The organism is Corallococcus exiguus (genome assembly GCF_009909105.1).
Lineage (GTDB): Bacteria > Myxococcota > Myxococcia > Myxococcales > Myxococcaceae > Corallococcus > Corallococcus exiguus.
Window position 1 is genome coordinate 453,942 of the sequence record NZ_JAAAPK010000009.1, and the last position, 40,945, is coordinate 494,886.

Sequence of the window (40,945 nt, forward strand, 5' to 3'; positions counted from 1 at the left end):
GCCAGGACGTCGTCTACTTCTGCGCGGATGACACCCACGGCACGCCCATTGAAATCAACGCCGCGAAGCAGGGCATCCCGCCGGAGCAGTTCGTCGCGCGCTTCCACGACGAGCACCAGCGCGACTTCCGCGACTTCGACATCCGCTTCGACTACTTCCACTCCACCAACTCGCCGGAGAACCGCCACTACGCGGAGCTCATCTACGGGCGCTTGAAGGACGCGGGCGACATCGACCGCCGCGACATCGAGCAGACCTATTGCGAGAAGGACAAGCGCTTCCTTCCGGACCGCTTCATCCGGGGCACCTGTCCCAACTGCAAGGCCACGGAGCAGTACGGCGACGCCTGCGAGAAGTGCGGCAAGACGTACAACCCCACGGACCTCATCGACCCGAAGTGCGCGCTGTGTGGCACGCCGCCGGTTCGCCGCAACTCCGTGCACCTGTTCTTCAAGCTGTCGCGGCACGCGGACTTCCTCCAGGAAGTGCTCAAGCGCCCCGGCTTCATCCACCCGGGCCTGGCCGCCCAGCTCCAGGGCTTCTTCGAGAAGGGCCTGGCGGACTGGGACATCAGCCGCGACGGGCCGTACTTCGGCTTCGCGATTCCCGGTGAGACGGACAAGTTCTTCTACGTCTGGCTGGATGCGCCCATCGGGTACATCGCCACGACGGAGAAGTGGGCCAAGGAGTCGGGCCGCGTCGCGGACGCGCTCGCGTACTGGGGCAAGGACGCGCCCACGCGCATCGTCCACTTCATCGGCAAGGACATCGTCTACTTCCACGCGCTGTTCTGGCCCGCGGTGCTGAACGTCGCGGGGTTCCACATCCCCAACGAGATCAAGGTGCACGGGCACCTGACCGTGAACGGGGAGAAGATGAGCAAGAGCCGCGGCACCATGGTGGCCGCGCGTGACTACCTGGAGCTCCTGGACCCCAGCTACCTGCGCTACTTCTACGCGGCCAACCTGGGCGCGGGCGTGGAGGACCTGGACCTCAACCTGAAGGACTTCCGCCTCCGGGTGAACGGCGAGCTCGTCAACAACGTGGGCAACCTGGCCAACCGCGCGCTGTCGCTGCTGGCCGGGCCGCTGGAGAAGAAGCTCGCGCCGGGCCGCGCGGAAGGACCGGGCCGCAAGCTGGTGGAGGACGCGCTGGCGCGTGTGCCGGAGGTGCGCGAGGCGTTCGAGAAGCTGGAGTACCGCAACGCCATCCGGATCATCACGGAGATTGCCTCCACCGCGAACGCGTTCCTGCAGACGTCGGCGCCGTGGGCGCTGGTGAAGAAGGACGCGGAGGCCGCGCGGGCGGACCTGTCGGACGCGGCGGACGTGGCGTACCTGCTGGGCGCGCTGCTGGCGCCGGTGACGCCGCGCGTGTCGGAGAAGCTGTTCGCGCAGCTGGGGGCGGAGCCGCTGACGTTCCAGGCGCTCGCCACCGCGAAGTACCCGCTGTTGGACCGCACCCGCCCGCTGGGCACGCCGGAGCCGCTGCTGCCCCGGCTGGAGGAGGAGCGCGTCAACGCCATCATCAAGGTCCCCGCGGGGACGCCGGCCGCCGAGCCCGCGAAGGCAGGCGGCAAGGACAAGAAGACGGAGAAGAAGCCCGTGGAAGCGAAGAGTCCGGAAGCGGTGCCCACCACGCAGGCGTCCCCTGGAGCGGGGGCGGCGGAAGGCGCGCCCGCGGCCGACATCGAGTACGCGGACTTCGCCAAGGTGGTGCTGAAGGCGGGGCGCATCGTGGCCGCGGAGAAGGTGAAGGGCGCGGACAAGCTGCTCAAGCTGGACGTGGACCTGGGCGAGGGCACGCCGCGCACCATCGTGTCCGGCATCGCGGAGGCGTACGCGCCCGAGGCTCTGGCGGGCCGGCGCGTGGTCGTGGTCGCGAACCTGAAGCCGCGCAAGCTCAAGGGCATCGAGTCGCGCGGCATGCTGTTGACGGCGGGCTCGGGCGGCAAGGACCTGTCCCTGCTGGAGCCGGGCGACGTGCCGCCCGGCGCCGACGTGAAGTAGCGCGAGCGGTGGCATCCCGGGCGGCGGCGTTGCCTACCGGGATGTGTGCCGTGCGGTAGGCCCGGGCATCCACCGGGACGCGGGCAGGCCAGGACGTGGAGCGGTAGGCCCCTGACGTCGGACGGCGACAGGGACTCCAAGGACGCGCTGGGTGTGGGAAAGCCTGGGCGCCAGAGAGGTGACGAGACGTGGCGGACTGGCGTGCCGAGCGGGACCGCGCTCTGTTGACCCTGGAGCGTGAGAAGCGGCCGGCGAGCCGGGCCGAGGCGGCGGACCTGTTGTTCCAGATTGCGTCGGAGGAGCCCGCGCACGCGGCGGAGTTCACGGACGTGCTCGTGCGCCTGCTAGCGGATGCGCAGCCGGAGGTGCGCCGCTCGGGCGTGAGCCTGGCGTCCGTCATCCTGCCGCCTGAGCAGCTCCCGGACATGCTCCTGCCAAGGCTGCGCGATGAGGACACCCGCGTGCGGCTGGAGGCCACCGGACGGCTCGCGGATCTCGCGCTGCCGCACGCGCGCGGAGCCCTGGCTGGAATGCTGGAGGACCCCACGCCGGAGGTCCGCTTCGAGGCCGCGCGAGGCATCGCCGCCCTCAAGCACCCCGCCGGCCTGGACGTGCTCGTGGCCGCGCTGGACGTGGACACGCTGCGCTTCCGGGCGCTGGGCGCGCTGGCGGAGCTGGAGGACACGCGGGCGCTGCCGGCGGTGAAGCGCCTCTTCGGCAAGTGGCTGCTGCCCGCGTTCGACAAGACGCAGGCCGCGGGCGTGCTGCTGAAGCTGGGCGACCCGGAGGGCGCGGACTGGCTGATGCAGCGCACGCGCAAGAAGTGGAGCGCGGACCGGGCGCTCGCGGTGGAGCTGTGCGGTGAATTGAAGGTCCCGGGCGCGCTGGAGCGGCTGAAGGACATCCTCGCGGACGCGAAGGACCCGTGCCGGGGCGCCGCCGCGCGCGGGTTGGGCCGGTTGGGAGATGCGCAGGCGCTGCCCTGGCTGCTCGCCGTGTTGGAAGACCGGAGCGCGCCGGAGGACGACCGACTGGACGCGGCGGACGGCGTGTGGCGGTTGGCCGTGGCGGAGGGCATGGAGCGCCTGCGCGCCGCCGTGCCCACCTTCGCCTCGGAAGAGGCACGGACTGAGTTGGAAGAGCTGTTTCAGGAGAAGCCATGAAGCTGGTTGATGCGCACTGCCACCTGGAGCCGAAGGACTACGCGGACGTGGCTCCGGTGCTGGAGCGCGCTCGCGCCGCGGGGCTGGTGCACGCGGTGCTGGTAGGGCAGTTCCATGGCCCTGGTGACTGGGGCCATGCGCTGGAGGTCGCCGCCCGGCACCCGGACTTCCTGTCGCCCACGCTGGGCATCCACCCGCACGAGGCCGCCCGCGCCACGGAAGCGGACTTCGAGATGCTGGAGCGCACCTGCGCCCGCCCGGAGCTGCGCGCCGTGGGCGAGGCCGGGCTGGACTACTACTACGACCACTCGCCGCGCGAGATTCAGGCCACCGTCTTCCGGCGGCAGTGCGCGCTCGCGAAGCGCCTGTCCAAGCCGCTGGTGGTGCACGTGCGCGACGCGCATGACGACTGCGAAGCGGCCCTTGCTGCCGAGGACGTCACGAGCGGCGTCATCCACTGCTTCACCGGCGACACGGCCGCGGCCCGCAAGTACCTGGACCGGGGCTTCTTCCTGTCGCTGTCCGGCGTCGTCACCTACAAGAAGACGGAGGCCCTCCAGGACGCGGTGCGCTTCGCGCCGCTGGAGCGCCTGATGGTGGAGACGGACAGTCCCTACCTCGCGCCGGTGCCCCACCGCGGCCGCAAGAACGAGCCCGCGCACGTGCTGGAGACGGCGAAGAAGGTGGCGGAGCTGAAGGGCGTGTCGCTGGAAGAGGTGGCCCGCGTCACCACGGCGAACGCGGCCCGCCTCTTCAACCTCACGCTGGCGTGAGCGCGTTGGCCAGGGCCTCCAGGTCCTGGTCCAATTGCGGCATGTCCAGCAGCAGCGCGTCCGGGTCGTAGACGAAGTCCGCCTGCTTCAGCTTCAGCAGGGCCTGCAGCGCGGGTTCGCCCGCGTGGCCGCCGAACGCCGCATGCACCACGCGGCCGCGCTCCAGGTGCAGCGAGCCCTCCAGCGTGTGGCTCCGCAGCTGGAGCTTCCCGCTCTTCTTGCCGCCGCCCAGCGTGCGCAACAGCTCCTTGGGGGGCAGCTCGTCGAAGCTGCCGCGCACCACCCGGCCCGGGCCGTTGTGCTGCACGCGGTCCTGGAAGAGGGACAGCACCGTGCGGGCGACCTCCGCCTTGTCGCTCGGGGAGAGCACCGCCGTCGCGCCCGCCATCAGCAGCCGCTCGCGAGCCTGGGCATCCGGTTCGCCCACCACGGCGATGGGAAGGCCCGCGCTCTCCGGCATGGAGCGCACGGCCTCCAGCAGGTCCATCACCTCCTGCTGGCCCAGCCGCAAGCTCACCACCAGCACGTCGCAGTCCAGCCGAGACAGGCCGTCCAGCGCGCCGTCCAGCGTGGACAGCGCGTGCGCCACCAGCTCCTGCTTGAGCACCGCCTCCAACAGCTCGCCGCGCGTGGCCTCGTCCGGCTCCGCGATGAGCACCTGGCGGCCTTCGCTGGCCAGCCGGTGCACCAGCAGCGCGCCGCTCTGCAGCTGCCCGACGATGTCCGCCACCACCGGGTCGTAGAGCACGCCCGCGTTCTTCTTCAGGTGCTCCAGCGCCTGCTGCTTGTTGAAGACGCGGCCGTGCGCGTTGCCCGGGTTCTTGGTCAGCTCCAGGAAGCTGTCCACCGCCGCCAGGATGCGCGCGCCCAGGGTGATGTCCTCGCCCTTGGCGCCCTGGGGCGTGCCGGAGCCGTCCCAGGCTTCGTACAGCTGCGCGAGGATGGTGTTCACCTGCGCGGGCAGGTGCACCGTCTCGAAGAGCTTCGTGGGCGCGCGGCAGCACGCCTTGGCCTGGGCCTTCCACTCCGGATTGGCCGCGTTGCTCGCCAGCGAGAAGTGCCGCTCCGGGGGCTTGCCCAGGTCGTGCAGGTACGCCGCGATGGACAGCGCCGCCAGCTCCTTGTGGGGCATGCCCATGCGCTGGCCGACGATGCCCGCCTGCCGCGCCAGCTGCGCGGAGTGTCCCCGGTGCCGGGGCCGGTCCTGCTCCAGCAGGCCCACCATCAAGCTCAGCGTCTCCACGTAGTCCGTGTCGCTGATGAGCCCGCGCGGGCCGCCCGGCTCGCGCCGCTGCGTGGAGACGCGCGCCACGTTGGTGCCGCTGCCGCCGCGCTGCAGCCGCATCCGCGCGTCCGTCTCCAGCCGCATGCTCAGGCTGGTGGCGTTGCTGCGTCCGGCGGAGCTCCCGCTGCGCCCGGGCTCCGCGCCCACGTGCGTGTTCGACGGGGTGTCCGGACGGCGCGGACCATTGTTCGCGGAGGGGCCCTCCAGCAGCGTGCTGAACGCCGTGGGGTCGCCGTAGTAGTGCTTGCGGATGGCCGCGGAGATGGCGCTGCGCAGGCCGATGTACGCGTAGACCTCGGACATGCCGGTGACGAGGGCAATCTCGTCGAGCAGCGACTTGTTCTGCGGCTCGGCGGCCACCACCGAGAGCAGCTTGCGCTCCGGATCCACGGCCAGCGGGAGCACGTTCTGCGCTTCCGCCAGCCGCACCGGCAGCTTGTCCAACACCTTCGTGTCGATGCGGGCCTTGGCCAGCTTGTCCGCGGTGACGAAGCGGGTCTGGAACTCATTGGCCAGGAGCCGCAGCAGCGCGGCCTCCTGGAGCAGGCCCAGCTCCACCAGACAGTCCCCCAGCTTGTGGCCGGTGATCTTCTGGTGCTCCAGACCCTGCTCCACGGCCCCCGGTGTCACGAGGCCGGCCTCAATCAACCGCTCTCCCAGCCGCTTCGCCATGGACTTCAGCCCTCCGAGGAGCCACCACCCTCACCACCGGACTTCGGGGGCGGCGCCAGCGCGCTGAACGGCTTGAAGGTCAGCTCGCCGGGCAGGCTCTTGGGGTCGCGGGGAGGACGGTCCTCGCGCGGCGGACGCTCGGCGCGGGGCTCGCGGGGAGGACGGTCCTCGCGCGGAGGACGGTCCTCACGCGGCGGACGCTCGGCGCGGGGCTCGCGCGGAGGCCGCGGCGGACGCTCCAGACGGGCCTCCTGGGATGCGGGGGCGGCAGTGCCCTCGCCAGCCTGGGACGGCGGGCCCTTGTCGGCGCGCGCCTTGCGCTTCTCCTCGCGGTGCTTGCGGCGGCCGCCCTCCACCGGAGCCCGGCCGCGGCCGGTGGGCACGAAGCCCTTCCAGAGGGAGCGGTCGTACGCGCGCAGGTGGTCCGTCCAGCGCTCGTTCGGGTCGCGCTGCATGGCCTCCACCCACGAGGAGATGCGCGCGTCGAGCGAGCTGAGCGTGTCGACGATCTGCGCCTCCAGCGTCACCGGCACCTTCGCGCCGGACGTCCCCTGGGAGATCGCCAGGTGCGTCAGGTGCTGCTCCAGGAGCGGCGGGAAGCCCGGGATGCCCAGGGTCTTCTCGCGGATCTTCTGCGCGGCCAGCACCGCGTGGCCCACCAGCCGGCCCTCGTCGGAGGTGTCGAAGCCCTTGTCGGACGCCCCGTCGCCGCCCTTCATCACGTCGTGCAGGAACGCGCCGGCCAGGAGCAGGTCGCGGTCCGCCATGGGGTAGTGGTCCGACACGCGCAGCGTCAGGCGCATCACCGACAGGACGTGCTCGGCCAGCCCGCCGCGCCACGCGTGGTGCACGCCCTTGGCCGCGGAGGCCACCGGCAGCGCCGCGGACACCTGCGCGTCGTCCAGGAACGCCAGCAGCAGCTGCTTCACGAACGGGTCGTTGACGCGCTCGGTGATGAGCTCACGGATCTGCCCCACCGCGCGCGGGCCACCGCCGCCACCCTCGTGGCGCTCGGCCTTGCCTTCAGCCTGCTTCGCGTCGCCGGACTTGGACTCGGACTTCGCGTCGCCAGTCTTGGACTCGGACTTCGCGTCGCCAGACTTCGCGTCGCCGGACTTGGACTCGGCCTTCGCCTCGGCGGGCGGGGCGGGGGGCGGCTCGAACTCCTTGGGGTCGAGCGGCTCCGGATCCAGGCGCTCCACGGCCTCCACGACGACCTGGGTGCGGCCGTGGAAGACGATGACGCTGCCCTGCACGAGGACGAAGTCACCGCTCTGGAAGGCGGGCTCGAGCGCGTCCACCTTGTCGAACACGCGCGCGTCCACCGTGCCGCTCTTGTCGGCCAGGGACAGCGACAGGAACACCTTGCCGCTGCGCGCGTTCACCTTCTCCTTCTTGGTGACGCGGAAGACGGTGTTGACCCGGTCCTTCTCGCGCAGGTCCGCCGCGTACACCTTGCGGACGGTCTCGACGGAAGCCTCCGGGGTGGAAGAGGTCGCGGCCTGGGATTCGTTTTCGGTTGTCATCGCGGCGCGGACACTAACACCGAGGAGGGCCCGTCGAGGGCGAAACAGCACCGGCTTCAGCTCACCTCGAGCGCCACCGCCTCCAGGTACTCGGCCCCTGGGGAGCCGACCGGCGCCGGGTGGTCCGGCGGCAATCCCATCCGTACCAGCCGGAATGCGATGCGCGCCTCCTGCTCGCAGGCCGTGGCCACGCACTCCGTGAATGAGCCCAGCGCCAGCGGTGGGTGATAACCGACCACGAGCAACCGTCCCCCATGGCGGGTGCGCCGCAGGGCCAGCCGCACCTGTTCGATGAAGTCCTCCTCGGACGCCACCCCCAGCGTGTCGAGCAGCACCAGGTCGAAGGTGTCCTTGAGGGCCCGGAGCACGGCCAGCGGCTCGCCCTGTTCCACCGTCACCCGGCCGAGCAGCCCGTTGGCCTCCGCGTTCTCCCGCGCCAGGTCCGCCGCGTCCGCGTTGCCGTCGAAGGCCAGAATCTGCTTCGCCCCATGTCGCCCCGCGTGGACGAAGAGGCCGCCCACGTTGCACGCCACGTCCAGCACCCGGTCCCCGTTGCCGGTGCGGCTCAGGAAGCGGCGCAGCTCGCGGTGGTCGTACCCGTAGCCCGTGCCCCGGCCGTAGGTGAGGTCCACGGTGAAGCGCGCGCCCATCTCCAGCAGGCGGCACCAGCGCGGCGGCGTGCCGTACATCACGTGCGGGCGCTGCGCTGGCAGACCCAGCGCCTTTCGCCGGAGCGTGTCGTTGCGCAGCAGCACGGAGGCCGCCCCCGTCACCTCTCCCAGCGTGCGGGTGATTTCCTCCTGCCGCGCGTCCATGGAGCGGGTGAGTGTCTGGACGACGAAGTGCTGATCATACCGGTCCACGATGAGGCCCGGCAGGCCGTCCCCGTCGTCGTTGACGATGCGGCAGAAGCGCGGATCATCCACCAGCCGGCCGCGCCGCTCGAAGGCGTGGCGCACGTGGCGGGGGATGAGGCCCTCCACGGACTCGTCCGGCAGGCCCAGGCGGCGCACGGCGTACGAGGCCTGGAGGTCCACGTCTCCCAGCCCCAGGACATGCCCGTCCTCGTCCTTCAGCTGCATGGGCGTGCCGGGCTGCGGCTCGCCCTCCATGGAGACGATGTCCTCGCGGCGCAGCCAGGGGGCGCCATGGCGCAGCTTGCGGGCGGCTTCTCGGGACAGGTAGGTGCTGAGCAAGGTGCGGTCCTCCTCCAGCGCGATGGAAGGCGCCCCGCGGGGTGCCTTCCATCAAACATGGGCCGTGTGGGGCCTGCTGGCGGCGAGGGCCGTGCCGCTGCCCCGGAGGGCAGGGGAGTAAGCTTCGCTAGAGGACGGGCGGAGGCCGCTTGTATGCCTTGAAGGACACCCGGGTGAGCATTCCGCTGACCACCAGGGCCAGGGCAATGCCCATCATCCGGACATTCCAGTTCGTGCCGGTGAAGAGCAGCACGAGCGCGAGCACCCCCGCCGCCACCGCGCCCACCACCGTGAGCGTCTGGGCGCGCTTGGACATGTCCTGGCCATGGGGCTTCTTCGCCCGGGCCAGGACGGGCAGCGAGGACGCCTTGCGCCACTTCTCCGCGCCGTCCTCGCGCACCTCGTCGTCCGGGTCCACCAGGCCCTGCACATAGGCGCGCTCGATGTCGCCCAGCGAAGGGAACATCAGCTCACCATCCGGAGTGCGCACGCGGTACGCCATGGGTCTTCCTCCCTCCCGGCCTACCCTGCCCGGAAGGGGGCGGGAACCTCAAGCCAGCTCGGTGGCAATCTGCTCAGCGGCGCGCAGTCCATCAATGGCGGAGGACACGATACCGCCCGCGTAGCCGCAGCCTTCACCGACGGGGTACAGGCCGCGCATGGACACCGACTGCAGGTCGTCCCCCCGGGTGATGCGCACGGGGGAGGACGTCCGGCTCTCGATGCCGATGAGCTTCCCCTCGTCGCTGATGAAGCCCTTCATCTTCCGGTCGAACGTGCGCAGCGCCGCCTTGAGCGACTGCGTCAGCCGCTCCGGGAAGAGCTTGTTCAGGTCCGTGTGCGCCAGGCCCGGGCGGTAGCTGGTGTCGCCCGGGTCCTTCTTCACGCGGCCGGCCAGGTAGTCGGGAATCGTCTGCGCGGGCGCGAAGAAGCGGCCTCCGCCCAGCTTGTAGGCTTCGCTCTCCCAGTGCCGCTGGAACTCCAGGCCCGCGAGCGGCCCGTGGAAGCCCTCGCGCGCGAAGTCCGCGACGGACACGGACACGACAATGCCCGCGTTGGCGAACTTCGCGTTGCGCCGCGAGTTGCTCATGCCGTTGGTGCACTGCAGCCCTTCTTCCGTGGGCGTGGGCACGACAATGCCGCCGGGGCACATGCAGAACGAGTAGACGCCGCGCACCTCGCCGTCCACGTCCAGGTTCTCCGCCAGCTTGTAGTCCGCGGGCGGCAGCTTGGAGTGCTTCGCGGCGGAGCCGTACTGGATGCCGTTGATCAACAACTGCGGGTGCTCCGCTCGGAAGCCCAGCGCGAAGGGCTTGGCCTCCACGCTCACGCGGCCGTCGGCGGCGAAGCGCTCGTACAGTTCGCGCGCGGAGTTGCCCGGCGCCAGGATGACGCGGTCGCTCTCCAGCGTGCGCCCGTCCGCCATCTTCACGCCCGCGATGCGGCCGTCGCGGTAGAGCAGGTCATCCACGCGCTGCTCGAAGTGCACCTGGCAGCCGCCCGCGATGAGCTCGTCGCGCAGCTTCGCCACCGCGCCGGGCAGCAGGTCGGAGCCGATGTGCGGCTTGCCCTCGATGAGGATTTGATCCGGCGCGCCGTACTTCGCGAAGGCTTCAATGACCTTGCGCACCATGGGGTGGTTGATGCGCGTGGACAGCTTGCCGTCCGTGTACGCGCCCGCGCCGCCCTCGCCGAAGTTCATGTTGCTCTCGCGGTCGAGCGACCCGTCGCGCATGAGCTTCGCCACGTCCTTGCGGCGCGTCACCACTTCCTTGCCGCGCTCCAGCAGGATGCTGCGCACGCCGCGCTCCAAGAGGCCCAGCGCGCAGAACAACCCCGCGGGTCCGGTGCCGATGATGAGCGGCAGCTTCTCCGGCTCCTTCACGCGCGCTGGCGTTTCCGGCGGGGGCGGGGCCTCGCTCACGTCCGGGGGCAACCGCGGCGCCTTGCCGCCCGGGGCCAGCTCCACCTCCAGTGTGTAGATGTAACGCGGGCTGCCCTTCTTGCGCGCATCCAGCACCGAGCGCACCACCCGCACGGAGGCGAGGTCGCTCCGGGTGACCCCCAGCTTCTCGGCGGCGCGCTGGCCGAGCAGCTCCTCCGGCTCGTCCAGCCACAGCCCGATGTTGTTCACCCGGTACGCCATTGTGTTCTGACTCCTCGGTGGTGGGCGCGTATGTGCTCCACCCCCCGGAGGGAATGCAAGCACTTGAAAAGACAAGATGGCCCGTGGGGTGGGTGCGTACCCGCTGATGCACCCGGCAACGCCGTTCCAGGCAGAGCGGACGTCCGGGTGCGTAACCCCCTTCGCACCTTCCACGTTCCGTGCCGTCCACTTCCGGGCTTCAACCCCCGAGGACTGCTGGAGAATCCGTTTGGAAGAGAACGGCTGGCACGGAGGTTGAAGACCGGACTCCCACGCAGTTGCGGCGCCGGACATGTGGCGCCGATTCCGGAGGCAATTCCCGTGAGCACCGACCAGAAGGGCACCCGCATCCTCGCGCGCACGTTCTTCAACCAACTGCGCGCAAGCGGTTACACGCCGCACCAGGTCATCGGCATCGCGACGGAACTCCTGGAGCTCGTGACGACCGACCTGAAGGAAGGCGACAAGGCGGTCGCCGCCGCCCAGTCGACGCCAGCCCCCGACTCCGGGGCAGGCTTTCAGCAGCGCGTGTAGCCCGTTAGAATCCAGCGCATCAACCCTCCGCGGGTGAGCGGGCTCCGGACTGGTTCCGGGCGCCCCACCCGCGAGGTGACGGGGGGCTCCACAAAGATTCGCAAGAACGCTGTCGATCTCCGACACGCCTGTTCGTCGCCGTGGTGAGACGCCATTCAGGGCCGGCTCAAACCAGGGGACAGACGATGCGGGTGATGGTGTTCATGATCGCCAATGAGGACAGCGAAAACGCCGTGCCCCCCACGCCCGAGGCATTCGAGGCGATGGAGCGGTACACCGAGGAGCTGGTCAAGGCCGGCATCCTGGTGGCTGGCGCCGGCCTCAAGCCCTCCTCCGAAGCCAAGCGCATCGCCTGCGAGGGTCCCGGCCGCACGGTCATGGACGGGCCGTTCACCGAGACGCGCGAGCTGATCGCCGGCTTCTCCATCTGGAAGGTCAAGGACATGGACGAGGCCGTGGCCTGGGCGAAGCGCTGCCCCAACCCCATGTCGGGTCGGAACGTGATCGAAATCCGGCCGTTCTTCGAGGCAGAGGACATGGCCGAGGCCCTGTCGACCGATGCCCAGACGCGCGAGAAGCTCGGCGTCGCCTGAGACCGGCGGCCGCCGTTTTTTCGTGGCCGAGCGACGCGCCGTGTAGTCCTCGGGCCTTCAATGCTGGGGGTGGCGACGGCGCTCGCGGGCGGCGGCGGCGGCGATGACCAGCAGCGCGGCGGTGAGCGCGGTGAAGACGAGGCTCGCGGACGTGGGCGCCGTCAGCGCGAGCAGCCCCAGGGACAGCAGGAACGCGAGCGCGTCCACGGCGGCGGGCCTCGGCTGAGGCAGCACGAGCACCGTGGCGCACGCGGCCAGCGGCACGCCCAGCGCGACCTGCCGGAAGATGGCGTCGGTGTTGGTGCGCACGGTCTCCCAGTAGTTGATCAGGATGGCGGCGAAGATGACCACCGTGCCGCCCGCGAGCACGAGCACGCCCGCGGCCGCCGCGTCCTTGGTGAGCCGGGCCTTCTCGTCGAACTGCTGCACGGCCAGGTCCACCAGCTGCTCCAGCGCGCTGTTGAGGATCTCCGCGAAGAAGATGAGCAGCACGCAGAAGATGAGCGTGACCTTCTCCGCGAGTCCCAGCGGGATGCCGCTGCCCACCAGCCCCACCAGCACGCCGGAGATGAGGTGGATGCGCATGTTTCGCTGCCAGGCCACGGTGTGGATGAGCCCTGCCCACGCATGTCCGAACGAGGCGAACAGGCCGTTGCTGCGGCGGGAGGGAAACTGGGGACGGGGGGTTACAGGAACGGTCATCGGAAGGTGAAGGGGTGGGCAGGCTAGCACCCACGGGTCCGATTGAAGCGGGGGAGTGAAGGGGTAAGGTCGGTCGCGTGATGCGAACGTTCCTTCCGTCCTGGTCGCGCTCGCTGGCGCTGACCCTGCTGTGCACCTCCGTCCTCGCTCATGCGCAGGGCACTCCTGAAGCTTTTGAAGGCGACGACCTGGGGTTGGAGCCGCCGGGTGTTCAATACCTGCCAGCTCCGGCGCCCCGGGCGCACGAGCAGCGCCGCCTGTCGCCGGACGCGCCCGCCGTGGTGCGCCGTGAGACGCGAGCCGCGAAGTCCAACGTGAAGACCGCGGGCGTACCGCAGACGCGGCGAGGCGAGGGCGCGCTGTCCGGCAAGGTCATCTACCTGAGCCCGGGCCACGGCTTCTATCGCGACAACGGGTTGAAGCGCTGGGCGACGCAGCGGCCCAACACCTGGGGCGTGGTGGAGGACTTCATCTCCGTGGAGGTGGTGTCGCAGGAGCTGCAGCCCATGCTGATGGCGGCGGGCGCCACGGTGGTGTCCGTGCGTGAGACGGACCTGAACCCGCTCATCGCCACCGTGGACAACGGCGGCACGGGCTACGTGGAGGACGGAGACGCCGCGCGCTTCCACGCCTCCACGCAGAAGGGCTGGGCGCCTCCGCCCGTGCCCATGGGCAATGGGGTGGAGCCCTTCACGCTGGGCACCACGCGCACGCTGGACACGGCGGCCACCTCCACCGCGAAGGCGACGTGGACGCCGGACGTGCAGGCGGACGCGTCCTACAACGTCTACGTCTCCTACGGCTCCGACCCCACGCGCGCGACGGACGCGCACTACGTGGTGAAGCACGCGGGAGGGGAGAGTCACTTCCGCGTGAACCAGCAGCGCCACGGCGGAACGTGGGTGCTGCTGGGGCGCTTCTACTTCAATGCGGGCTCGCATCCGGAGTCCGGCGCGGTGGTGCTGGAGAACGACTCGGCGCAGGGGGCGGGCGCGACGCTGTCCGTGGACGCGGTGCGGCTGGGCGGTGGACGCGGCCTGATGGGCGACGCGGCGCAGGGGCCGCTCTTGCGTCCGCGCTTCGAGGAGAGCGGGCGCTACCACGTGCAGTACAGCGGAGCACCGTTCAGCGTGTACGCGCCGTCGGGGGCCAACGCGCTGTCCAACGAGCGCAACGCGGACGTGACGTCCCGGCCGCGCTTCGCAGCGTGGCTGCATGAGGAGGGCGAGGACGCCGTCTACGTCGCGTGGCACACCAACGCGGGTACGTCCGGCACGATTCGGGGGACGGAGGCCTACGTCTACGGACCGAACCCGGTGGACGGCACGCTCAACTTCACCGGCGTGAAGGGCGGCGACGTGCTGGGGCGCGCACTCTTGTCCCAGATTGAAACGGACCTCAAGCGCGAGGTGGATCCGAACTGGCGGGTGCGCAGCCTGCGCTCGGCGAACCTGGGCGAGGTGAACCCCTCGCACAACCCGGAGATGCCCAGCGTGCTCCTGGAGATGGCGTACCACGACAACACGACGGACGCGGCGAACCTCAAGGAGGCGCGCGTCCGCCACGTGGCCGCGCGCGCCATCACCCAGGGACTCATCAAGTACTTCGCGACCCGCGACGGTGCGGCGGTGCACCTGCCGCCGGAGACGCCGGGAGCGGTGGTGGCGCGCAACGCGACGCCCGGCGCGGTGGAGGTGAAATGGACCGCGCCTCCGCAGGTCGCGTCGGAAGAAGGACGCGACGCCCCCACGGGCTACCGGCTCTATCAGAGCGCGGACGGCTTCGGCTGGGACGAGGGCACGGAGATCCAGAACACGTCGGCCACCGTCACGCTGTCGCCCGGCACGCTGCGCTACTTCCGCGTGGCGGCGGTGAACGCGGGCGGCGAGTCCTTCCCGTCCGCCACGGTGGGCGTGCGGGTGGGGGACACGGCACCGGTGCTGATGGTCAACGCGTACGAGCGCCTGGACCGGACGGTGGCGTGCGGCGAGGAGCTGGAGACGCCGTACGACCTGGAGGCCCCGCTGCGCGTCTTCCTGGAGGCGATGAACGACGGCAGCTACCTGCGCCAGCACGGCGCGGCGTTCGCGCAGTCGGCGGTGGCGTTCGACAGCGCGACGGGCAACGCGGTGGCGGCGGGGCTGGTGTCGCCCACGGGCTACCGGCTGGTGGACTGGTCCACCGGGCGCGGAGGTGTGGGGGGCGCGGGCCTGACGCGGACGGAGCAGGACGCCCTGCGCGCGTTCGTCACCGGCGGCGGCCACCTGATGCTGTCGGGCGGACGCACGGTGTCCACGCTCGCGGCCGGTAGCGCGGACGACAAGCTGTTCCTCACGGACATCCTCCGGGCGTCCATCGCGGCGGGGGCGCCGGTGGCCCGGGTGCAGGGCTCGGCGGGCGGGCTCCTCGCGGACCTGGCGGCCACGCCGCTGGCGGATGGGACGCTCGGCGCCTATCCGGTGGGGGCGACGGACGTGCTGGCCCCGACGGGCGGCGGCGCGGACGTGCTTCGCTACACCGGCACGTCGCTGGGCGCGGGCGTGCTCTCCGCGGGCACGGCGCCCGCGGGCCAGGTGCTGGTGCTGGGCTTCCCGTTCGAGGGCCTTGCGTCCAATCGTGAGCGGTCGCGGCTGGTGGGCGCGTTCCTGGTACGTTCAGGACTCGTCACCCAGGCGCCGGCCCTGCCCGACGCGGACGTGACGCCCGCGGTCAGCCCCCGGCCGCTGTCGTCCTGCGTGGCGGTGCGGGAGGTGGATCCGCATCCGCCGGTGGACCCGGGCCCGGTGGACCCGGAGCCGCAACCCACGGTCATTCCGGCGCTCCCCAATGACTATTCCCCCAAGGGGGACAGCGGCTGCGGATGCGGGGCCGGAGCGGGAACGGCCTCCGGGCTCTGGCTGTTGGTCGGGGTGATTGTTCAGCTCCGGCGTGCACGCGCGAAAGCGGCCCACGCGAAGCGTTGACTCGGCGGGGGCGCCTGCCTACGGTCGCCCGCCTTCTTTACGAGATTCATGACGGTGGGCCGCGAAGGCCCACTCCTGCAAGGAGACGGAAAACACCATGGCCATCAAGCTCGCCATCAACGGCTTCGGTCGTATCGGTCGCTGCATCCTGCGCGCCGCGCTCAGCCGCAAGGAAGACCTCGAGATCGTCGCCATCAACGACCTCGACAAGCCGTCGGCGCTGGCCCACCTGTTCAAGTACGACTCCGTGCACCGCACGTGGCCGGGCGAGGTGTCCCACACCGACAAGGGCATCGTGGTGAACGGCAAGGAGATCGCCGTCACCGCGGAGAAGGACCCCTCCGCGCTGCCCTGGAAGAACATGAACGTGGACGTGGTGATGGAGTGCACCGGCCGCTTCACGGCCCGTGACGCCGCCGCCAAGCACCTGGCCGCGGGCGCCAAGAAGGTCATCATCTCCGCGCCGGCCAAGGGCCCGGACCTGACCATCGCGTACGGCATCAACCAGAACGAGTACGACCCGGCGAAGCACCACATCGTGTCCAACGCCTCGTGCACCACCAACTGCCTGGCGCCCATCGCCAAGGTGCTGGTGGACAACTTCGGCATCGAGAAGGGCCTGATGACGACGGTGCACAGCTACACCAACGACCAGCGCATCCTGGACCTCACCCACGAGGACATGCGCCGCGCCCGCGCCGCCGCGCTCTCCATGATCCCCACCAGCACCGGCGCCGCGAAGGCCATCGGTGAGGTCATCCCGTCGCTCAAGGGCAAGATGCACGGCATCTCCGTCCGCGTCCCCACCCCGAACGTGTCCCTGGTGGACCTGACGGTGAACACCACCAAGAAGGTCACGGCCGAAGAGGTCATCGCCGCGATGAAGGCCGCCGCCAACGGCGCGCTCAAGGGCGTGCTGGAGTTCAGCGACGCGCAGACGGTGTCGGTGGACTACAACGGCAACCCGCACTCGGCCATCTTCGACGCGACCAACTGCTTCGTGATGGGCGACAACATGGTCAAGGTCATGGCCTGGTACGACAACGAGTGGGGCTTCTCCAACCGCATGGTCGACACGGCGAAGTTCCTCGTGTCCAAGGGCGTGGCGTAAGTCGCGCCGCACCGGCACCCCAGGCTGACCGAGACAGGCACAAGGGACACCCAAGATGATCCGCTACATCGATGACCTGCAGTTGACCGGCAAGCGCGTCTTCATCCGCGTGGACTTCAACGTCCCGCTGGAGGGGCGCCGCATCACCGACGACACCCGCATCCGTGAAGCGCTCCCCACCATCCGGCGCGCGCTGGAGATGGGCGGCAAGGTCATCCTGGCGTCCCACCTCGGTCGGCCCAAGGGGGCGGACCCCAAGCTGTCCACCGTGCTCGTCGCGGAGAAGCTGGCGGAGCTACTGGGCGGCAAGCACGAGGTCATCCACGCGGACGACTGCGTGGGTGACAACGTGAAGAAGCAGGTGAATGACCTGAAGGCGGGGCAGGTGCTCCTCTTGGAGAACCTGCGCTTCCACAAGGAGGAGGAGGCGAACGACGAGGCCTTCTCGCGCGAACTGGCGGCGCTGGCGGACGTCTACGTCAACGACGCGTTCGGCACGGCGCACCGCGCGCACGCGTCCACGGCCGGCATGGTGCCCTTCGTGAAGGAGAAGGCCGCCGGCCTCCTGATGCGCAAGGAGATCGAGTACCTGGGCGACAAGGTGCTGCGCAATCCGCAGAAGCCCTTCGTGGCCATCCTGGGCGGCTCCAAGGTGAGCGACAAGATCAAGGTCATCGAGAGCCTGCTGCCCAAGGTGGACGCGCTGCTCGTGGGTGGCGCCATGGCGTACACCTTCCTGAAGGCGCAGGGCATCGAAGTGGGCAAGAGCCGGGTGGAGGAGGGCGACAAGCTGGCGCTGGCGGCGAAGCTGCTGGACACGGCCAAGCGCCTGAAGACGCCGCTGGTGCTGCCCATCGACCACATCGTCTGCGCGGACATCGACGGCAAGGGCCCGGTGAAGGAGACGCCGGATCAGGTGGTGCCGGCGGACATGATGGGCCTGGACATCGGTCCCAAGACGCGCGCGATGTACACGCAGCGCATCCGCGACGCGAAGACGGTGATCTGGAACGGGCCCATGGGCCGCTTCGAGGTCGACAAGTTCGCGGAAGGCACGCGCTCGGTGGCGGCGGCGATGTCCATCAACAAGGACGCCGTCACGGTGATTGGCGGCGGCGACAGCGCGGCGGCGGTGGAGCAGATGGGCTACGCGGACAAGATGAGCCACGTGTCCACGGGTGGTGGCGCGTCGCTGGAGTTCCTGGAGGGCCAGCCGCTGCCTGGCATCAAGGCGCTGGAGACGAAGTAGGGCACCCACGCGGTACGCACCGGGGGAGACACCTCGATGGCTCGTCGGAAGATCGTCGCTGGCAACTGGAAGATGAACAAGACGGTGCCGGAAGCGCTCGCGCTGGTGCGGGAGCTTCGCGGCGCGGTGGCGGCAATGGGCGACAAGGTGGAGGTGGCCATCGCGCCCCCGTTCGTCGCGTTGCAGCCCCTGCACGTCGCGCTGGAGGGGGCCCCCCTGCAGCTGGCGGCGCAGAACTGTCACTGGGAGTCCTCGGGCGCCTTCACGGGTGAAATCAGCGCGCCGATGCTGGCGGAGCTGGGGTGTGCCTACGTCATCGTGGGGCACTCGGAGCGCCGGCAGTTCTTCGGTGAGACGGACGCCACGGTGAACAAACGGGCGAAGGCGGTGAAGGCCGCCGGGATGACGCCCATCGTCTGCGTGGGCGAGACGCTGGCCGAGCGCGAGTCGAACCAGACGCTCACGGTGGTGGAGCGCCAGGTGCGGGGCGCGCTGGAGGGCTTCTCCGGGGCGGACGTGGCGACGTTCGTGATGGCGTACGAGCCGGTGTGGGCGATTGGGACGGGCCGGACGGCGACGACGGCGCAGGCGCAGGAGGTCCACGCGGCCATCCGGGGCCTGCTGACCCGGATGTACGACGAGGGGACGGCCGAGCGGGTCCGCATCCAGTACGGCGGCAGCGTGAAGCCGGACAACGCGGCGGAATTGCTGGGGCAGCCGGACGTGGACGGGGCGCTCGTGGGGGGAGCGAGCCTCAAGGCGGCGGACTTCGTGGCCATCGTGAAGGCGGCTGGCTGAAGCCGGTATCCCCGTTAGAAGTTGTCACCCGTTGACCACTTTGTGTAGGTTGCGCCCTCTTTTCACGGAGCGTTTGGACCACCCATGCTGACCTTCTTCACGATCGTGCACGTCCTGCTCTGCGTGTTCATGATCTTCGTCATCTTGTTGCAGCCGGGGAAGGACGCCGGCATGGGTTCCGCCCTCGGTGGCGGCGCCGCGACGAGCGCCTTCGGTGGGCGCGGCGCGGTGACCTTCTTGAGCAAGCTGACGGGCGTCTGCGCCGGCTTGTTCTTCCTGACCTCGCTGGGCCTGTCGTTCGTGGGCCTGCGCGGTTCGGTGGCCGCGGGTTCGGTGGCGACGCCGCCGGCGAAGACGGCCCCGGCGACCCCGGGAGCCACGACGCCGGCTCCTGCTGCTCCGGGAGCGGTGGAGCAGGAGCGTTCCGCGACGCCGCCGGCGGAGGGCCAGCAGGCTCCCGCGCCGACGACGCCCGCGCCGTAGTCGTCAGGAAGCATCGGATTCACGCGACCGTTGAATTGGTTGTTGCGTGAATCCACGGGGTCCGGTAGATGGACCCCGCCGAAACGCCCAGGTGGTGGAACTGGTAGACACACCATCTTGAGGGGGTGGCGCCGAAAGGTGTGCGGGTTCGAATCCCGCCCTGGGCACTCCGAACAAGAGCCTCCGAGTCGAAAGACTCGGGGGCTTTTGTCGTTTCTGGGCTCAGCGCTCGACGTCAGGCGTGCTGATTGGCCGGCGCTGGTGCTGTTCCTGGTGCCCCGGGAACATGGAGACGAAGAACTCCGACCAGCCGCCCATGCGCACCCGGAGCACGTCGTACTTCTCCGGGTCCTTCGACGCGTGCGCGAAGGTCTCAGGGTTGGCGCAGGTGATGGTCAGGATGTTCGAGCCCTGGCCCTGGGCGAACGCGTGCAGCACGCGCTCCAGCGAGCCCACGGGGAAGTCCTCGCGGATGTTGAAGTCCGTGGGCGCTCCGCTCGTGAAGCCCTCGGCTCCCGCGCCGGTGTAGCCAGACAGCGCTCGCACGAAGCCTTCCTCCTGATGATCTACCGGCTGATCCGCGATGCTCGGCGACGGGCTCAGGTCCGAGGCCAGCGTCTCCCCGAGCCGCCGTCCATCCGCGGAGGCGCCGCAGGTCGCGCCGAACTCCAAGTAGTTCTCGAAGGTGCCCGCGCCCGGTTGGATCTGGAACCCGCCGAACGGCTTCTCCGGCGTCCCGAACTTCTTCGCCAGGTCCACCATCTTCTGGGCGGTGGGCTCGGCGGGCTCCGTGAAGACGCGCACCACCGTCTCCGCCACGCGCTGGATGAAGGCGTTGGCGAAGCGATCCACCTCTTCGTCTCCGCGGCCGTAGCGGGGCTGGGCGAGCGCCACCTGGCGCAGGTCCCGGAAGCGCTGCGCCTTCGCCTCGATGCGCGCGGGGCCCGCGAAGGTGCTGATGAAGGGCTCGTCCATCTTGTGGCCCCAGTCGCACAGCAGCGCCTCCACGAGTTCCGGCAGGGACGTCACCGCCGTGTCCTGCTCGAACACCATCTTCCGGATGGCGTACAGCGAGTTGATGACCGTGGAGAGGGCCGTGATGCACGGGGCCACCATGTTGTAGCGGGCACCCCCCCCGTAGAGGTCCAGCCCCTTGTCGATGCAGTCGTCCACGAACACCGACAGCAACGGCGACGGGCACACGGCGCTCATGGAGCCGAAGACGCCCACCAGTCCGTCCGCCTGCTTCGCGTACATCCAGCTCAGGTGCTGGAAGAACAGGTCCTGGAGCTGCTCGAACGACTGGATGGCCGAGGGCGGAGGCGACGTGAAGGACACACGCTGGCCCCGGAAGTACATGGGGCCAGCCGTGCTCCAGCTCTTGCCCTGGTTGAGCGCGGCCTCCAGCGGCGACAGGGCCGTCATGCCTCCCAGCGTGAACCAGTTCTGGCCCACGATCTGCGGCTCGTAGCAGCCGTCACAGGCGTAGTCGCGCGCCGCCTGGAGCACCACCTCGCTGCTCCACGCGCTGCCGGCCTTCTGGGCCACCGGTGTGGCCGCGGTGGGCTGCGTGCCCTGGCCCACGCCGTCACCGCTGTGCAGCATCCCGGGGATGATCTTCTCGTCGCTGAGAAGAATCGGGTGCGCTCCGCCGCTGAGGATCGCCAGCGCTGCCTCGTGCAGGTATTCGGGCGGGATGTCCTTGCGCACGCGCAATGACAGGCACGGCGCGTTGAGCGGCAGCCGCCGGGCCGCGCGCAGGCAGAGCAGGGTGACGCGGTTGTACGCGGGCCGACCCTCTCCGGGCGTCTCGTCCGCGACCGTCCCGCCCACCGTCACCTGCTGGATCCACTGGTTGTTCGCGGCGCCCTGCGGATAGTTGCCGCTCATCCCGCCCATGGCGAGGTTGCCGAAGGGCTGGTGGTCCTCCACGAACTGGCGGTTGAGCAGGACCTTCTCACCCAGCTTCACCCAGAAGCAGTCGATGATCTCCTGCGCCTGTGAGTCGTCCAGCACGCCCGCCGCCACGTCTCGCTCGTAGAAGGGGAAGAGCATCTGATCCAACCGGCCCACCGCCGTGGGCTCGCCAATCAGGTGCAGGCCCGCGTGCAGCGTGAAGAGCAGCTGGGTGGCCTCAAGCATCGTCTGGGGCCGCTCCGTGGCCAGCCGCTGCATCCGCTCCTGGATCTTCAGCAGGTTGTCGCGCTCGGCGTGCTGCCCCAGGGGCAGCTCCGAGGCCATCTTTCCCGCGAGCGCCGCGTAGGCCAGGCAGCTGTCGCGCACGCCCTCCAGGGACAGCACGACGCCCCGGTAGAACTGGCGCTTGCCTTCATCCTGGGTCGCGTCGTGCCGGGCCTGGACGTCCGCCATCAACCCGCCCAGGCCCCGGTCCAGGGCGCGCTGGAAGCCGGGCACCAGGTGGCCCACGCCCGACGCGGAGCTCAGCCCCGCGAAGAAGTTGCCCAGCTCCTCGTCCTTGCGCGCGTAATCAATGACATACCGCCCCTGGCCGAGCCCCAGATTGGGCAGGGCCCCGACGATGAGCTCCACCGGGTGGATGCGGTAGGTGTCCGCGCCGTTGTACCAGTTGCCCTGCGCGTCCTGACGGCGGCCCCGGAAGCCATAGGCGTCGCTGGCGAAGACCTGGCCCAGGCTGACCTTGATGGCCCACCCCATGCGTTCCACCACGGAGAGCCCCATCACCTCCCGGGCCTTCGCGGGGCCGTACTGGCGCGCCACGTAGGCGCACAGGTGCTCCAGTTCCTGCTGCGACCGGTTGACGTACCAGTTGTCCTGCCAACGGGAGAAGGCGTCTGACAGCAATTGCAGCACCCGGTTGGACGGGGGTTGGTGCGTCCGGCGCTTGTCCCCGGACATCGTCGCCATCTGGAACAGGTAGTTCTTGTGGTTGTAATGCATGTACCCGTTCGACGAGGACACGTCGAAGTGCCGATCCAACCGGCTCCAGTCCACGCCGGGGAAGCGCTTCCAGTCCTGCTGCTCCGCGCTCTGGAGCTTCACCGGCTCCAGCCCCAGGTCCGCCTGGCTGGGGATGTAATAGAAGCCACCCAGGTTGGAGCGGACCTCGGAGAGCAGCCGGTCACGCATGAAGCCGCGCTGGTCGCCAATCTGCTGGTTCATGACGGTTTCGAGCGCACGTACGCTCCGGGCATAGCCCGCGAAGTAGATGCCCGCCTCGTCCCGGAGGCTGGCCCCCTTGGCGCGCAGCTCCGTGTTGTGCACCGTGTTCGCCTGCCCGAAGGGCAATCCCAGCCGGAGCACCTGCAGCGTGTTGCCCTGGGCGTCCTGCACGCGGGCGCTCTTGATGTGGCTGCGCTGGTCCTGGCTGGGGATGAGGATGTCCTCGGTGGTGCGCCCCACCAGGTCCTCTACCTGCTGGGGGCTCATGTCCAGCAGGTGCTCCCAGTTGATCTCGAAGCGCTGCGCGACCACGAACGAGGCGCCCAGGTGCGCGGGGTCCTCGAACCCGACCAGGGTCTGCTCCTGGATGGAGACCGGATCGGAAGGGTTGTTGAGGTTCTCCGCGAAGCGGCAGCCCAGCACCTTGCCGCCGCGCTTGTCGGGGCGCGTGGACTTGGTGGCCGCCTTCTGGTGGTCATGGGGTGCGGAGCGCACGCAGCGCGCTTGGTCCTGCAGCCGAGCGCGGATGAACTCGAAGACCGCGTCGCAGTGGGACTCCTCGTCGGACTTGATGTGGAACCACAGGTCACCTTGCGAGTCGACGAACGTCCCGTTCGAGCGGGAGAACACGTTGGAGCGCCAGTCCGGCGAGGACTCCTCCGGGAAGGCCAGCTTCATGCCTTCAGGAAGGTCGGTCCCGTCCTCGGAGCACCACTCCTGCCAGAGCCGGAAGCCCACGCCGACAATGGCCGTGGTGTTGGCGCTCCCGTAGTGGGTGTGGATCTCCTCGCGCACGTCCCGCATCAGCTTCTGGAGGAGCGCCCGGGTCAGCGGCTCGCCGGTCCCGTCCGGCGTGCGCCAGAACGTCGCGAACACGGCGTAGGGAGAAGGGTAGACCAGGCCTCGCTGGACCAGCGACCAGAGTTCATGGCTGAGCTGGTTTCCCTGCTGCGTGGACAACGACTTCGCGGAATGGTGCTCGGATGCAAGGGCTGACGGCGTACGCATTCGACGTCTCCATGGTCGGGCGAAGGAAGGACTGTCTGTCCATGCCCCCGGGCGGGAGGGTCTATCAAATGTCGTCAATTCCTGTCATGCCACGGCGGGTCGAAGGTCGATGTCAGGGAAACCCGCTAGTCCATTCAGACCAATGCGGTTCCCATTGACCCTGGGAGTGTCCACGAACACCAGGGGCGCTGTAGTCAGGCACTTCCACGGTGAACCGTCGGCGGTGGCGCCGGTCCATGGCCGTCCGTGCGCCAGGAGGCGGCAATGGGTGGCTCGGATCTGGCCACCATGGCGCCCTCGGTGAAATGCAGACATCTGGGGCTGCATGTCACTGTTGCCAGGTATGTTTGTCTGGTGAATGTGTTTTATTGGCGTGCGGTATCCTGGCTTGCCGGGCGCCCCGGAGGGTCGAGGTCGTTCCTGGTAGTTATTGTCTTGCATGACTGACCCTCCGGGTTGATCGCGGACGAGGACGCGTTCGCCCACCAGTGGCGCAGCGTAAGCCACGACACGGTGGGGAACGACTGTGCCCACACTCTCGTGGAGTCTTGCGGCCCCGTTGCCTCGTCAGTGTCTCCGCGGCGGGGAGCGCCGAGGTCGATTGGACCCGGCCGAGTCATATAAATCATGCAACACAAGCATTATGAAATAGCATGGCAAGCCTTGAAACATCGGTGGGACGTCTCAGACCCAGGTCGTAGCCCTGGGGGGCTTCGGATTCGTGGGGGGGATCGGTTACGCTGCTTTGCGACACGGCGGAATGGGACCGCCGGGCTGGGCCGGGGTGTTTCGTGGAAGAAGAGATCGTCTATCGCCACACGGTGGAGGGGGTGTTCCGCTCCATTGGTGACCGGCTCACTCCGGAGCTCCGAACGAAGCTGAAGGACGTGGGCCTGGACCTAGATGCTCAGTCTCCGCACCACACCCCTCGGAAGACCTTCGCGGAGGCCATTCGCGTCACCGTCGAACACCTGTACCCCCAACTCGACGTAGGCGAGGGCTACCGGCGCCTGGGCATCGGCATCATCCAGGGGATGGAGCAGACCGTGCTCGGCAAGTCGCTCGTGTCCATGTGGCCCATCTTCGGGCCCGAGCGCGTCGTGGTTCGCATCCAGGAGAGCTTCTCCACCGTCAACAACTACATGCGGTCGGAGCTGCTCACCCAGGGCCCCGGGCACCACATCATCCGCGTCAACGAGTGCAACGGGAACCCGGGCTACCTGCGCGGTCTCATCGAAGCGGGGCTGGCCAAGGCCGGCGCCAAGAACCTGCGCGTCGAGCCCTTCGACTTCGATGGCCACGCCTGCTCCTACCGCATCCGGTGGGGCGGCTGAGGCTTGAACCCAGGGAACTCCCTGGAACCGGCTTTCGGACGGATTCATGGCCGAGCCGGTTGTCTATCGTCACACGATTGAGGGGCATCCCTCCCGTTCCCAACACCACTTCGTTCACTCCGTAAGCCCCCAGAAACGACAAGGCCCCCGGATCCACTCGTGGATCCGGGGGCCTTCTTCGTGGCCGGCGCATCAGGCCAGGTCGAACAGCAGGGCCTCCAGCGGCTCGGAGGCGGTGAGCACGAGGCTCGACTCGTCGGACACGGCGACTCCGTCACCGGCCTTCAGGGCCACTCCGTTGAGCGTGCCCGTGCCCCTGGCGATCTGCACCCAGGCGTGGCGCCCCTTGGGCAGCGTGTACTCCGCCTTCTCTCCCGGGCTCAGCAGCGTGCTGCTGAGCAGCACGTCCTGGTGCACCGTGAGGCTGCCGTCTCGGGCGTCCGGGCTGGCCACCACGCGCCAGCGTCCCTGCCGGTCCTTCTCCGGGAAGAACTTCTGCTCATACTCCGGCTTCAGGCCCTTCTTCTCTGGGATGATCCAGATCTGCAGGAAGTGGACGTCCTCGTTGGAGCCGTTCATCTCGCTGTGCATCACGCCCGTGCCGGCCGTCATGCGCTGCACCTCTCCGGCGCGCAGGAGCCCCTGGCCTCCCGTGCTGTCACGGTGCGCGATGGCGCCGCTCAGCGGGTAGGTGATGATCTCCATGTCCCGGTGCGGGTGCGTGTCGAAGCCCTCGCCAGACTGCACGCGGTCCTCGTTGATGACGCGCAGGGAGCGGAAGCCCATGTTCTCGGGGTCGAAGTAGCTCGCGAACGAGAAGGTGTGATGCGAATCCAGCCAGCCGTGGTTGGCGTGACCGCGTGCTTCGGAAGGGCGAACGTTCATCATGGTGTGTGCTTCCTTTCGAGACACAACATGCGCTTCCGAAAGCCACCTGGCCAGACACGAACCTCGGGACACATCGTTCCATCCGCGGAACGAAACGCCGGCACTGTCTCAGCGCTTCGCCCGCTTGAAGGCTTCCTGGTTATGGGGCCAGTGCTCGCGCAGCACCTCCACGAAGGCCATCACCTTGGGCACGTGGTGGCGCGTGGGCGGGTAGACGGCGTGCACCGGCGCGCCCGTGGAGCTCCAGTCTGGCAGCACGCGCTGGAGCCGCCCGGACGCCAGGTCCTCGATGCATTGCTGGCCCGGGATGAGCGCCACCCCGGCGCCCAATGACGTCACCGCGCGCAGCATGTCCGGCTCGTTCACCACCAGCCGCCCGGAGACCTTCACTTCGACGGAGCGCCCGCCCGCGTGCAGCGTCCAGACGTTTCCCTGCACTGACTTGCCGAAGAAGAGGCAGTCGTGCTTCGCCAGGTCCGCTGGCGCCTTCGGTGCGCCCCGCGCCTGGAGATAGCCGGGCGAAGCCACCACGAGCCACTCGATGTCCCCCAGCCGCCGTGCCATCAACGACGAGTCCGGCAGCCGGCCGGCGCGCACCGCCAGGTCGAAGCCCTCCTCCAACAGGTCCACCGCCCGGTCCGTGCAGAGCAGCTCCACCTGCACGTCCGGGTACTTCTCCATGAAGCGCGCTACCAGTGGCGCGAGGAAATGGACGGACAGGGGTGTTGTCACGCGCAGCAGGCCGTATGGCCCTGCTTGCAGGCGTGTCACCGCCAGCTCCGCGGCCTCCGCTTCCGCGACGATGCGCTCGCAGTGCGCGTAGTACGCGCGGCCCACCTCCGTCAGGTGCAGCGTGCGCGTGGTGCGCTGAAGCAGCTGCGCGCCTACTCGCTCCTCCAGCTCGGACACCTTGCGGCTCACGGTGGACTTGGGCATGCGCAGCGCCTTCGCCGCCGCCGTGAAGCTGCCCGCCTGGACCACCCGGGCGAAGATGAGGAGTTCGTTGAGGTCCATGGCCCTTCCTCGTGCAGGCGCAGGACTGTTCCAGCCGTGGAACAGTGCATCCTGTCCGTCCCGTCTAATCGGGAACGTGGGGGGCCGCTACCTTACGCCTCGTTGAAACACACCGCCGCTGCCGCGGCGCACACGACAAGGAAGACGACCATGGCCACCACCTCCTGGAACATCGACACCACGCACACGGGCATCCACTTCAGCGTCCGCCACATGGTCGTCGCGAAGGTTCGCGGCAGCTTCACGAAGTTCGGCGGCACCATCACTCTGGATGACGCGAACCCGGCGGCCTCGGCGGTCTCCGTCTCCATCGAGTCGGCGAGCATCAGCACCGGCGTTGACCAGCGCGACAACCACCTGCGCTCGCCGGACTTCTTCGACGTGGAGAAGTTCCCGGCCATCACCTTCCAGAGCACGAAGGTGGAGCCCTCCGGCAAGCACCTGAAGGTGACGGGTCAGCTCTCCATCCGCGGCATCAGCCGCGAGGTCGTCCTGGAGACCGAGCAGCTGGGCATCGCCAAGGACCCGTGGGGCAACACCAAGGCCGCGTTCGAGGCGAAGACGACCATCAACCGCAGTGACTTCGGCCTGACGTGGAACCAGGCCCTGGAAGCGGGCGGCGTGCTGGTGGGCGAGAAGATTGAAATCGCCCTCGAGGTCCAGGCCGCCCAGGCGCAGGGCGAGAAGGCGGCCTGAACCCCGAAGTGACTACTCGACGTCGAAGGACGTCAGGACGAAGTGCACGTCGGACTCCGCGCCCGAGCTGACCGTCGCGGTCGCCGGGCGCGTGATGTCCGTGGTGAAGGACACGCCCGCGGGCGCCACCAGGTCCACCTGGTAGGTGCCGGGCAGCAGGTACTTGAAGTCCGCCACGTAGCGGGTGGCCGTGCTGGCGCTGAAGGACAGCGTCTCGCGGCTGCCGTCGGCGTTGATGAGCACCGCGGAGAAGCTGGCCAGCTGCGTGGGGCCCAGGGGCAGGGACACGCTGCCCGCCTCCAGCGTCACCTCCACGTTGCCGGAGAACTCCATGTCCGCGCCCTTGATGACGGGCCGCATGACCCACTTGCCGGAGTTGCCGGCCTCCTTGCCGAAGCTCTGCGCCACGTCGAAGTCCACCAGGATGACCTTCTGGTCGTCATCGCTGGTGATGGTGACGTCCGCGTCCTTGTCGAACTTCACCTTGAGGCCGGAGCTGCTGGCGCTCGGCATCTGCAGGTCTCCGTCCACCTGGGCCCCTTCGGGCAGGCCCTCGTAGTTGGCGGAGGTGGCGAAGATGCGGCTGGTGCCGTCCTGCTTCACCTGGATGTAGCCGCCGGTGATGACGAAGCGCAGCTCCTTGTACGTGCCCGCCGGCACCTCCGCGTCCTTCACCAGGTCCGCGGTGTCGTTGGCCAGCGTGAGCAGGTCGGTGGTGACGGGCTCGCTCAGGAGCACCACGTCGCCCTTGCCGTCTTCTCCTTCCACGCTGCCCTTCAGGTAGACCTTCGAAATGGTCACCACGGCCTTCTCGATGCCGTCGCCCGGAGCGTCGGTCAGCTTCAGGGTGACGTGGGCCTTGCCGTCGCCGCAGGCCGCGAGGAACAAGAGTCCCGTGGCCATCATGAGGGTGGAGGTCAGGTGTCGTAGGGTCTTCATTGGTAAGCCTTTGTTGGAATCAGGAATGGACGCGGGAGGAGACCCTCCCGCGTCCGGACCGGCCACGGCGCTGTGTCAGCCGATGACCGGCCAGCACCCGCCTTCCTGGCACGACAGCGAATTGCAGCAGGTCTCGTCGCCTTCGGTGGAGCACTCGCCGCCTTCGGGGATGCACTGGGGACCGGCGTCGATGCCGCCGCCCGAGCCGCCGTCGGTCGTGCCCGCGTCGGGCTCGCTGGTGCCACCGTCCGTGGGCGGTTCGCCTTCGTCGTCGCAGGCGCCCACCGTGTCGCCGTGGCGCAGGTGCGCGGCCACCGCGGGCACGCCCACCGTGATGGTGTGCGCGTTGGCGGGGTTGCCGGGCGGAATGTGGCAGATGGTGATTCCCGTGTTGCCTCCGGGCGCGGTGCCGCCATCCGCGGCGGGCGCTTCTCCGGCGGCGCCGCCCAGGTTGTCATCGCCCGAGACGAGCGACGGATCCTCCGCCTCCGTGGGGCCTCCGCAGCCCAGGGACAGCATCGTCGCGCACAACACCATCCATGCCGCGGAAGAGCGAGCGGTCGGGATACGCATGGTCATCCTCCTGTGAAACGAGGCGGTGGGGGGCCGCTCGGGGAGCGGAGTGCCTCGTTGTCAGAAAGACCCGGAGAATCGCGGGGTGGCCACAACTCCAGACGGGCGGCGAAGTGCGAGGCGACGCGCGGTCTGGATATGTGTGGCTTTATGGAAAGCTTGATTCACGGCGGAAGAGGTCGCGGCCTGGCGATGTCTTTCAATGGCTTTCGTCGGAGTTTTCGACGTCGCGGCCATCCATCGCGGCATGGCTGTCATCGGCACAGCCCGCGAATGCACAGCGCTCCTCGCCCGAGGAGCCCTCGGGGATGAGTTCCACGTTCAGCATCGTCTGCTTGCCCGCGTCCACGCAGTCCTGGACGGACGTGGAGGCGAAGCCGGGCGCGGAGACGCTCACGCCGTAACAACCTTCTGGCAGCGGCCCCAGACGGTGGGGTGCCTTGTCGTCGAGCCCGGAGGCTTCGATGGGCGTGCCGTCCACGATGGCCTTCGCATCCGTCAGCTTCCGAATGCCCCGGACATGGAACTTCACGAAGAAGGTGCCGGCGGTGCGCGGCGAGACGTCCGCGATGTCCACGGACTGGCCTCCCTGCACGGTGAGCGGCACTCGCGCGGCCAGTTCCCCGGTGGCCACGACGAAGAGCTCCGCCGGGCCCGCGGGCACGTCCTCCAGCGTGAAGCGGCCTTGCGTGTCCACTCCGCTGCGCACGCCGGGCGCGCCCACCACGGACACCAGCGCGACGGCGGGGTCGAACTCCGTGAGCCGGCCTCGCACGGTGCCCGCGCGGAAGGGCTCGTTGTCCAGGCTTCCGCACGCGCCCAGGAGGCCGAGCGACGACAGCGTCAGGAACAAGGATTGGAGGCGCATCAGAAGCGGTATCCCACGCCGGCGTTTCCGCCGATGAAGCCCACGGCCTGTCCCTGTCCGTCCACCACCACGTACGTCAGCATCCCGTGGCCCTGGGCGGTGAGCTCCAATCGCTCCCCCAGGCGCCACGCCAGTCCGCCCACCACACCGGGGCTGACGGTGAAGTAGCGCTGGCCTCCCGAATAGGCCTCCACGTCGAAAGACCTGCCCAGGTACAGCGCGGCCACACGTGGACCCGCGAACAGCGTCAATCGCTCCCATCGCCACAGGTACGGCACCGCCGCGCCCAGCGTGAGCGTGGTGTAGCCGAAGGGCACCTCGCTGCCGGGCGCCACCTGGAGCTTCTCGCGCCCGCGTCCCAGACCCATGTCCACCATCAGGCCCAGATTCTGGAGCGGCAGGTCCTCCAGCCGCAGCACCACGCCCACCTGGGGCGCGGCGGGCAACAGCTCGCGCCGGCTCCTGCCGTCCGCGAAGGACATCATCCCGCCCACGAGCGACAACGCGCGGCGCGGGATGGCGTCCGACAGCAGTCGCTCCAGCGGCAGGCGCTCGCCTCGGGCCACGTCCACTTCGCGCCGCACGAGCACGGCGTCTCCCTTGGTGAGCTCCACCGTGCGCCGGCCCGGGCCCACCGCGGCCCCTCCTGGCAGTTCCAGGCGCGGCTCGCCGTCCACCTTGAGCAGGAAGCCGTCCAGGCGTGGGTTGTAGGAGAAGAGCTCCGGCTGGCCCGTGCGGTCGATGCGGCCGGCGAGGATGACCGGATCCGCGCCCACCTCCATGATTTCGGCGGACGGCCGCTGGCGGCCTTCCGTGAAGGCGAAGGTGCGGCGGCGCGAATAGTCGTGTGCCTCCGTGGCGGTGACGGCGCCGTCCGCGTTGCGGTCCGCTGCTCCGCCCAGGCCCTCGATGAGGAAGTACGTGTAGATGTCGTTGCGCAGGCCTTCGTCCTCGCGCGCTGTCTCGCCCCAGTCGCTGGCGGCGAACACCATGGAGGCCCGGGACGACTCCTCCAGGGGGCGCGCGTAGAAGCCGGACTTGATGCCCGCGAGCTCCACCTCCAACTCGCGGGGCAGCAGCGACTTGCCGCTGCCGCTGTGGCAGGTGGCCAGCACCAACAGCCGCCGCCGGCTGGGCAGCTGTTCGAACTCCGCCTTCAGCGCGTCCATGGAGAGCGCCGTCTGCGGGATGGCTCGGTAGGACGCGTCTCGTGTGACGAGGTACCGCGTGAGCTCTCCACGACCGTCGCGCGCGAGCGTGCCGTGCGCGGACAGGTACACCATCACCACGTCGTCGGGCCGGGTGGCTTCACGCCGCAGCTGGCGCAGTGCCGCGAGGATGGCGTCGCGGGTCGTCTCCTCCGGACGCGTGAGGACGCGCACCTGATCGAAGTGGCCTCGCGTGGGGTCCTTCAGCGCCGCAGCCAGGTCGCTGGCGTCCTTGGAGGAGAATCGCAGGGCGCGCCACTGCGGATCATCGAAGGACGACACGCCCACGAGCAGCGCGAGCCGCCGGGGTGTGTACGCGCGCGACAGGTCCGCGGCGTCGAGCCGCAGCGGCACGAGCCCGCCCTTGTCTCCGGCCGTGGCGGATGGGCCCGCGCAGGCGCAGAGGAGGACGAGCAACAGGGGGAACAGGCGCCTCACGGGGCCTGAGTCTGACCGGATTGGACCCGCACGTCGAACCTCACCACGGTTCCCGGGCGTGCATCCGGGCTTCCGTCCGCGGCGAGCGCGGCGAGTGCGTCCTGCTCCGTTGCGGGCTCACCGGGAGCGAAGGCCACCAGCGCCAGCGCCAGCCGGCCCTCGTCCGAATCGAGGCTCACGCCCGCGAGGCCATCAGGCCCCTCCAGGTCGTGCGTTCCCGCCGCCAGGTGGAAGCGGCCAAGCAGCTCTGGCGCCTGCTGCTCCCGCTGCTGGTAGAGCAGCGCGGTGCCGGACTCCGTGGCGTGGTAGCGCAGGAGCAGCACCTCGTCGCTGGTGACGTCCGCGCCGGAGTCCAGCCGGCGCAGGGCTCCGTCGGTGCTCCGCGCGACCACGGCCAGCTCCAGCGAGATGCGGCCCGGGCCCTTCACACCGGTCCACCCGGTGGCCTCTTTCGTGGGCCCTTTCACCCGCGGCACCAGCACCACCATCAGCACGGAGGCCGCGATCGCGCCGGCCATCCATCCCAGGTACCGGCCTGGCGGCGGGGCGAAGCGGCGGGCGCGGGCCGGCGACCGCAGTGGGACGACTTCCGCTTCGGTCTTCCTCTCGGGCGCTAGCGCGAGGAGCAGCGCGTCCGCTTGCCCGTCGAGCGGATCCGCGTGTGTGGCGAGGAACGTCTCACAGACCTCGCAGGGCGAGGCCAGGTGCTCGCGGAACCAGGCGACGGCGGCGGGGTCGCGCCCGGCGAGTTCGGCCATCGCGGTGGCATCCAGGTGTCTCATCGCTTCATTCCCACCGTCCGGCGAGCACCCGCTGGAGGAGCTCGCGCTTGATGCGCCCGCGAAATCGCTCCAGCCGCATGGTGACCGTGCTCTTGCCCACGCCGAGCTGTTCGGCGATCTCCCGCGCGGAGAGCTGACCCTCGATGTAGAAGAGCTGCACGGTCTTCTTCTCCTCGCCTTCGGGCAGCTCCGCGATGAGCCGCCGCACCACCTCGATGTCCCTCTCCACCTGGAGCGTGGGCGGCAGGGCTGGCACCGTCTCCGGTGTCGGGTCCGCCAGTTCGTCCTCCATCCGCTGGAGCAGGTTGCGGCGCTCCAGCCGCGTGCGCGCCCGGTTGCGCGCGATGGTCAACAACCACGGGGTGAAGGCTCCCGCTGACTTCAGCTGGGGCAACCCCCGGAACGCCCGTACGTAGGACTCCTGTAGGACGTCTTCCGCCTCGTCGGGATCCAATGTGCCGAAACCCGCGACCAGCCGGGCCACCAAGGGGCGGGTGCGACGGTATAGCTCGCTGAAGGCGGACGACTCCCCCCTCGTCGCGCGCCGAACCGCGTCCGTGACATCGTCCGTCTCACCCACCTGCTCGGAAGACCTCCTGGAGGACGAATCGGCCACGGGCCCGGATTCTTCCACCCGCTTTCGCGGCTAGAATAGGGCCTTCACCTTCCCGCGGATGGGGTGGCGCATGCGACGGAAATGGGTGCTGGCGCTGGCCGCGGTGGGAGGGCTCCTGGCGGCCTGTGGCCCTGCGGATGCCCCTCCGGCGGAGGACCCTCCGTTCGAGGCGCAGGACCCGGTCGGGGAGGAGCCCGGCGCGGCGGAGCATGAGCTCACGCCGTGCCTGAGCCAGTGCTACGCGACCTGCGTCGGCAACACGCCCGAGGTCGTCGCGTGCCGGCAGGACTGCCGCGACGCGTGCGCCGGCGGCTGAAGGCCGGCCAGGGTCCGTCAGGTCGCGAGCTTCGCCTTCAGCGTGATGTTCACGCCCCCGAGCGCCTTGGAGACAGGGCAGCCCTTCTTGGTCTCCTCGGCGATCTTCTGGAACTGGGCGTCATTGGCGCCGGGGATGGTGGCCTCGGTGACGAGGTCGATGGTGGTGATGGCGAAGCCGTCACCCTGCTTGTCCAGGTGCACGTCCGCGTTCGTCTGGATGCGCGTGGGCTTCAGGCCCGCCTTCTCCAACCCCACCGACAGGGCCATGGAGAAGCACCCGGAGAGTGCCGCGCCGATGAGCTCCTCCGGGTTGCTGCCCTGCTGACCCTCGAAGCGGGTGCCGACCGAGAAGAGGACCTCCGCGGCGTGACCGGGCTTCATCGAGCCCTTGCCGTCCTTGAACCCGCCGTTCCACTGCGCACTGCCCTTGCTGATACCCATGGCGTTCTGTCTCCCCATGCGCGGCGCGGCACCGTGCCGCGTCCGTTTGAGTTCGCGCGGCGGAAGGGTAGGGCGCGCATTGGCGTGTGGCGGTCCTGTTGGCGGACAGGGGTACGGGGACTGCCGGGGAGTGGACGCTCTCGCGCGCGAAGGCCTGGGTTCTGGACGGTTGGGGGCCGCGTCAGGGACTCACGGCGGGCCGCAGGAAGAGCATGTAGTGGGCTGGCAGGTCGTTGTACTCGGAAACGATGGTGTAGCCCGCGGCCTGTGCGGCGGCGACGAGCGGAGGGCGCATGGCCCTCAGGTGCGTCACCGCGATGCGGCCCTGGGGTGTGAGCGCGGGACGCAGCCGGGTGAGGTAGTCCACCCGGTCCCCGAAGAAGTGATCTACCTCCGAGAGGAGGATCAAATCGTACGCACCCGCTTCGAGCCCCGGCGCGTCCGGGGCCACCTTGCGCACCTCGATGTTCTTGCGTCCGAGGACCCGCGCGCGGAGCTGATGGATGGCTTCGTCGTTGATGTCGGTGGCCACGACCTGGCCCGTGGGGCCCACTGCCTCCGCGAGCCGCTGGGTGAAGTACCCCAGCCCGGCACCTACGTCCGCGACCCGCTGCCCTGGAGCAAGCCCCAGCGCGGAGACGAACCTGGCGGGCTGACGGGAGCGGTCATACGCGGCATCCACCCCTTCGACACCCCCGACGCCATGCAGCTCCGGCGCGGCGGCCTCCACGGGCGCGGGCGGCGCTTCCGCCTTCGTCTCGGAGCGGCAGGCACCGGCCATCGTGACCAGGGCGAGACACAGGCTCCACCGGCCCAGGAAAGGGAACACCGCCAGCGGACGAAAGAGAGTCATTGTGAGCACCGGGGAAGGAATGGAACAGCGGAGTCAAAGTCAAACGTCCTCGGTTGCGCAGGATATCGCTTTCTGCCGGACTGCGGGGACGCGAGGCATATCTGCCTCCGTCACCTGGAGTCTCCTGCATGCGAAACATGATCCGTGATTTGTTTTTGGCGACCTTCTCCGTGGGCCTCCTCTCCGCCTGTGGCCCGGCAGCGGAGCAGGATGCGTCGCCGTCCGCCGGTGAGGCGGCACAGGTGGAGCAGGGCATTGGCAAGACGCCCAGCTGTGCCATCGGCGAATACGTGGCGGATCAGGTCATCTGGTCCTCGACCTGTGCCGCGTGTCGCGAGGTGGGCGGCGACGGCTCCTGGCCGCAGGGCTCCTACGGCCGGAGCGGTACGCTCTACCAGTCGTGCTGCGGCGACAACGGCTGCGGCAACTGGCAGAACATCCGGCCGGTCTGCATGGGCTGCTAGGCATTGCCCTTCAGCGCTTCGCGGTCACCTTCCACAGCGTGTTGCTGGCGTCATCCGCGACCAGCAACGCGCCATCCGGCAGCACTGTGACTCCCACAGGCCGACCGTGCACCCGGGCCTGGGCCGCGTCGGCGATGAATCCCGTGAGGAAGTCCTCCGGTGGACCGGTGGGCTTCCCGCCCTTGAACGGCACGAACACGACCTTGTAGCCAGACAGCTCCGCGCGGTTCCACGAGCCGTGCTGCCCGATGAACGCGCCGCCCCGGTACTTCTCCGGGAACGCCTGGGCCTCGTAGAACGCCAGGCCCAGCGACGCGGTGTGGGAGCCCAGGGGCACGTCCGGCACCAGCGTCTTCGCCACCAGGTCCGGCCGCTGTCCCGCCATGCGTGGATCCTCGTTCGCTCCGAAGTACGCGTAGGGCCAGCCGTAGAACCCGCCGTCCTCCACGTGCGTGAGGTAGTCCGGCACCAGGTCCTCGCCCAGGTCGTCGCGCTCGTTCACCGCCGTCCACAGCGTGCGCGTGCCCGGGGCCCAGCCCATGCCCACGGGGTTGCGCAGGCCGCTCGCGTAGATGCGCTCGCCGGTGCCGTCCGGGTTGATCTCCAGGATGTTGGCGCGGCGCTCCTCCTCCTTCAGCCCGTGCTCGGCCACGTTGCTCGCGGATCCCACGGACACGTAGAGCTTCGAACCGTCCGCGTTGGCCAGCAGGTTGCGCGTCCAGTGGTTGTTGTAGCCGCCCGCCGGCAGCTCCAGGAGCTTCTCACCGGGGGCCTTCAGCGACGTCTCACCGGCCGTGTATGGGTAGCGCCAGACGGCGTCCGTGCCGGCCACGTAGAAGCGGTCGCCCAACAGCAGCATGCCCAGCGGCTGCTTCACGCCCTCCAGGAACACCTCGCGGACCTCGGGCGTACCGTCGTGGTCCGCGTCGCGCAGCAGCGTGATGCGGTTGGCGCTGTGGCCCAGGTTCTGCGAGCGCACCTTGCCGGACTCGATGGACTCCTCCTTGTCCTGCTCGCTCTTGAACTCGGAGCTGGCCTCGGCCACCAGCACGTCGCCGTTGGGCAGCACGTAGGTCCAGCGCGGGTTGCGCAGGCCGTCCGCGTAGCGCGTCACCTCGAAGCCTTCCGGGGCCGTGGGGCGCTTGCCTTCCGGCCAGCCGACGACCGTGCTGTACCGCTCCACCTTGAAGCTGGGGTCGGGCGCGGGCAGCGCGGGCGCCTTCGTGGAGGTGTCGGGGGTGGAGCGGTGCGCGCAGTTCGTCAGGAACAGCGCGGCGCCCACGCAGAAGGAGGCTCGGAGGAAGACGGTCATGCCCTTCCTCTAGGGGCCTCCTCGCTGTCCGACGATGACGGACGGATCCGCCCCTCGCTCGGGTGTTGAGTTGTGGGAAGGGCAGGACGCCCACGGCTCAAGAAGTGAACACGTTCCGCATGTAGCCATCCACCTTCTGCTTGAAGAACCCGTAGCCCTTCGGTGCGTCCTCGGTGGGAATCTCTCCGGTCTCCGCCAGGCTCTTGAAGCTGCGCAGCACCTTCCTCACCTGCATGGCGGGGACGCCGCGCATCCGCTTCGCCAGCGCCTCGCCCAGCGCGCCGCCCGGAGGCGAGAAGGCCTGGTGCAATGTCACCTCCGTGCCTCCGTTCGGATCGGGCCGGAAGCGCACCCACCCTCGCGTCTTCACGGGGCTGTCCTCCGTGGACTCCCAGCTGTGGAACTCCGGCGAGCGTTCCTCCACGAGGCGCGAGTCCCAGCTCACCTCGCGTCCCAGCGGCCCGTGGATCCGGAAGTGCCGGCCGTCACCGGCCGTGGGCGTGACCTCCGCGAAGTGCTCCATCAGGCGGCTCAGCGTGGAGGGTTCACGCCACAGGCGGTAGAGTTCCTCCACCGGACGTCCCACCGTGAGCGTGTGCTCCACTTCGATGAGCTGTCCATGCCTCGCTTCCTTGCCTGTCAATGCGCGGCGGGCCTTCCGAGCGACCGAGGCGAGAGCACGCCGCTGGGATTGCAGGCCCCCATAGAGCACGGCGCCGCCGGCCAGGGCCACCACCGTGCCCCCGAGCGAGCGGCGTTTCATCCCCACGGACATCATCGTTCCCGCGACCACCACCGCGGCGGTCAGCTTCCATTGGCCCGAGCGGAGTTCCTCGGTGGCCTGAGAGCGGACTTCCCGCAGGGCTGTCGTTCGTGAGCTCGTCATGGTTCCTCCTGGCCTGACGCGCAGGAGAGTGATGCACGGGCGTCAGGCACTTCCCGCGAAGCTTTGGGGTGGGATGCGCCAGGACAACCGTGCCTGGAACTGGGGCGGGGGAACCAGCGCTCCGGCGGTCCTCAGTGAAGGGGTGAAGCGGCCGGCGTGTGGATGTGTTCGGGGCGGACGCCCAGGCCAATCAGGCGCGCGGGGATGCGGCGCAGCGCGGGGATGCGCTTCACCAACTGGAGGCTCAGGGGCAGCCGGCCGTTGCTGAATGCGCGCTTCCGGAGTGCCGGGTCCACCACGCGGTTCTGGATGAGCACCTGCGCTCGCTGGGTGAGTCGGGTGGGGAGCTCGCGGCGCTGCTGGACGCGGCGCAGGTCCTCGGTCGTGACACGGCGGGCGAGCAGGGGGCCCGCGAGCAGGTTGGCGGTGGCCACGGCATCCTGCACCGCCAGGTTGATGCCCACGCCGCCCACGGGTGACATCGCGTGCGCCGCGTCGCCAATGCACAGCAGGCCGGGCTGGTACCAGGTGCGCAGCCGATCCACTCGCACGGTCAGCAGCTTCACGTCGTCCCAGCTTCGGATTTCACCGGCTCGGTCGGCGAGGAACGGCGCCTGCTTCACGAGTTCGGCCCGGAAGGCCTCCAGGCCGCGCGCCTGGACGGACGCGATGCCGCCCTTGGGGATGACCCGGCCGCACTGCCACTGGTCGCCCCGGTTGATGAGCAGGAAGAGCGCTCCGCGCTCGAAGTGGCCCAGGGGTGGGCTGGGATCGTCAGGTCTGCGCGACACGCGGAACCAGAGCACGTCCATGGGAGCGCCCAGGTTCTGGACCTCCAGGCCGGACTGCTGACGCAGCGTGGACTTCCGGCCGTCCGCCGCCACCACCAGCGACGCGCGCACCTCCAGCGGGCCTTCCGGCGTTCGAGCTCGAACTCCGACGACCTGGCCATGGTCGCGCACGAGGTCCGTTACCTCCGTGCGGCGGAGGAGCTGGAAGGTCGGGTACATGGCGGCCTTGCGCGCGATGAAGTCGAGCAGGTCCCACTGCGGCATGAAGGCCAGATAGCGCGCGTGCGTGGGGAGGTGGCGGAAGTCCCCCACGGTGACCTCGTGTTCGCCGACCTGGAAGCGCAGGTCCAACATCTTCGAGTGGGGAAGGGCGAGCAGTTCGTCCAGCCAGCCCAGTTCGTGCATCAGCTCCAGCGTGGACGGGTGGATCGTGTCGCCCCGGAAGTCGCGGAGGAAGTCCGCGTGCTTCTCTAGCACCGTCACCTCCACGCCGGCCCGGGCCAGCAGCAGCCCCAGCATCATTCCCGCCGGCCCTCCGCCCGCGATGCAGCACTGTGTGGTGATCGCCGGGTCGGCCATGGTGGTGCCTCCTCGAGGAAGGGTTCATCCCGCCATGGGGCATGGCACCTGGAGTGGCGGCCGATGCGGCGTGCGGTGTCCGACACTCATCACGCAGTTCACGGCACCCCGCGCCCGCCGATTTCGGGGAAGCGCTCGTAGGCCCGCTTGAGCGCTGCCAGATGGGCGGGGTCGTCCAGGTCGAGGGGCGCTTCGGTGAGCTGCACGATCCACCCGCCCGTTGCCGTGCGCCGCGACCGTGAGAGCAATTCTGTATCGCGAGCAGGATCCGGGAACCCGATGGCCCGCGCGGAAGCCTCCGACCAGTAGTTGAGCCACCCGAGGTAATAGGGAATTTCGGGCGAGCGGATGTGCTCGAAGAGCTTCAGTGCGGGCAACCCCCGACGTGGAGACGGTGGTCCTTCCAGCGTGGGGGCGGTCTGATACGCGATGTCCAGTGCGGCTCCGTCTGGCGTTGCTTGTCCCCAGAATGCGTTTGCACCCTCCGCCAAGGCTTCAAGCACATTCGCCGCTGCCGAGATGACGGCCGCGTCCAGGGGCAGCTTCGCATGGACTCGGAGTTGTGGCTGCCCGCCTGGGCTCACGTACGCGGATTCAGGCTGCCCGGAAAGCATCACGGGATAACGCTCGTCACCGTTACATATAAAAGGGAACTCGCCGCGTGCTGCTTCCTGGGTCAACCACGCATCGCGCTGTGGCACGACAGCAAGCTGTCGCTTCTCCGTCACCCTCCAGTCCAGGCGCAATCCGGGCAACGCGCGTTCCAGGCCGTGGACAGTCGCGATTGTGCGGTTGTCGTCTCGCGCTAGCCCAGGGGCATAGACGTTGAGGAGGAGGGGGCCTTGTGTGGTCATTGATTGAATCCTGTGACGACGGTATTTGGGAGGCTTCGCGTGCTCCTACACAAGAGGCGCCCTCGGTGGGCAGCATGCGGCTGGTTCGTGCTGAACTCGTCCTGGGACGCCTGGAGGCCACGGGGGCGCCTCATGCCCAGTTCGACCATCACCTCCCGGGCTCGCTTCGCCATCTCGCGCAACTCCGCCACCGCTTCCTTCTTTGCCGTAGGCGTCTCCCTCTCCGAGCCAGCGGCGCAAGTCCGCCGCCAGCTCCCGCGCCGTCTGGTAGCGGGCGTCCGTCCGGAGCTGGAGGAGCTTGCGCAGTGCCAGGCCCCGGGTGGCCGAGGTATGTCGCAAGGCGCACCTGCTCTTCGAGCCTCGCCCGCGACCGCTTGATGCGAGGCATCTCCAGCAACTTCGGAACGCCCACTGCCTTGAGCAGCACCTTTCCTCGGATGCTGCCTTCTGAAGTCCGGCGCCGGGCCCGCAGGAGACTCAACCCGTGGTGGACCACTGCCCTGGCAGGTCCTGTCGAGCCTGGATGCGCGGGGACCAGAACCGGGCACCTACCCGCCACGTGATCCCGGCCGAACTCAGGGCCAGCGGTCCACGGGGAAACCGACGCCCCGATTGAGCGCCTTCACCCTGCCGTCCTTGAACGCCAGGACAGTCCCCTCGTGCACGACGCAAACCGGATAGTCGTCCTGCCCCGGGAGCTTCACGCGGTCATACCGGATGACGAGTGCCGGACCATCCGCGCGGCCCATCTTGTCGGAGAGGTAGTAGGCCTTGCCGTAGAAGCGTGTCCCAGGAGGGGCGACCGCCTTCTGCCGGTCGCTGCTGATGCCTTTGGGGACGACCCCGACCACCTCCGCGCCAGCGGTGAACCACACCTCGTCCCATTCCGATTGGCGGTCGTCGAGTTTGAGGCTGAGGACCTCCGAGCCCCCCCAGTGGAGCTGCTCCCGCATGGCCTCTTCCGCCCCAGCCGGGCAGGTGAAGGACTCGGGCCGGATCTGAGCCCCCGGACAACCCGCCGCCAGTGCCGCGACGAGCGATAGCGACGCGCACTCGACGGCGGCAACGGACTTCTTCGGCACGCGAGGTGTGCGTCCTGCGGTCGGCGTTTCAGGCTGCGGGGTCTTCACGATTGAACCTTCCTTCGGAACAGCGGCGATTGCCGGCCCGGGGGCTGTCACGGGCGAGGGGCCAGGAGGCGACATAGCAGGAGGAGTTGTCTTGGGCGGTGCGGAATGGGGGGCGACGGGAGGACGTGGACCCGCGGCGATGCGCGGCCCGGCAGGGGGCGCGGGATCGGCCGACGAGAAGCGCCAGAGGAGCGCGACAACGACAAGCGAGACGATGCCAGCGAGGCCCCGACCCCACCAGCCCTGGCCTCGCGGGCGCTCGATCAAGGCGACGTGCCTCTTGAGGGAATCGGGAGTGGAGGGCACGGACAGTGACACGGGGGGCGGTCCACCGTGACGCTGTTCGGAGGGCGGATGGGCCGGCACGTCGTATTCGGCGGATCGGCCGGCCCGGAGCTCCGCCAGTTCGCGGCGAAGCGCTTCGGTATCGACCGGACGCTTCTTGGGGTCTCGGGCCAGGATGCTCTCAACGAGATCACTCAGCTCCGCTGGAACCCGCGCGTTCGCGAGGCGGGGTGGTGGAGGCGGCAGGCTGAGGCATCCCCTCATATGAAGCCGAGTGCTTCCTGAAAGACGGGATGGCGGTGAAGGAGCTCGGAGAAACGCTCG

36 protein-coding genes and 1 tRNA gene (1 of these 37 running past the window's edge) are annotated in these 40,945 nt (G+C 69.2%); 15 read left to right on the forward strand and 22 right to left on the reverse strand.

Annotated features, from left to right (window positions below; translation table 11 throughout):
* The 3 genes from metG to GTZ93_RS30715 all read left to right on the forward strand — a co-directional run.
* Positions 1 to 2,009, forward strand: the 3' portion of a protein-coding gene (gene metG / locus GTZ93_RS30705; RefSeq protein ID WP_139918692.1) for a methionine--tRNA ligase. Its footprint begins 118 nt before the window's first position; 2,009 of the gene's 2,127 nt are visible here — the last part of the coding sequence; its start codon lies off the left edge, out of view; the stop codon is at positions 2,007 to 2,009.
* A gap of 188 nt (positions 2,010 to 2,197) precedes the next feature.
* A complete protein-coding gene (locus tag GTZ93_RS30710; RefSeq protein ID WP_139918694.1) occupies positions 2,198 to 3,172 on the forward strand; it encodes a HEAT repeat domain-containing protein in 975 nt (324 codons plus the stop codon).
* Positions 3,169 to 3,945 (forward strand): TatD family hydrolase, encoded by a 777-nt coding sequence (locus GTZ93_RS30715; protein WP_014398047.1) that lies wholly within the window; start codon positions 3,169 to 3,171, stop codon positions 3,943 to 3,945. The genes GTZ93_RS30710 and GTZ93_RS30715 overlap by 4 nt, the downstream gene beginning before the upstream one ends.
* On the opposite strand, the gene GTZ93_RS30720 is transcribed toward GTZ93_RS30715, so the two are convergent.
* The 5 genes from GTZ93_RS30720 to GTZ93_RS30740 form a co-directional block, all read right to left on the reverse strand.
* On the reverse strand, positions 3,932 to 5,902 hold the full coding sequence (locus GTZ93_RS30720; protein WP_126935111.1) for an HD domain-containing phosphohydrolase: 1,971 nt from the start codon (positions 5,900 to 5,902) through the stop codon (positions 3,932 to 3,934). The two genes, GTZ93_RS30715 and GTZ93_RS30720, sit on opposite strands and share 14 nt — an antisense overlap.
* Positions 5,903 to 5,907: 5 nt before the next feature.
* Positions 5,908 to 7,428 carry an HD domain-containing protein gene (locus tag GTZ93_RS30725; protein ID WP_139918695.1) on the reverse strand — a complete coding sequence of 507 codons (1,521 nt, stop codon included), beginning with the start codon at positions 7,426 to 7,428 and terminating at the stop codon, positions 5,908 to 5,910.
* Positions 7,429 to 7,484: 56 nt separating this feature from the next.
* Positions 7,485 to 8,624 (reverse strand): class I SAM-dependent rRNA methyltransferase, encoded by a 1,140-nt coding sequence (locus GTZ93_RS30730; protein ID WP_120578095.1) that lies wholly within the window; start codon positions 8,622 to 8,624, stop codon positions 7,485 to 7,487.
* A gap of 127 nt (positions 8,625 to 8,751) precedes the next feature.
* Entirely contained in the window at positions 8,752 to 9,126 is a 375-nt protein-coding gene (locus GTZ93_RS30735) for a hypothetical protein (RefSeq protein ID WP_120578096.1), read from the reverse strand.
* A gap of 48 nt (positions 9,127 to 9,174) precedes the next feature.
* The gene (locus GTZ93_RS30740; RefSeq protein WP_139918697.1) at positions 9,175 to 10,770 is read right to left on the reverse strand and encodes an NAD(P)/FAD-dependent oxidoreductase; all 1,596 of its coding nucleotides are present in this window, start codon (positions 10,768 to 10,770) and stop codon (positions 9,175 to 9,177) included.
* A gap of 321 nt (positions 10,771 to 11,091) precedes the next feature.
* Between GTZ93_RS30740 and GTZ93_RS30745 the strand changes: the two genes are divergently transcribed.
* Together GTZ93_RS30745 and GTZ93_RS30750 are read left to right on the forward strand one after the other, a co-directional pair.
* Positions 11,092 to 11,304 (forward strand): hypothetical protein, encoded by a 213-nt coding sequence (locus tag GTZ93_RS30745; protein WP_167548470.1) that lies wholly within the window; start codon positions 11,092 to 11,094, stop codon positions 11,302 to 11,304.
* A 194-nt stretch (positions 11,305 to 11,498) separates the two neighbouring features.
* Positions 11,499 to 11,897 carry a YciI family protein gene (locus GTZ93_RS30750; RefSeq protein ID WP_233601653.1) on the forward strand — a complete coding sequence of 133 codons (399 nt, stop codon included), beginning with the start codon at positions 11,499 to 11,501 and terminating at the stop codon, positions 11,895 to 11,897.
* A gap of 57 nt (positions 11,898 to 11,954) precedes the next feature.
* Here GTZ93_RS30750 and GTZ93_RS30755 read toward each other — a convergent pair whose 3' ends face one another.
* On the reverse strand, positions 11,955 to 12,599 hold the full coding sequence (locus GTZ93_RS30755) for a diacylglycerol kinase family protein (protein ID WP_126935113.1): 645 nt from the start codon (positions 12,597 to 12,599) through the stop codon (positions 11,955 to 11,957).
* Positions 12,600 to 12,679: 80 nt separating this feature from the next.
* On the opposite strand from GTZ93_RS30755, the gene GTZ93_RS30760 reads away from it, so the two are divergent.
* The 6 genes from GTZ93_RS30760 (at position 12,680) to GTZ93_RS30785 (ending at position 19,370) form a co-directional block, all read left to right on the forward strand.
* On the forward strand, positions 12,680 to 15,562 hold the full coding sequence (locus GTZ93_RS30760) for a golvesin C-terminal-like domain-containing protein (RefSeq protein WP_139918224.1): 2,883 nt from the start codon (positions 12,680 to 12,682) through the stop codon (positions 15,560 to 15,562).
* A 97-nt stretch (positions 15,563 to 15,659) separates the two neighbouring features.
* Entirely contained in the window at positions 15,660 to 16,673 is a 1,014-nt protein-coding gene (gene gap / locus GTZ93_RS30765) for a type I glyceraldehyde-3-phosphate dehydrogenase (protein WP_120577065.1), read from the forward strand.
* 55 nt (positions 16,674 to 16,728) lie between these two features.
* A complete protein-coding gene (locus GTZ93_RS30770) occupies positions 16,729 to 17,922 on the forward strand; it encodes a phosphoglycerate kinase (protein WP_139918222.1) in 1,194 nt (397 codons plus the stop codon).
* A gap of 36 nt (positions 17,923 to 17,958) precedes the next feature.
* Positions 17,959 to 18,720, forward strand: coding sequence for a triose-phosphate isomerase (gene tpiA / locus GTZ93_RS30775; protein WP_120568041.1), 762 nt, complete (start codon positions 17,959 to 17,961; stop codon positions 18,718 to 18,720).
* Between the two features lie 84 nt (positions 18,721 to 18,804).
* Positions 18,805 to 19,203 carry a preprotein translocase subunit SecG gene (gene secG, locus GTZ93_RS30780; protein WP_120577068.1) on the forward strand — a complete coding sequence of 133 codons (399 nt, stop codon included), beginning with the start codon at positions 18,805 to 18,807 and terminating at the stop codon, positions 19,201 to 19,203.
* 85 nt (positions 19,204 to 19,288) lie between these two features.
* Positions 19,289 to 19,370: transfer RNA gene (locus tag GTZ93_RS30785), tRNA-Leu, on the forward strand.
* 55 nt (positions 19,371 to 19,425) lie between these two features.
* Here the strand turns inward: GTZ93_RS30785 and GTZ93_RS30790 are convergent.
* Entirely contained in the window at positions 19,426 to 23,352 is a 3,927-nt protein-coding gene (locus tag GTZ93_RS30790) for a Dyp-type peroxidase (RefSeq protein WP_139918220.1), read from the reverse strand.
* A gap of 791 nt (positions 23,353 to 24,143) precedes the next feature.
* Between GTZ93_RS30790 and GTZ93_RS30795 the strand changes: the two genes are divergently transcribed.
* On the forward strand, positions 24,144 to 24,686 hold the full coding sequence (locus GTZ93_RS30795; protein WP_139918217.1) for a DUF2378 family protein: 543 nt from the start codon (positions 24,144 to 24,146) through the stop codon (positions 24,684 to 24,686).
* 192 nt (positions 24,687 to 24,878) lie between these two features.
* Here the strand turns inward: GTZ93_RS30795 and GTZ93_RS30800 are convergent, their stop codons facing one another.
* On the reverse strand, positions 24,879 to 25,574 hold the full coding sequence (locus GTZ93_RS30800) for a pirin family protein (protein WP_120577082.1): 696 nt from the start codon (positions 25,572 to 25,574) through the stop codon (positions 24,879 to 24,881).
* A 108-nt stretch (positions 25,575 to 25,682) separates the two neighbouring features.
* Positions 25,683 to 26,588: a LysR family transcriptional regulator gene (locus GTZ93_RS30805; RefSeq protein WP_121751618.1), complete on the reverse strand. Its 906-nt coding sequence runs from the start codon at positions 26,586 to 26,588 to the stop codon at positions 25,683 to 25,685.
* Positions 26,589 to 26,738: 150 nt separating this feature from the next.
* Between GTZ93_RS30805 and GTZ93_RS30810 the strand changes: the two genes are divergently transcribed.
* Positions 26,739 to 27,284: a YceI family protein gene (locus tag GTZ93_RS30810; RefSeq protein WP_139918216.1), complete on the forward strand. Its 546-nt coding sequence runs from the start codon at positions 26,739 to 26,741 to the stop codon at positions 27,282 to 27,284.
* A gap of 12 nt (positions 27,285 to 27,296) precedes the next feature.
* Here the strand turns inward: GTZ93_RS30810 and GTZ93_RS30815 are convergent, their stop codons facing one another.
* The 6 genes from GTZ93_RS30815 to GTZ93_RS30840 all read right to left on the reverse strand — a co-directional run bounded on the left by GTZ93_RS30815 (position 27,297) and on the right by GTZ93_RS30840 (position 32,672).
* Complete coding sequence (locus GTZ93_RS30815) at positions 27,297 to 28,223, reverse strand: DUF4382 domain-containing protein (RefSeq protein WP_139918215.1); 927 nt, start codon at positions 28,221 to 28,223, stop codon at positions 27,297 to 27,299.
* 75 nt (positions 28,224 to 28,298) lie between these two features.
* Positions 28,299 to 28,796 carry a hypothetical protein gene (locus GTZ93_RS30820; protein ID WP_139918213.1) on the reverse strand — a complete coding sequence of 166 codons (498 nt, stop codon included), beginning with the start codon at positions 28,794 to 28,796 and terminating at the stop codon, positions 28,299 to 28,301.
* Between the two features lie 199 nt (positions 28,797 to 28,995).
* Positions 28,996 to 29,664 carry a carboxypeptidase-like regulatory domain-containing protein gene (locus tag GTZ93_RS30825; protein ID WP_139918211.1) on the reverse strand — a complete coding sequence of 223 codons (669 nt, stop codon included), beginning with the start codon at positions 29,662 to 29,664 and terminating at the stop codon, positions 28,996 to 28,998.
* Positions 29,664 to 31,310, reverse strand: a complete 1,647-nt coding sequence (locus GTZ93_RS30830) for a caspase family protein (protein WP_139918209.1) — start codon at positions 31,308 to 31,310, stop codon at positions 29,664 to 29,666. Before GTZ93_RS30830 ends, GTZ93_RS30825 begins: the two co-directional genes overlap by 1 nt.
* Positions 31,307 to 32,092: a hypothetical protein gene (locus GTZ93_RS30835; protein WP_139918207.1), complete on the reverse strand. Its 786-nt coding sequence runs from the start codon at positions 32,090 to 32,092 to the stop codon at positions 31,307 to 31,309. The genes GTZ93_RS30830 and GTZ93_RS30835 overlap by 4 nt, the downstream gene beginning before the upstream one ends.
* A 4-nt stretch (positions 32,093 to 32,096) precedes the next feature.
* On the reverse strand, positions 32,097 to 32,672 hold the full coding sequence (locus GTZ93_RS30840; protein WP_120577089.1) for an RNA polymerase sigma factor: 576 nt from the start codon (positions 32,670 to 32,672) through the stop codon (positions 32,097 to 32,099).
* A gap of 106 nt (positions 32,673 to 32,778) precedes the next feature.
* On the opposite strand from GTZ93_RS30840, the gene GTZ93_RS30845 reads away from it, so the two are divergent.
* Positions 32,779 to 33,024, forward strand: a complete 246-nt coding sequence (locus GTZ93_RS30845; protein WP_121751661.1) for a hypothetical protein — start codon at positions 32,779 to 32,781, stop codon at positions 33,022 to 33,024.
* 17 nt (positions 33,025 to 33,041) lie between these two features.
* On the opposite strand, the gene GTZ93_RS30850 is transcribed toward GTZ93_RS30845, so the two are convergent.
* Both GTZ93_RS30850 and GTZ93_RS30855 read right to left on the reverse strand, forming a co-directional pair.
* A complete protein-coding gene (locus GTZ93_RS30850; protein ID WP_014397999.1) occupies positions 33,042 to 33,467 on the reverse strand; it encodes an OsmC family peroxiredoxin in 426 nt (141 codons plus the stop codon).
* Positions 33,468 to 33,648: 181 nt separating this feature from the next.
* Positions 33,649 to 34,320 (reverse strand): class I SAM-dependent methyltransferase, encoded by a 672-nt coding sequence (locus GTZ93_RS30855; RefSeq protein ID WP_139918205.1) that lies wholly within the window; start codon positions 34,318 to 34,320, stop codon positions 33,649 to 33,651.
* A 128-nt stretch (positions 34,321 to 34,448) separates the two neighbouring features.
* On the opposite strand from GTZ93_RS30855, the gene GTZ93_RS30860 reads away from it, so the two are divergent.
* Positions 34,449 to 34,784, forward strand: coding sequence for a hypothetical protein (locus GTZ93_RS30860; RefSeq protein ID WP_139918203.1), 336 nt, complete (start codon positions 34,449 to 34,451; stop codon positions 34,782 to 34,784).
* 10 nt (positions 34,785 to 34,794) lie between these two features.
* Here GTZ93_RS30860 and GTZ93_RS30865 read toward each other — a convergent pair whose 3' ends face one another.
* The 5 genes from GTZ93_RS30865 to GTZ93_RS30885 form a co-directional block, all read right to left on the reverse strand.
* Complete coding sequence (locus GTZ93_RS30865) at positions 34,795 to 36,096, reverse strand: PQQ-dependent sugar dehydrogenase (RefSeq protein ID WP_139918201.1); 1,302 nt, start codon at positions 36,094 to 36,096, stop codon at positions 34,795 to 34,797.
* Between the two features lie 97 nt (positions 36,097 to 36,193).
* The gene (locus tag GTZ93_RS30870; RefSeq protein WP_139918199.1) at positions 36,194 to 36,982 is read right to left on the reverse strand and encodes an SRPBCC family protein; all 789 of its coding nucleotides are present in this window, start codon (positions 36,980 to 36,982) and stop codon (positions 36,194 to 36,196) included.
* 131 nt (positions 36,983 to 37,113) lie between these two features.
* The gene (locus GTZ93_RS30875) at positions 37,114 to 38,352 is read right to left on the reverse strand and encodes an FAD-dependent oxidoreductase (RefSeq protein ID WP_139918198.1); all 1,239 of its coding nucleotides are present in this window, start codon (positions 38,350 to 38,352) and stop codon (positions 37,114 to 37,116) included.
* Between the two features lie 98 nt (positions 38,353 to 38,450).
* Positions 38,451 to 39,206: a DUF5953 family protein gene (locus GTZ93_RS30880; RefSeq protein ID WP_139918196.1), complete on the reverse strand. Its 756-nt coding sequence runs from the start codon at positions 39,204 to 39,206 to the stop codon at positions 38,451 to 38,453.
* Positions 39,207 to 39,781: 575 nt separating this feature from the next.
* Positions 39,782 to 40,288 carry a hypothetical protein gene (locus tag GTZ93_RS30885; protein ID WP_139918194.1) on the reverse strand — a complete coding sequence of 169 codons (507 nt, stop codon included), beginning with the start codon at positions 40,286 to 40,288 and terminating at the stop codon, positions 39,782 to 39,784.
* Positions 40,289 to 40,945 lie beyond the last annotated feature (657 nt).

Excerpts from the sequence above, each read along its gene's own strand:
- gap (WP_120577065.1), top strand. The coding sequence starts at position 15,660 with ATGGCCATCAAGCTCGCCATCAACGGCTTCGGTCGTATCGGTCGCTGC.
- GTZ93_RS30790 (WP_139918220.1), bottom strand. The coding sequence starts at position 23,352 with ATGCGTACGCCGTCAGCCCTTGCATCCGAGCACCATTCCGCGAAGTCG.
- GTZ93_RS30720 (WP_126935111.1), bottom strand. The coding sequence starts at position 5,902 with ATGGCGAAGCGGCTGGGAGAGCGGTTGATTGAGGCCGGCCTCGTGACA.
- GTZ93_RS30855 (WP_139918205.1), bottom strand. The coding sequence starts at position 34,320 with ATGACTCTCTTTCGTCCGCTGGCGGTGTTCCCTTTCCTGGGCCGGTGG.
- GTZ93_RS30880 (WP_139918196.1), bottom strand. The coding sequence starts at position 39,206 with ATGACCACACAAGGCCCCCTCCTCCTCAACGTCTATGCCCCTGGGCTA.
- tpiA (WP_120568041.1), top strand. The coding sequence starts at position 17,959 with ATGGCTCGTCGGAAGATCGTCGCTGGCAACTGGAAGATGAACAAGACG.
- GTZ93_RS30825 (WP_139918211.1), bottom strand. The coding sequence starts at position 29,664 with ATGCGCCTCCAATCCTTGTTCCTGACGCTGTCGTCGCTCGGCCTCCTG.
- GTZ93_RS30865 (WP_139918201.1), bottom strand. The coding sequence starts at position 36,096 with ATGACCGTCTTCCTCCGAGCCTCCTTCTGCGTGGGCGCCGCGCTGTTC.
- GTZ93_RS30735 (WP_120578096.1), bottom strand. The coding sequence starts at position 9,126 with ATGGCGTACCGCGTGCGCACTCCGGATGGTGAGCTGATGTTCCCTTCG.
- GTZ93_RS30750 (WP_233601653.1), top strand. The coding sequence starts at position 11,499 with ATGGTGTTCATGATCGCCAATGAGGACAGCGAAAACGCCGTGCCCCCC.
- GTZ93_RS30870 (WP_139918199.1), bottom strand. The coding sequence starts at position 36,982 with ATGACGAGCTCACGAACGACAGCCCTGCGGGAAGTCCGCTCTCAGGCC.
- GTZ93_RS30810 (WP_139918216.1), top strand. The coding sequence starts at position 26,739 with ATGGCCACCACCTCCTGGAACATCGACACCACGCACACGGGCATCCAC.
- GTZ93_RS30740 (WP_139918697.1), bottom strand. The coding sequence starts at position 10,770 with ATGGCGTACCGGGTGAACAACATCGGGCTGTGGCTGGACGAGCCGGAG.
- GTZ93_RS30860 (WP_139918203.1), top strand. The coding sequence starts at position 34,449 with ATGCGAAACATGATCCGTGATTTGTTTTTGGCGACCTTCTCCGTGGGC.
- GTZ93_RS30875 (WP_139918198.1), bottom strand. The coding sequence starts at position 38,352 with ATGGCCGACCCGGCGATCACCACACAGTGCTGCATCGCGGGCGGAGGG.
- GTZ93_RS30755 (WP_126935113.1), bottom strand. The coding sequence starts at position 12,599 with ATGACCGTTCCTGTAACCCCCCGTCCCCAGTTTCCCTCCCGCCGCAGC.
- GTZ93_RS30760 (WP_139918224.1), top strand. The coding sequence starts at position 12,680 with ATGCGAACGTTCCTTCCGTCCTGGTCGCGCTCGCTGGCGCTGACCCTG.
- GTZ93_RS30715 (WP_014398047.1), top strand. The coding sequence starts at position 3,169 with ATGAAGCTGGTTGATGCGCACTGCCACCTGGAGCCGAAGGACTACGCG.
- GTZ93_RS30820 (WP_139918213.1), bottom strand. The coding sequence starts at position 28,796 with ATGCGTATCCCGACCGCTCGCTCTTCCGCGGCATGGATGGTGTTGTGC.
- GTZ93_RS30850 (WP_014397999.1), bottom strand. The coding sequence starts at position 33,467 with ATGGGTATCAGCAAGGGCAGTGCGCAGTGGAACGGCGGGTTCAAGGAC.
- GTZ93_RS30805 (WP_121751618.1), bottom strand. The coding sequence starts at position 26,588 with ATGGACCTCAACGAACTCCTCATCTTCGCCCGGGTGGTCCAGGCGGGC.
- secG (WP_120577068.1), top strand. The coding sequence starts at position 18,805 with ATGCTGACCTTCTTCACGATCGTGCACGTCCTGCTCTGCGTGTTCATG.
- GTZ93_RS30845 (WP_121751661.1), top strand. The coding sequence starts at position 32,779 with ATGCGACGGAAATGGGTGCTGGCGCTGGCCGCGGTGGGAGGGCTCCTG.
- GTZ93_RS30815 (WP_139918215.1), bottom strand. The coding sequence starts at position 28,223 with ATGAAGACCCTACGACACCTGACCTCCACCCTCATGATGGCCACGGGA.
- GTZ93_RS30770 (WP_139918222.1), top strand. The coding sequence starts at position 16,729 with ATGATCCGCTACATCGATGACCTGCAGTTGACCGGCAAGCGCGTCTTC.
- GTZ93_RS30725 (WP_139918695.1), bottom strand. The coding sequence starts at position 7,428 with ATGACAACCGAAAACGAATCCCAGGCCGCGACCTCTTCCACCCCGGAG.
- GTZ93_RS30835 (WP_139918207.1), bottom strand. The coding sequence starts at position 32,092 with ATGAGACACCTGGATGCCACCGCGATGGCCGAACTCGCCGGGCGCGAC.
- GTZ93_RS30800 (WP_120577082.1), bottom strand. The coding sequence starts at position 25,574 with ATGATGAACGTTCGCCCTTCCGAAGCACGCGGTCACGCCAACCACGGC.